This is a genomic window from Erythrobacter sanguineus, assembly GCF_900143235.1.
Classification (GTDB): domain Bacteria; phylum Pseudomonadota; class Alphaproteobacteria; order Sphingomonadales; family Sphingomonadaceae; genus Erythrobacter; species Erythrobacter sanguineus.
Genome location: NZ_FRDF01000008.1, coordinates 54,424 through 110,914 on the forward strand (window position 1 = coordinate 54,424; position 56,491 = coordinate 110,914).

52 protein-coding genes (2 of these 52 running past the window's edge) are annotated in these 56,491 nt (G+C 64.4%); 25 read left to right on the plus strand and 27 right to left on the minus strand.

The genetic code is table 11. From position 1 onward, the window contains the following. Together dapE and BUA05_RS07860 are read left to right on the plus strand one after the other, a co-directional pair. On the plus strand, positions 1–351 hold the end of the coding sequence (gene dapE / locus BUA05_RS07855) for a succinyl-diaminopimelate desuccinylase (RefSeq protein WP_072674116.1). The gene continues 804 nt to the left of window position 1, outside the view; only the last 351 of its 1,155 coding nucleotides appear in the window; the start codon falls outside the window, past its left edge; it ends in the stop codon at positions 349–351. Beyond that, positions 348–1,604, plus strand: coding sequence for a dicarboxylate/amino acid:cation symporter (locus BUA05_RS07860; protein WP_072674117.1), 1,257 nt, complete (start codon positions 348–350; stop codon positions 1,602–1,604). Before dapE ends, BUA05_RS07860 begins: the two co-directional genes overlap by 4 nt. A gap of 4 nt (positions 1,605–1,608) precedes the next feature. Here the strand turns inward: BUA05_RS07860 and BUA05_RS07865 are convergent, their stop codons facing one another. From BUA05_RS07865 to dapB, 5 genes are all read right to left on the minus strand, one after another. Continuing rightward, positions 1,609–2,040, minus strand: coding sequence for a hypothetical protein (locus tag BUA05_RS07865; RefSeq protein ID WP_158093696.1), 432 nt, complete (start codon positions 2,038–2,040; stop codon positions 1,609–1,611). A gap of 144 nt (positions 2,041–2,184) precedes the next feature. Further along, positions 2,185–2,610, minus strand: a complete 426-nt coding sequence (locus BUA05_RS07870; protein WP_072674119.1) for a hypothetical protein — start codon at positions 2,608–2,610, stop codon at positions 2,185–2,187. A 47-nt stretch (positions 2,611–2,657) separates the two neighbouring features. Continuing rightward, positions 2,658–3,320, minus strand: a complete 663-nt coding sequence (nth, locus tag BUA05_RS07875) for an endonuclease III (protein WP_072674120.1) — start codon at positions 3,318–3,320, stop codon at positions 2,658–2,660. A 10-nt stretch (positions 3,321–3,330) separates the two neighbouring features. Next, entirely contained in the window at positions 3,331–4,488 is a 1,158-nt protein-coding gene (locus BUA05_RS07880; protein ID WP_072674121.1) for a M48 family metallopeptidase, read from the minus strand. A 73-nt stretch (positions 4,489–4,561) separates the two neighbouring features. Next, positions 4,562–5,296: a 4-hydroxy-tetrahydrodipicolinate reductase gene (dapB, locus tag BUA05_RS07885; RefSeq protein ID WP_072674215.1), complete on the minus strand. Its 735-nt coding sequence runs from the start codon at positions 5,294–5,296 to the stop codon at positions 4,562–4,564. A gap of 35 nt (positions 5,297–5,331) precedes the next feature. On the opposite strand from dapB, the gene BUA05_RS07890 reads away from it, so the two are divergent. Beyond that, positions 5,332–6,048 carry an NAD-dependent deacylase gene (locus tag BUA05_RS07890; protein ID WP_072674122.1) on the plus strand — a complete coding sequence of 239 codons (717 nt, stop codon included), beginning with the start codon at positions 5,332–5,334 and terminating at the stop codon, positions 6,046–6,048. Between the two features lie 54 nt (positions 6,049–6,102). Here BUA05_RS07890 and BUA05_RS07895 read toward each other — a convergent pair whose 3' ends face one another. The 4 genes from BUA05_RS07895 to mutM all read right to left on the minus strand — a co-directional run bounded on the left by BUA05_RS07895 (position 6,103) and on the right by mutM (position 10,212). Continuing rightward, a complete protein-coding gene (locus BUA05_RS07895) occupies positions 6,103–6,876 on the minus strand; it encodes a HesA/MoeB/ThiF family protein (RefSeq protein WP_072674123.1) in 774 nt (257 codons plus the stop codon). A gap of 97 nt (positions 6,877–6,973) precedes the next feature. Then, the gene (dnaA, locus tag BUA05_RS07900) at positions 6,974–8,377 is read right to left on the minus strand and encodes a chromosomal replication initiator protein DnaA (RefSeq protein ID WP_072674216.1); all 1,404 of its coding nucleotides are present in this window, start codon (positions 8,375–8,377) and stop codon (positions 6,974–6,976) included. A 514-nt stretch (positions 8,378–8,891) separates the two neighbouring features. After that, on the minus strand, positions 8,892–9,152 hold the full coding sequence (gene rpsT / locus BUA05_RS07905) for a 30S ribosomal protein S20 (RefSeq protein WP_072674124.1): 261 nt from the start codon (positions 9,150–9,152) through the stop codon (positions 8,892–8,894). Positions 9,153–9,396: 244 nt separating this feature from the next. After that, positions 9,397–10,212 carry a bifunctional DNA-formamidopyrimidine glycosylase/DNA-(apurinic or apyrimidinic site) lyase gene (gene mutM / locus BUA05_RS07910; protein WP_072674125.1) on the minus strand — a complete coding sequence of 272 codons (816 nt, stop codon included), beginning with the start codon at positions 10,210–10,212 and terminating at the stop codon, positions 9,397–9,399. 106 nt (positions 10,213–10,318) lie between these two features. On the opposite strand from mutM, the gene BUA05_RS07915 reads away from it, so the two are divergent. Together BUA05_RS07915 and ubiB are read left to right on the plus strand one after the other, a co-directional pair. Then, the gene (locus BUA05_RS07915; protein ID WP_072674126.1) at positions 10,319–11,074 is read left to right on the plus strand and encodes a class I SAM-dependent methyltransferase; all 756 of its coding nucleotides are present in this window, start codon (positions 10,319–10,321) and stop codon (positions 11,072–11,074) included. A gap of 4 nt (positions 11,075–11,078) precedes the next feature. Continuing rightward, complete coding sequence (gene ubiB / locus BUA05_RS07920; protein WP_072674127.1) at positions 11,079–12,635, plus strand: 2-polyprenylphenol 6-hydroxylase; 1,557 nt, start codon at positions 11,079–11,081, stop codon at positions 12,633–12,635. A gap of 4 nt (positions 12,636–12,639) precedes the next feature. Here ubiB and BUA05_RS07925 read toward each other — a convergent pair whose 3' ends face one another. Continuing rightward, on the minus strand, positions 12,640–13,026 hold the full coding sequence (locus BUA05_RS07925) for a DUF4345 family protein (protein WP_072674128.1): 387 nt from the start codon (positions 13,024–13,026) through the stop codon (positions 12,640–12,642). A gap of 274 nt (positions 13,027–13,300) precedes the next feature. Between BUA05_RS07925 and BUA05_RS07930 the strand changes: the two genes are divergently transcribed. Both BUA05_RS07930 and dut read left to right on the plus strand, forming a co-directional pair. Beyond that, positions 13,301–15,004: a bifunctional phosphopantothenoylcysteine decarboxylase/phosphopantothenate synthase gene (locus tag BUA05_RS07930; RefSeq protein WP_072674129.1), complete on the plus strand. Its 1,704-nt coding sequence runs from the start codon at positions 13,301–13,303 to the stop codon at positions 15,002–15,004. Then, positions 15,001–15,459 (plus strand): dUTP diphosphatase, encoded by a 459-nt coding sequence (dut, locus tag BUA05_RS07935; RefSeq protein WP_072674130.1) that lies wholly within the window; start codon positions 15,001–15,003, stop codon positions 15,457–15,459. Before BUA05_RS07930 ends, dut begins: the two co-directional genes overlap by 4 nt. A 132-nt stretch (positions 15,460–15,591) precedes the next feature. Here the strand turns inward: dut and BUA05_RS07940 are convergent, their stop codons facing one another. From BUA05_RS07940 to secB, 4 genes are all read right to left on the minus strand, one after another. Further along, positions 15,592–16,272: a DUF4136 domain-containing protein gene (locus BUA05_RS07940; RefSeq protein ID WP_084662532.1), complete on the minus strand. Its 681-nt coding sequence runs from the start codon at positions 16,270–16,272 to the stop codon at positions 15,592–15,594. Between the two features lie 134 nt (positions 16,273–16,406). Beyond that, positions 16,407–17,426 (minus strand): tryptophan--tRNA ligase, encoded by a 1,020-nt coding sequence (gene trpS / locus BUA05_RS07945; RefSeq protein WP_072674131.1) that lies wholly within the window; start codon positions 17,424–17,426, stop codon positions 16,407–16,409. Between the two features lie 21 nt (positions 17,427–17,447). After that, a complete protein-coding gene (gene murJ, locus BUA05_RS07950; protein WP_072674132.1) occupies positions 17,448–19,013 on the minus strand; it encodes a murein biosynthesis integral membrane protein MurJ in 1,566 nt (521 codons plus the stop codon). Between the two features lie 28 nt (positions 19,014–19,041). Beyond that, positions 19,042–19,590 (minus strand): protein-export chaperone SecB, encoded by a 549-nt coding sequence (gene secB, locus BUA05_RS07955; RefSeq protein ID WP_072674133.1) that lies wholly within the window; start codon positions 19,588–19,590, stop codon positions 19,042–19,044. Between the two features lie 257 nt (positions 19,591–19,847). Between secB and BUA05_RS07960 the strand changes: the two genes are divergently transcribed. Genes BUA05_RS07960 through BUA05_RS07970 form a run of 3 tightly spaced genes read left to right on the plus strand, consistent with a single transcriptional unit; the run spans position 19,848 to position 22,368 of the window. Beyond that, entirely contained in the window at positions 19,848–20,510 is a 663-nt protein-coding gene (locus BUA05_RS07960) for a Tim44/TimA family putative adaptor protein (protein WP_281247018.1), read from the plus strand. Between the two features lie 51 nt (positions 20,511–20,561). After that, entirely contained in the window at positions 20,562–21,773 is a 1,212-nt protein-coding gene (gene mltA / locus BUA05_RS07965; protein ID WP_072674218.1) for a murein transglycosylase A, read from the plus strand. A gap of 10 nt (positions 21,774–21,783) precedes the next feature. Beyond that, positions 21,784–22,368 (plus strand): Smr/MutS family protein, encoded by a 585-nt coding sequence (locus tag BUA05_RS07970; protein ID WP_072674219.1) that lies wholly within the window; start codon positions 21,784–21,786, stop codon positions 22,366–22,368. Between the two features lie 239 nt (positions 22,369–22,607). Here BUA05_RS07970 and BUA05_RS07975 read toward each other — a convergent pair whose 3' ends face one another. Further along, positions 22,608–24,899 (minus strand): DUF305 domain-containing protein, encoded by a 2,292-nt coding sequence (locus BUA05_RS07975; RefSeq protein ID WP_072674135.1) that lies wholly within the window; start codon positions 24,897–24,899, stop codon positions 22,608–22,610. A 249-nt stretch (positions 24,900–25,148) separates the two neighbouring features. Here BUA05_RS07975 and BUA05_RS07980 point away from each other — a divergent pair, with 249 nt between their 5' ends. Beyond that, positions 25,149–26,183, plus strand: coding sequence for a serine hydrolase (locus BUA05_RS07980; protein ID WP_072674136.1), 1,035 nt, complete (start codon positions 25,149–25,151; stop codon positions 26,181–26,183). A 120-nt stretch (positions 26,184–26,303) separates the two neighbouring features. Here BUA05_RS07980 and BUA05_RS07985 read toward each other — a convergent pair whose 3' ends face one another. Further along, entirely contained in the window at positions 26,304–26,579 is a 276-nt protein-coding gene (locus BUA05_RS07985) for a hypothetical protein (RefSeq protein WP_072674220.1), read from the minus strand. Positions 26,580–26,836: 257 nt separating this feature from the next. Here BUA05_RS07985 and polA point away from each other — a divergent pair, with 257 nt between their 5' ends. Both polA and BUA05_RS07995 read left to right on the plus strand, forming a co-directional pair. Beyond that, positions 26,837–29,716 carry a DNA polymerase I gene (gene polA / locus BUA05_RS07990; RefSeq protein WP_072674137.1) on the plus strand — a complete coding sequence of 960 codons (2,880 nt, stop codon included), beginning with the start codon at positions 26,837–26,839 and terminating at the stop codon, positions 29,714–29,716. Next, on the plus strand, positions 29,713–29,946 hold the full coding sequence (locus tag BUA05_RS07995) for a hypothetical protein (protein ID WP_143150277.1): 234 nt from the start codon (positions 29,713–29,715) through the stop codon (positions 29,944–29,946). The genes polA and BUA05_RS07995 overlap by 4 nt, the downstream gene beginning before the upstream one ends. 65 nt (positions 29,947–30,011) lie before the next feature. On the opposite strand, the gene BUA05_RS08000 is transcribed toward BUA05_RS07995, so the two are convergent. Next, a complete protein-coding gene (locus BUA05_RS08000) occupies positions 30,012–32,318 on the minus strand; it encodes a CDC48 family AAA ATPase (protein ID WP_072674139.1) in 2,307 nt (768 codons plus the stop codon). Between the two features lie 555 nt (positions 32,319–32,873). Between BUA05_RS08000 and BUA05_RS08005 the strand changes: the two genes are divergently transcribed. The 6 genes from BUA05_RS08005 to BUA05_RS08030 all read left to right on the plus strand — a co-directional run bounded on the left by BUA05_RS08005 (position 32,874) and on the right by BUA05_RS08030 (position 37,853). Further along, positions 32,874–33,596 carry a CoA transferase subunit A gene (locus BUA05_RS08005; protein WP_072674140.1) on the plus strand — a complete coding sequence of 241 codons (723 nt, stop codon included), beginning with the start codon at positions 32,874–32,876 and terminating at the stop codon, positions 33,594–33,596. Further along, on the plus strand, positions 33,593–34,552 hold the full coding sequence (locus tag BUA05_RS08010; RefSeq protein WP_143150278.1) for an HAD family hydrolase: 960 nt from the start codon (positions 33,593–33,595) through the stop codon (positions 34,550–34,552). Before BUA05_RS08005 ends, BUA05_RS08010 begins: the two co-directional genes overlap by 4 nt. Continuing rightward, positions 34,549–35,199, plus strand: coding sequence for a 3-oxoacid CoA-transferase subunit B (locus BUA05_RS08015; protein WP_072674142.1), 651 nt, complete (start codon positions 34,549–34,551; stop codon positions 35,197–35,199). Before BUA05_RS08010 ends, BUA05_RS08015 begins: the two co-directional genes overlap by 4 nt. Continuing rightward, positions 35,199–36,083, plus strand: coding sequence for an alpha/beta hydrolase (locus BUA05_RS08020; protein ID WP_072674143.1), 885 nt, complete (start codon positions 35,199–35,201; stop codon positions 36,081–36,083). Before BUA05_RS08015 ends, BUA05_RS08020 begins: the two co-directional genes overlap by 1 nt. A 2-nt stretch (positions 36,084–36,085) precedes the next feature. Further along, positions 36,086–37,240 (plus strand): CaiB/BaiF CoA transferase family protein, encoded by a 1,155-nt coding sequence (locus BUA05_RS08025; protein WP_072674144.1) that lies wholly within the window; start codon positions 36,086–36,088, stop codon positions 37,238–37,240. 64 nt (positions 37,241–37,304) lie between these two features. Continuing rightward, the gene (locus BUA05_RS08030; protein ID WP_245790134.1) at positions 37,305–37,853 is read left to right on the plus strand and encodes a GbsR/MarR family transcriptional regulator; all 549 of its coding nucleotides are present in this window, start codon (positions 37,305–37,307) and stop codon (positions 37,851–37,853) included. A gap of 248 nt (positions 37,854–38,101) precedes the next feature. Here the strand turns inward: BUA05_RS08030 and BUA05_RS08035 are convergent, their stop codons facing one another. The 7 genes from BUA05_RS08035 to hisS form a co-directional block, all read right to left on the minus strand. After that, on the minus strand, positions 38,102–39,295 hold the full coding sequence (locus tag BUA05_RS08035) for a DUF418 domain-containing protein (protein ID WP_072674145.1): 1,194 nt from the start codon (positions 39,293–39,295) through the stop codon (positions 38,102–38,104). Positions 39,296–39,317: 22 nt separating this feature from the next. Beyond that, positions 39,318–40,541 carry a methionine adenosyltransferase gene (metK, locus tag BUA05_RS08040; RefSeq protein ID WP_072674146.1) on the minus strand — a complete coding sequence of 408 codons (1,224 nt, stop codon included), beginning with the start codon at positions 40,539–40,541 and terminating at the stop codon, positions 39,318–39,320. Positions 40,542–40,638: 97 nt separating this feature from the next. After that, positions 40,639–42,255, minus strand: a complete 1,617-nt coding sequence (lnt, locus tag BUA05_RS08045; RefSeq protein WP_084662533.1) for an apolipoprotein N-acyltransferase — start codon at positions 42,253–42,255, stop codon at positions 40,639–40,641. Positions 42,256–42,287: 32 nt separating this feature from the next. Next, a complete protein-coding gene (locus BUA05_RS08050) occupies positions 42,288–42,986 on the minus strand; it encodes a DUF4167 domain-containing protein (protein ID WP_084662534.1) in 699 nt (232 codons plus the stop codon). A gap of 274 nt (positions 42,987–43,260) precedes the next feature. Next, on the minus strand, positions 43,261–44,082 hold the full coding sequence (gene prmC, locus BUA05_RS08055) for a peptide chain release factor N(5)-glutamine methyltransferase (RefSeq protein ID WP_072674148.1): 822 nt from the start codon (positions 44,080–44,082) through the stop codon (positions 43,261–43,263). 10 nt (positions 44,083–44,092) lie between these two features. Beyond that, on the minus strand, positions 44,093–45,175 hold the full coding sequence (prfA, locus tag BUA05_RS08060; RefSeq protein ID WP_425429517.1) for a peptide chain release factor 1: 1,083 nt from the start codon (positions 45,173–45,175) through the stop codon (positions 44,093–44,095). A gap of 95 nt (positions 45,176–45,270) precedes the next feature. After that, complete coding sequence (gene hisS / locus BUA05_RS08065) at positions 45,271–46,506, minus strand: histidine--tRNA ligase (protein ID WP_072674149.1); 1,236 nt, start codon at positions 46,504–46,506, stop codon at positions 45,271–45,273. Between the two features lie 118 nt (positions 46,507–46,624). On the opposite strand from hisS, the gene ppa reads away from it, so the two are divergent. After that, positions 46,625–47,155, plus strand: a complete 531-nt coding sequence (gene ppa / locus BUA05_RS08070) for an inorganic diphosphatase (RefSeq protein ID WP_072674150.1) — start codon at positions 46,625–46,627, stop codon at positions 47,153–47,155. Positions 47,156–47,351: 196 nt separating this feature from the next. On the opposite strand, the gene BUA05_RS08075 is transcribed toward ppa, so the two are convergent. Further along, positions 47,352–47,729, minus strand: a complete 378-nt coding sequence (locus BUA05_RS08075; RefSeq protein WP_072674151.1) for a hypothetical protein — start codon at positions 47,727–47,729, stop codon at positions 47,352–47,354. Positions 47,730–48,006: 277 nt separating this feature from the next. Here BUA05_RS08075 and lptB point away from each other — a divergent pair, with 277 nt between their 5' ends. From lptB to ctrA, 3 genes are all read left to right on the plus strand, one after another. Next, entirely contained in the window at positions 48,007–48,762 is a 756-nt protein-coding gene (gene lptB / locus BUA05_RS08080; protein ID WP_072674152.1) for an LPS export ABC transporter ATP-binding protein, read from the plus strand. A gap of 9 nt (positions 48,763–48,771) precedes the next feature. Continuing rightward, complete coding sequence (gene rpoN, locus BUA05_RS08085; protein WP_072674153.1) at positions 48,772–50,265, plus strand: RNA polymerase factor sigma-54; 1,494 nt, start codon at positions 48,772–48,774, stop codon at positions 50,263–50,265. Positions 50,266–50,468: 203 nt separating this feature from the next. Next, positions 50,469–51,164 (plus strand): response regulator transcription factor CtrA, encoded by a 696-nt coding sequence (gene ctrA, locus BUA05_RS08090; RefSeq protein WP_072674154.1) that lies wholly within the window; start codon positions 50,469–50,471, stop codon positions 51,162–51,164. A 127-nt stretch (positions 51,165–51,291) separates the two neighbouring features. Here the strand turns inward: ctrA and BUA05_RS08095 are convergent, their stop codons facing one another. Next, entirely contained in the window at positions 51,292–52,509 is a 1,218-nt protein-coding gene (locus BUA05_RS08095; protein WP_072674155.1) for a mechanosensitive ion channel family protein, read from the minus strand. A 95-nt stretch (positions 52,510–52,604) separates the two neighbouring features. Here BUA05_RS08095 and trmB point away from each other — a divergent pair, with 95 nt between their 5' ends. Together trmB and BUA05_RS08105 are read left to right on the plus strand one after the other, a co-directional pair. Beyond that, the gene (gene trmB / locus BUA05_RS08100) at positions 52,605–53,306 is read left to right on the plus strand and encodes a tRNA (guanine(46)-N(7))-methyltransferase TrmB (RefSeq protein ID WP_072674156.1); all 702 of its coding nucleotides are present in this window, start codon (positions 52,605–52,607) and stop codon (positions 53,304–53,306) included. Between the two features lie 29 nt (positions 53,307–53,335). Beyond that, the gene (locus BUA05_RS08105) at positions 53,336–54,565 is read left to right on the plus strand and encodes an S-methyl thiohydantoin desulfurase family protein (protein ID WP_084662536.1); all 1,230 of its coding nucleotides are present in this window, start codon (positions 53,336–53,338) and stop codon (positions 54,563–54,565) included. Between the two features lie 9 nt (positions 54,566–54,574). Here BUA05_RS08105 and BUA05_RS08110 read toward each other — a convergent pair whose 3' ends face one another. Further along, positions 54,575–56,491: the 3' portion of an NADP-dependent malic enzyme gene (locus tag BUA05_RS08110; RefSeq protein WP_072674158.1), read on the minus strand. Its footprint extends 357 nt past the window's final position; 1,917 of the gene's 2,274 nt are visible here — the last part of the coding sequence; the start codon falls outside the window, past its right edge; the stop codon is at positions 54,575–54,577.

Here is a 56,491-nt window from a genome sequence, read left to right on the forward strand (position 1 = left end):
GGCAACAGCCTGTCCGAACGCGTCATGGCGATTGCCGAAAAGCACGGCGGCAAGGCGTGGCCCATCATCTCTGGCGAACCCTTCCTGACCGAGCCGGGCGCGTTCTCGAAGCTGGTCAGCGACGCGGTGGAGGCCGAAACCGGCCTAAGCCCCGAACTTTCCACCAGTGGCGGCACCTCCGACGCGCGGTTCCTGCGCGCTGTCTGCCCGGTGATCGAATTCGGCCTTTGCAACGCGACCATGCACAAGCGTGACGAGGCCGTGGCGATCCCCGATCTGGCCGTGCTCGCCCGCATCTATGCCCGCATCGCCGCGCAAGCGCTGGCGCTTGAGGAAGGACACGCAATTTGAACGCCTGGTTCCGGATTCCCCTGTGGCAGCGGGTGATCGCCGCGCTGATCCTTGGCATCATCATCGGCTATCTGTGGGGGCCGGGGGCTGCGAGCATCAAGATCATCGGCGATATCTTCATCGCCTTCATCAAGATGCTGGTGGTGCCGCTGATCTTCTTCAGCCTGGTCGCCGGGGTGGCCAGCATTGGTGACCTGCGCAAGCTTGGCAGCGTCGGCTGGCGGGCGATGCTGCTGTTTGTCATCACCGGCCAGATGTCGGTGTGGATGGGCCTTGGCATCGGCACGCTGACCCAGCCCGGCGCGGGCATCGACGGGGCGAGCATGGCGCTCGATCAGGCCGCGCTCGAACGCGCGCAGGATCGCCGGGAGAACGCGCAGAGCTTTGAACAGATGATCCTTGAGGTCGTGCCATCCAGCCCGGTGCAGGTGATGGCCGATGTCAACGTCCTGCCGCTGATCGTGTTCTCGCTGCTGATCGGAATCGGCATCCTGATGGCCAAGGAGGATGGCGAGCCGGTTCTGAAGATCTTCGAAAGCGGTTCTGTGGTGATGCAGAAGGTCACCATGGTGGTGATGGAACTGACCCCGTTCGGCGTTTTCGCGCTGATGGCGTGGGTGGCGGGCACGCTGGGGATCGATGCCTTGAAGGCGCTCGGCCAGCTCGTGTTCCTCAATTACCTTGGCTGCTTTTTGATCATCGGCATCATCTATGCCGGGATGATCAAGGGGATCGCGCGCCTGCCGGTGGTCGATTTCTTCCGCGGCATCGTGGATGCCATGGCGGTCAGCTATTCCACCGCCAGCTCCAACGCGACCCTGCCGGTGACCTTGCGCTGCGCCGAGCGCAACCTCGGCGTGTCGCGATCGGTCGCGAGCTTCGTGGTCGCGCTGGGGGCGACCATCAACATGAACGGCACGGCGATGTATCTAGGCCTTGCGACGCTGTTCGGCGCGCAGGTCTTCGGCATCGATCTGAGCTGGGGGGATTATCTCACGATCTCGATCCTCGGCACGCTGGGCGCGATCGGTGCGGCGGGGATCCCGGGCTCGGGACTGATCATGATGGTGCTGGTGTTCGGCGCGGTCGGCGTGCCGCTGGAGACCATCGCGCTGGTCGCCGGGATCGACCGGATCATGGACATGATGCGCACCACCACCAACATCACCGGAGACGCGGCTGTGGCGGTGACCGTGGCGAGCCTGACCGGCGAACTCGACCGGGCGGAACTGATCAGCGCGGACGACGTGTAGGCGTCTACTTCGCGCCGGTCGGCGGCACGCTCGCACTGTCTTTTGCCGAGGGTGCGACGGGCACGAAGTCTCCGAGTTGACACAAGGCAGGCCCTGACCCGCGATCTTGATTGAGCCGCATCCTATCGCCCGAACAGATGGTCGCATTGACGGCGCCGATGCCGGGAACGCCGTCCTCGCGCTCGCGGCGCAGGCCGGGACAGCGCTTCGCAAGATCGTTGACGAAGACCTCGCCCTGCCGCTGGAACAGGACCTTGCGCTCGTTCACGACGAGAAAACTTGCATTGCTCGTCCGGAGGCATTTCTGCGGCGCGCCGGTGACCACGAAATCGAACGGCTGGTCATGCTGCATTAGCAGCGTCGTGAGCGGGGTCGGCGAGGCCTGCCAACCGCCTTGACCCGCGTTTGCGGCCGAGAGGCTGATTCCGAGCGCCAAGGTTGCTCCTGTCACCCCGATCCATAGCCCGCGTTCCATGCATGCCTCCTGAACTGCCGATCTGCCGCCAAGGGTGTTGGCAGTCGGCTAAAGTTAGAGGGAAGTTACTGAATTCTCAGTGAACAACGCAAGCCTCAGCACGCCTCATTCGGCCTTGCCGTCCTTCACATATTCCACCGGCACAAACCGGCCCAGCCCGCATCCCGCCCCGCGCTGCGGCACGCCGCCGAGGTTCTGCAGTACGTAGATGATCTCGGGCGTGCAGAGCTGGTCGATGGTGGTGTTGTAGGTGAAGGCGCGCTCCAGCCGCAGGCCCGGGCAGGATTGCGGCAGGATGTTGCGATAGACCTTGCCGCCGCGCATCTCGAAATCGATCACCCGGTCGTTGCGCACCATCGTCTGACGGATCTGGGGCCGGTTGATGCAGGTCTGCGGCTGGCCCAGCACCCGGACTGCGGGCGCACCGGCAGCAGGATCGGCATCCGGGTCACGCTCAACCGGCGCGCAGGCAGCCGCGAGCAGAAGTGGCGCAAGAAAAGGCAAGGCGGTGGGCGGAAAACGCATATCCATGATCGTGGCATCCTCGATTATTCGACGCCAGCCCTGCCGGGCCCGCGTCATTGGCGCTGGCTGCCCCCGCGCGGGTCTTGTAGCACTTTTTTGCGGTAGCTGCACAGATCAGCGACCTTGCAACGCCAGCATTCGGGCGTCCGCGCCTTGCAGACATAGCGCCCGTGCAGGATCATCCAGTGGTGCGAATCCCGGCGGAACGGCTGCGGCACGCGCTTTTCCAGCTTCGCCTCGACCTGATCCGGGGTCTTGCCCCCGGCCATCCCGGTGCGGTTGCCGAGACGGAAGATGTGGGTGTCGACCGCGAAGGTCTCCTGCCCGAACCAGCAATTGAGCACCACGTTCGCCGTCTTGCGCCCCACGCCGGGCAGCCGGGTGAGGTCTTCGCGGGTATCGGGCACCGCGCCGTCATATTCGTCGACCAACAGCTGCGAAAGCGCGATCACGTTCCTCGCCTTGGAATTGAACAGACCGATGGTCTTGATGTGCTCCTTCAACCCAGCTTCGCCCAGATCGATCATCTGCTGCGGCGTTTCAACCTTGGCGAACAGCGCGCGGGTCGCCTTGTTGACACCCACGTCGGTCGCCTGCGCGCTGAGCGCGACAGCCACCACCAACTGATAGGCATTGCCATATTCCAGCTCGGTCTGGGGCGAAGGGTTATCTTCGGCCAGTCGGCGGAAGAATTCGAAGATCTGGTCCTTGGTCATCGTCTCGCGATCATTCGTTCGGCGGCGTTTTTGCCTTCCACTCCATCGCCATCAAGGCGCGCTTTTCGACCGACGGGTGGGTGTAGAACAGCGCCTCCTCCAGCGCACCGGGGCGCGGGTAGCGGTACTCGGCAGTCTTGATAAGCGCGGTGGCCAGCGCTTCGGGTTCATTCACGGTTTCCAGCGAATATTGATCGGCCTCGGTCTCGCCCACGCGGGTCATGGTGTTGGTCATCGGGGTGACGAGCAGGCCCAACACCGACCCCACCACCGCAAACACCGGCAAGCCACGCGCCTCGTCCAGCCGTGCATCGCTCCCCAGCAAGCGCGCTGTGGGGGCGAACAGGCGATTGAGCAGATAGAAGAACAGCATCGCCAGAAGCGGCAGAATCACCACAGAACGCCAGATATGGCCAAGCTGGTAATGCCCCGCCTCATGTCCCGTTACCGCGCGCACTTCATCGAGCGAGGCCTGCTTCAGCGCCACGTCGGAAATCGCAATCCGTGCTGCCGGACCGATGCCAGAGACATTGGCGGTGAAGCGTTCGGACTGGCGCGATCCGTCATACATGAATATCCGGTCATGCGGGATGCCGACATCATCGGCGATCTGTTCAAGCGCGGTGCGCACGTCGCCCTGTGGCACTGGCCTGTATTCGTTGAACAGCGGTTGGATCAGACTCGGCCCGGCCAGCAGCAACAGCAGTGTGGTGACACCCGCCAGCCCGCCGCTCCACAGCCACCATCGTTGCCCGGTGCGGCGGATCAGGACATAGACTCCGGTCAGGAACAGCCCGCCGATAATCGCAGCAATCCCCTCGCCAATCGCCTGCTGCGACAGGAAATCGCCCAGCGGCTGTTGCGAAAGGTCATAGGCGCGCTGCCGGTACCAGTCGGTGTAGATTACCCAGGGCAGCGCCAATACGGCAGAAATCAGCAGGAAAGCAGCGCTCACCGCAAGGGTTGAAAGCCAGGGTTTTCGGCCCTCAAGCCGCGCCGCGATCCGGTCAAGCAGCCGGAACCGCACCATGATCCATGCCACCAGCACCGACACGCCGACACCCATCAACAGCACCCAGTGATTGCCGGTGGTATAGGCTTCGGCCTTGGCCAGCGCTTCCGGCCCCAGACCGTCAACCATCCGCGCGGCCTGTTGCGCTGGCATCATTGGGCTTGCCATTTTCAATGATCCCCTTTGTGTATTATTAAGCTAATACACTCAGACGGGAACCGGTCAAGCGTCAGAGGCCCAGCACGTTGTTCATCGTGTATCGCCCGGCAGGCTTGCCGATCAGCCAGCACGCCGCCTTCACCGCGCCGCGGGCAAAGATCATGCGATTTTCTGCCGAATGCGAAAGCGTCAGGCGTTCTTCCGGCCCGGCAAAGATCACGGAATGTTCGCCTGCCACGGTGCCGCCGCGCAAGGTGGCGAAGCCGATATTGCCTTGGCCCCGTGCGCCGGTCTGCCCGTGACGCCCGCTTTCCATGTTGGCGGACAGTTCGATCCCGCGCGCCTCTGCCGCTGCCTCGCCCAGCAGCTTGGCCGTGCCTGAGGGCGCGTCGACCTTCAGGCGGTGGTGCATTTCCAGCACCTCGATATCCCAGTCCGGCCCCAGCCGCGCCGCCGCTTCGCGCACCAGATGCGCCAGCAATGTCACGCCAGCGGAGAAATTGCCCGATTGCAGCACGGGAATGGTCCTGGCCGCCTCGGCCAGCATCACGAAATGCTCCTCGCCCAGACCGGTGGTCCCGACCACGATCGGGATGCCCGCCACCCGCGCCGCGCCAAGATTCTGGCTGAGCGCATCAGGCGCGGAGAAATCGACCAGCACATCGCACTGGCCCGCCAGCGGCCCGACATTGCCCCCGGCATCGACACCGATGCACATGCTGTGCCTGGCCTCGTCGATGGCCTGTTCCAGCGCCTGCCCCATGCGGCCCTTGTGTCCGATCACTCCGAATTGCAGCTGTGCCATTGCCTCGCCCCTGCCGATCATGTTTGAAGGTGTCCATGGCAGAGATTGAACGCATCGTCATCCTCACCGGCGCAGGGATTTCCGCCGAAAGCGGGATCGACACCTTCCGTTCGGCTGGCGGCCAGAACGGGCCGGGGCTGTGGGAACAGCACCGGGTGGAAGATGTCGCCACGCCCGATGGCTTTGCCCGCAATCCCGATCTGGTGCTGGGCTTCTACGACATGCGGCGCGAGGCCTTGGCACAGGCCGAACCCAACCCCGCGCACAGCGCGCTGGCGCGGCTGGAGCGCGAATTTTCGGGCGATCTGCTGCTGGTGACGCAGAATGTCGATGATCTGCATGAACGCGGCGGATCGGCCGATGTGCTGCATATGCATGGCGAGTTGAAATCGGCGCTCTGCACCTCGTGCGAAACCCGTTCCCCGTGGCGGGCGACCATGATCGACCGCCCGCCATGCCCGGTGTGCCGCGCGCCGACATTGCGCCCTGACGTGGTGTGGTTCGGCGAAATGCCCTACCAGATGAGCCGGATCTATCAGGCGCTCGAGACCTGTGACCTGTTTGTGAGCATCGGCACCAGCGGCGCGGTCTATCCGGCGGCGGGGTTTGTACAGGAGGCGCGGGCCAGCGGGGCGCGCACGCTCGAACTCAATCTCGACCCGAGCGAAGGCTCGCGCTTGTTTGACGAATCGCGGTTGGGACCGGCCAGCGTGCTGGTGCCGGAGTGGGTGGAAGAGGTGCTGGGCGACTGATTCTGCACATGTCGGCGCTGCGATACGGCAGCGCGCCGCGTCAACCGGGGTCGCTTAACTGCAACCCTTGCACCCGGCATCCTTGGCAATCCGGATCGTGCGCATCCCCGGTGCCAGTCCATCGAGAATATGCAGCCGCCCCCAGCCCGGATCGCCCAGCGCGGCTGTGCCGGCCAGCAGCACCTTGATCGCCTGCAACGCGGCAAAAGTGCCCGCCCAGCCGGCCATCGCGCCCAGCATGCCATCATCGGCGCAGGTGTCGCAATCCTCGGCATCGAAGGCATCGCCGACAAAGCAGCGGTAGCACGCCTGTTCCGCAAGGTGCCCGGCAAAGGCCGCGACCTGGCCCTGAAACCGGCCCACCGCCGCCGACAGCAAGGGAATGCCCGCCGCGACGCAGGCATCCGATACCGCCAGCCGCGTGGCGAAATTGTCTGTCCCGTCGAGCACCAAATCGCACGCACCGATCAGGCGTGCGGCATTATCCGGCGTGATCCGCGCGTCCGAGACATCGACCTGAAGCGTATCGTCGAAATTGGCGAGCCAGCGCCGCGCCGACACCGCCTTGCCGTGCCCGACATCGCGGGTGGTGAAGATCGTCTGGCGTTGCAGGTTGCTGGCATCGACCACGTCATCATCGACCAGCGTCAGCCTGCCGACCCCGCTCGCCGCCAGATATTGCAGCGCGGGCGATCCGATCCCGCCAAGACCGATAATGGCAAGATGGCTGGCCGCCAGCGTCGCCTGCCCCGCGCCGCCGACTTCGGGCAGGACGATATGGCGCGCGAAACGCGCAAGCCGGGCGGGAGAAAGCGGCGCAGAACCCATGGACAGGCTGTTTACAACCTGTGCAACGCCTGTCGACAGGCCTGTGGATCAGCCTGTCGAAAGTGCGGTGCAAAGCTTGACGATATTATGTGCGGATTCAGCTTTCGAGCTGACGCAGCAGGCTGCGCACATCACCATCCATGTCGGCATCGCGCTGGCGCAGATCCTCGATCAGGCGCACGGCGTGGATCACCGTGGAATGATCGCGCCCGCCGAACTTGCGCCCGATTTCCGGGTAGGAACGCGGGGTCAGCACCTTGGACAGGTACATTGCCACCTGCCGCGGCCGCACCACCGCCCGCGCGCGGCGCTTGCTGCTCATTTCCGCGCGGTCAATCCGGTAGAACTGGCACACGGTGCGCTGAATCTCGTCGATGGTGATCCGGCGGCGGTTGGCCGAGAGGATGTCGGTAAGCTGTTCTTCGGCGAGCTGGAGCGAGACTTCCTGTCCCGTCAACTGAGCATAGGCGATCAGCTTGTTGAGGCCGCCCACCAGCTCGCGGATATTGCGGGTGATGGTGCGGGCAAGGAATTCGACCACATCGGCCGGCACATCAAGCGGTGCAAAGCGGACCAGCTTGGCGACAAGGATCTTCTTGCGCAATTCGATGTCGGCGGGCTGGATATCGGCCACCAGCCCCATCGACAGGCGCGACAGCAGACGCGGTTCGACCCCATCCAGCGCCTGCGGCGCGCGGTCGGCGGCGAAGACCAGCCGCTTGCCCTCGGCCAGCAGTGCATCGATGGTGTAGAGCAATTCTTCCTGCGCGCTCGCCTTGCCGATGATGAACTGGATATCATCGACCAGCAACAGATCGAAAGACCGCAGCCGCGCCTTGAATTCGATGGTCTGGCTGGATTTCAGCGCCTGCACGAATTCGACCATGAAGCGTTCGGCCGAACAATAGAAAATCCGCGCGCGCGGGTGCGCCTGCAGATAGGCGTGGCCGATAGCGTGCAGCAGGTGGGTCTTGCCCTGCCCGGTCGCCGCCTTGAGATAGAGCGGCGAGAATTGCGGCGCTTCGACTGCGGCCATGCGCTGCGCCGCATTGCAGGCGAGGACATTGGCCTCACCCGTGACAAAGGCGGTGAAGGTCAGCGAAGGGTCCAGCCCGACCGACGAGGTGAAGCCTGAATCCGACATGGAGCCAGCCGCCACCGCCATCGCGCTTGCCCCGTCATTGGCCGGGCGGCGGCCATCATTGATACGCAGGTCGGGCAGCTGGCGGCGCCCGGGATGCACCATGATGTTGACCTTGCGCACTTCGCTGCGGGCGATTTTCCACGCCAGCTGCAGCCGGTCGTGAAAGCGGTCACGCACCCAGTTGGCCGAGAATTCGGTTGGCAGGTAGAGGTCGAGCATGCCGCTCTCGCGGTCGAGACTGCCAAGCTGGATCGGCTTGATCCACTGGCTGTGGAGCTGATGGCCCAGATCCTTGCGCAGCCCCTGGCTGATATCGGACCAGTCGGCGGCAAGGTTCACGGCTTCCGCATCTTCCATCAAATCATCATCCGCAGGTCGGCGCGTGCTGCGCGCCTTGTCGATCCTGTGCACAAGCTCTTCCCCAATCTTCTCACACCTGCGTGACCAGCGTCACGCAGATGCACCCTTGTTATTGTGACAGGCAAATACCATCGCTGCCCCGAAAAATGGATTTTCGGGGAGCCCCCTGTCGGCCGGTTTTCCTAGAACCCGGGCTGTCCCGCGCCGGGTGAGATGGGAATAAAGAACGCAACGCAGCTTTGCGCAAGCGCGGAGATTACAAAAAAGTGAAATAATCCTGTTGACTCGGCGCAAGCCCGCAGACTTGCGTTGATCATGTTGTTTTTAAAAGAAGATCACTAATCACACCACGCGAATCGCGGGGAATCCTGACATTTGTCGGGGTTGCACCTGTCGCAATTGTCGCAAACCAAAAAGGCCGCGCTGATCCAGCGCGGCCTTTTTGCGATTCTCCTCCGCCGACAACCCGCATTCACCCCTTAGGCAGTGATACGGATCGCCCAAAAACGAATCAGAGCGTGGCGACTCGGCGCGTCAGACGCGAAAGCTTGCGGGCCACGGTGTTCTTGTGCAGCACGCCGCGGGCGACGCCGCGGGCCATTTCCGGCTGGGCTTCCTTGAGCGCGGCAGCGGCGGCTGCCTTGTCGCCAGCTTCACAGGCCGATTCGACCTTCTTGATGAAGCTGCGGATGCGGCTGATGCGCGCACCGTTGATTTCGGCGCGGGCGGCGTTGCGACGGATGCGCTTCTTGGCTTGCGGCGTGTTGGCCATAATTCGTGTCTGTCTCGCAAATGGTTCGGGCCGCGGCAGGCGGCCGGGAAATTCTGTCAGGTTGGTCGAAACCGGGCGAGCGGGCGCATGGCCCGACCGCCGGAAAGCAGCGCGCATAGTGCGAAGGGCGCGCAAGGTCAACGATTCCCTTGGCTGGCCATCGCAAGGCGCACAGAATTGGCCCTTGCCGGAACGCAGCGGAGGAACCGCGCCAAGGATGCAACCGCAGCAGCGGGTTCTTACATCATCGCTGGCACACCGGACAATACCACGTGCTGCGCCCGCCCTGCGCGATGCGGCGGATGGTGCCGCCATCCTCGCGGCGGCAGGCCTCGTCTGTTCGCCCGTAGACATCGAAGCTGCTGGCGAAATAGCCGAGTTCGCCATCGGGCCGGGCATAGTCACGCAAGGTCGAGCCGCCATCGCGGATCGAGGCCTCCAGCACATCGCGGATCGCGGGCACCAGGCGCTGGAGCTGCGGCCCGGTGACCTTGCCCCCCGGTCTGGTCGGGCGGATCCCGGCCCGCCACAGCGCCTCGCAGACATAGATATTGCCCAGCCCGGCGATAATCCGCTGATCGAGCAGGCACAGCTTGATCGATTGCACCTTGCCCTTCAGCGCCGCCTTCAGATGCCCTGCGGTCAGCCCCGGACCCAGCGGTTCGGGGCCGAGGGCAGCGAATTGCGGCCATTGTTCCAGCGCGGCAGTGCTCACCAGATCGACCGAACCGAAGCGCCGCGGATCGCACAGGGCAAAGCGGTGCTGCGCGGTCTCCAGCAGCAGATGATCATGCGCATCGGGCGTTTCCGGATCGATCCGCCAGCGCCCGCTCATGCCGAGATGAAAGATCATGGTTGCATCGCGGTCGAGATGGATCAGGCCGTATTTTGCCCGCCGCGTCAGGCCTGTCACCTGTGCGCCGGTCATGACCTGCACCAGATCAGCGGGGAAAGGGCGGCGTAGATCGGCGCGGTTGAGGTGCACGCGGGTGATCCGCGCGCCATCAAGGAACCGGGCAAGGCCGCGGATAGTTGTTTCGACTTCTGGCAGCTCAGGCATTTGTTGGGGCTCGCTATCGCTCGAAGCCGCTCCGCCGCGGCCAACGCATCACACGTCGCCTCTAACACCCTTTGCGCGGGCGGCAATTGCCTCTAGGGAGCCGGGCATGACTGAAATTTCCGACGACACCGTTTCCTTCGGCTACACGCAGGTTTCTCCGCAGGAAAAGACCCGCAAGGTGGGCGAAGTCTTTTCCAGCGTCGCACGCAAATACGACGTCATGAATGATGCAATGTCAGGGGGCATGCACCGCTTGTGGAAGGATCGCTTCGTCAAGCGGGTGAAACCGCAGCCGGGCGAACAGATCCTCGACATGGCAGGCGGCACCGGCGACATCGCCTTCCGCATGGTGGAGCGCGGCGCGCATATCACCGTCGCCGACATCAATCAGGACATGCTGGATGTGGGCGCGGAACGCGCGCTGGAACGCGGCGCGGGCGAAGGCGAGGGCAGCCTTGTCTTCACCTGCCAGAATGCCGAGCAAGTCAGCTTTCCGAACAACAGCTTTGATGCCTACACCATCGCTTTCGGCATCCGCAACGTCACCCATATCGACCGCGCCCTGGCCGAAGCGCACCGGGTGCTGAAGCCGGGTGGGCGGTTTTTCTGCCTCGAATTCTCGACCGTCGAATGGTCCGGGCTGAAAGAGGCCTATGACATCTATTCCGAACACCTGCTGCCGCGCATGGGGCAGGCCATCGCGGGCGATGCGGATTCCTATCGCTATCTGGCCGAATCGATCCGCAAGTTTCCGCCGATGCCCGCCTTCGAGGCGATGATCCGCAGCGCAGGCTTTGCCAATACCCGGGTCGAACCGATCATGGGCGGGCTGGTGGCGATCCATTCGGGATGGAAGATCTAAGCCAGTGCCCTCGCCTGCTCTTCATCTTGTCCGCCTTGCGCGCTGGGGCGTGACGCTGGCCCGCCGGCGCGCGCTGGTCGGGATCGAGAATGATCCCAACGCTCCTGCCGCGCTGCGGCGGCTGGTCCGGCTGGCGCGGCTGGCGACGCTGACCGGCAAGGCGGGCCCGCGCGATTATGCCGGCGCCTTCCGCGCCATCGGCCCGGCGGCGATCAAGCTGGGGCAGAGCCTTGCGACACGGCCCGATCTGGTGGGCGAGGAGGCGGCGAACAATCTCCTGTCCCTGCAAGACAGCCTGCCGCCGGTGCCCTTTGGCGAGATCAAGGCATCGATCGAATCGAGCTTTGGCCAGCCGATCGACAAGCTGTTTGCCGAGGTCGACCCCGAACCTGTCGGCGCGGCCTCGATCGCGCAGGTGCACAAGGGCGTGACCACCGATGGCCGCTCCGTCGCGATCAAGGTGCTGCGCCCCGGCATCCGCGAAAAATTCGCGCGCGACATCCAGACCTATGAATGGGCCGCCGCCTATGTCGAGGCGATGGGCGGCGAGGCATCGCGCCTGCGCCCGCGCCTGACCATCGCCAATTTCAAGCGCTGGACCAATTCCGAGCTTGATCTGCGACGCGAGGCGGCCTCAGCCAGCGAATTGGCCGAACAGATGGCGGGCGTCCCCGGCTACCGTATTCCGGCGGTCGACTGGGACCGGACCAATGGCCGGGTGCTGACGGTTGAATGGATCGACGGGATCAAGATCAGCCGGACCCAGGAACTGCGCGCCCGCGGGCATGATCTTGCGGCAATTTCCGACAAGCTGGTGATCAGCTTCCTTACCCAGGCGATCAGCGCCGGATTCTTCCACGCCGACATGCACCAGGGCAACCTGTTCGTGGAGGATGACGGCACCATCGTCGCGATCGATTTCGGGATCATGGGCCGGATTGATCGGCGCGCGCGGCAATGGCTGGCAGAGATCCTCTACGGGCTCACGACCGGCAATTACCAGCGCGTCGCCGAAATCCATTTCGAGGCGCAATATGTGCCAAGCTACCATTCGGTCGGCGAATTCGCCACGGCCCTGCGCGCGGTGGGTGAACCGATGCGCGGCAAGCCGGTAAAGGAGCTTTCGGTCGGCCAGATGCTCGACGGGCTGTTCGCGATCACCCGCGATTTCGACATGCAGACCCAGCCGCACCTGCTGCTCTTGCAAAAGACCATGGTGATGGTCGAAGGCATCGCCACGCAATTGAACCCCGATATCAACATGTGGGACACTGCCGCGCCTTACGTGCGCAGCTGGATCCGCGATGAGCTGGGGCCGGAAGCCGCGCTCGCCGATCGGCTCAAGCAGGATACCGAAACGCTGCTGCGCCTGCCCGGCCTGATCCGGCGGCTGGAGGAAAAATTCCCGCCCAAGGGCGGCGCCCCCGAAACCCCGCCGCTGCCGGTGATCCCGCTGGTCACCGACAAGCGCGAAGGGCGCGGCTGGCCGGGCTATGCGGCCGCGGCGCTTGCAGGCGCAGGCGCGGTGTGGGGCGCGCTGATGGTGGGCTGGATCGGTTAGCGTTCTAACCCGGGCCGCCTCTGCCAAACATCCGGTAGCCGGTGAAGGCCAGCGACAATGTTACCGCCTCGACCACCATCGGCCCGAAAGCGCCAGCATAGCTGCCATCGAGAATCAGACCAACCACCCGTCCGAGCAGCGCGATCCCCATCAGCGCCGCCGCCACTAGCAGCACGGCACCGTTCCGGCGCCACCCGCCCCACGCCAGCGATCCGCCCGCGACCCAGAAGAACGCGGTAAAATCCGCCCGCAGGCTCGACAGGCCCTGCGGGCCGCCTGCCTCGACCCCGAACATCGCGCCCAGTTCAACCGGAGCGATCAGGAAACCCGATCCGATCAGCATGGAACCCAATCCGCCCAGCACCAGCGCCGCGCGCAGGAACATCATCATCAAACAGCCCCTCGTGTCGTTATTTCGCCAGAGTCTGGTTCAGCCCCGCCCTCAAATCAAGCGCGGCGACACGCGGATGCTCCAAAAGCGGTTGCGCCTTTGTAAGCGCAATCTTAACCACGGCCCGGCAAATCTGCGGGCCAGAACCATATCCGCGCTGCTTGGCGCGGGGACGGGGCGCGTCTAGAATGGTTTGCCGGCAGCGTTTGCACCGCCCGGCATGGGAGTTGTTCGGACCGATGACATTGATCGGCATACAGAGCGGAACACAGCGATGACAGGCACGTCCCTGCGCATCCTGCTGGTCGTGGGCGGCGGGATCGCGGCCTACAAGGCCTGCGAACTCGTGCGCCTGATCCGCAAGGGGGCCAATGGGATCAGCGGCGATGTCACCTGTGTCGTCACCAAGGGCGGGCAGCAATTCGTCACCCCGATGGCGCTGGCCGCCCTGTCCGAAAATCAGGTCTATACCAACCTGTTCGACCTCAAGAACGAGGCCGAGATGGGGCATATCCAGCTTTCGCGTGAGGCTGATCTGGTGGTGGTCTGCCCGGCAACCGCCGATCTGCTCGCCAAGATGGCAAGCGGGATTGCCGATGATCTTGCGACCACGCTGATTCTGGCCACTGACAAGCCGGTGATGGCGGTCCCGGCGATGAATGTGCGGATGTGGGAGCACGAAGCGACGCAGCGCAACATCGCGCTGCTCGAAAACGCGGGCGTTACTGTGCTCCATCCCGATGAAGGCCCGATGGCCTGCGGCGAGTTCGGCTATGGCCGCCTGCCCGAGCCCGAGGCGATCTGGCGTGCGATTGCCGATCACTTCGGCATTGCAGTGCCTGCGCCCCAGCCCGCACCGGCGCTGATCCCCGCGAATGATCGTCAGCTTATCGAAGTCGAGGCGCTTGAGCCCGAGGACGAGGGTGAGGGTGAGGGTGAGGGTGAGGAAGCCGGCGACGGCGCACCTGCATCGGCCAGCGGGCTGGGGGGGCTGTTGTCGCGCATCATCCCGCGTTCGACCGCGAAACGCACCCATGAGGACATCGAGGCGGAATATCAGGACCTGCCCGAACCGGATGATGGCGACCTGCCTGCCGACGATGAGCCCGCACCCGAATTTGCCCCCGATCTGGGTGGGCCGCTGCTGGCGAGCAAGGGCAAGGCCAACGCCGCCCCGCCGGTGGATGCCGATGCGATCAACCACAAGGTCGATCCGCGCAAATCTGCGCCCGAAGTGCTTGCGCCCGAGGTGCCGGACGAGGTTGAAACCGTGCTGGGCGATGTGGCCGAGGGCGCCGATTTCGGGATTGCCGCGTCGCACCGCCCGCTTTCCGGTCGTCATGTGCTGATCACCGCCGGGCCGACGTGGGAAGCGATTGATCCGGTGCGCTACATCGCCAACCGGTCAAGCGGGAAACAGGGCTTTGCCATCGCCGCCGCCACCGCCGCGCTGGGCGCGAAGGTCACGCTGGTGGCCGGGCCGGTTGCCTTGAAAACACCTGCGGGCGTGACCCGCATCGATGTCGAAAGCGCCGAGGACATGTCGCAGGCGGTCAAGGCCGCGCTGCCGGCCGATGTCGCGGTGATGGTCGCCGCAGTGGCCGATTGGCGGCCGAAGGAATACCGGGGCGAAAAAATCAAGAAGCGCGGATCGGCCCCGCCAGCGCTGATGCTGTCGGAAAACCCGGACATTCTCACCAATGTCGCGGCTGGCGGCAAGCGGCCCGAACTGGTGATCGGCTTTGCCGCCGAGACCGAGAACGTGATCGACAACGCCAAGCAGAAACGCAAACGCAAGGGTTCCGACTGGATCGTGGCGAATGATGTTTCGGGTGACGTGATGGGCGGCGACATGAACCGCGTCCACATTGTCAGCGCGGACGGCGTCGAAACGCTCGATGAAATGCCCAAGAGCGCGGTGGCGATGGCGCTGGCTGAACGGATCGCGGCGACGCTCAAGGCCGAGGCGGCGGAATGAGCGCCGCCGTTACAGTGGCCGTAAAGCGCCTGCCGCACGGCGCAGCCCTGCCGCTGCCCGCCTATGCCACATCGGGCGCAGCGGGGATGGACGTGGTCAGCGCCGAGGACGTGGTGATCGCTCCGGGCGCGCGCCATGCGGTCGCGACCGGCCTCGCGCTGGCAATTCCGCAGGGTTACGAAATCCAGGTGCGTCCGCGTTCAGGCCTTGCGCTGAAGCACGGGATCACCGTGCCCAACACCCCTGGCACGATCGATTCTGACTATCGCGGCGAGTTGAAGGTGATCCTGATCAACCATGGCACCGAACCCTTCACCATCGCGCGCGGCGACCGGGTGGCGCAGCTTGTGCTTGCCCCGGTGGTGCAGGCGGCGTGGGACGAGGTCGCCGAACTGGATGTGACGGATCGCGGCGCGGGCGGGTTTGGTTCGACCGGCGGGCACGCGAAACTCTAGATCAGTCAGGAACGGCAGCCCGGGCACAGCGGACTATTCCGCACCAGCGCCGCACAAACAAAAAGGCGGCACCGATCCCCTGGCGCCGCCTCTCCGTCCCGTCCAAGGGTCTGTTGCAACCTGTCTACACCATCAATCCTGCTGGCGCACGGTCTTTTCGTCATCGCGGATGGTAATCCGCAGGGTCTCACCCGAATTGCCGGGAAAATCAGTGAAGATCGCGTCCACCAGATTGGGCACAAGATTGGGCAGGCGGTTTGAACGCGACACCGCCTGGGCGCTGCCTTCGAACAGGCGCTGGCCATCGGCTGCGCGATCGATCTTCATCTCGATGCCGCTGGTGAAGATGGTGTAACTGCGCACATTGGGGCCGCCGAGCCACGGATCATTGAAGCCGAAGCCCCAGCCACCGAACCCGCCGCCCCAGCCACCGAACCCGCGACCCCACGGGCCCCACGGGCCGCCGGCGAAGCCCACACCCGGATCGGTGCGGATGCGTTCGCGTCCGTTATCAACGCGGTAATCGAAGCGCACCAGCAGATCGGCGCTTTCGGGCGACGCGGCACGGACATAGCCCAGCTGCTCCATCTCGACCGCGACCGAATTGGCATAGGTGGCAAATTCCAGCCCGCCGGCGAGCTTCGGATCTTCCGGAACCACCGCAAAGCTTTGCCCCTGCGGCGCCGGAAGCGGCACGGCAAAGCGCGAAACATCCGCCTTGAACGGCGTGGAGCAAGCCGCAAGGCTGGCCACCAGCAGAAGCGGCAAGCCGATACGGCGGAGAGATTTCTTCGACGACATCGCGGTCAACATGTCACAACCCTTATCCTGTCACCAATGCGACAATGGCAGTGGTGCTTGAGCGCGTTATGATATCTTTTCTGCATGAACCGCAATTGAATATTCATCGCAAATGCGCCTCGGCCCATCGCAGGCCGGGCAGATTCTCAGGGACGCACCAACCCCAATGCGCGGTAGGCGGCCGTCAACGTCGGTGCGCCGCGTTCGCGCGCCTTGGCAGCGCCGCGGGCGAGAATCGCATCGAGCGTCTCGCCATCTTCCTTCAGCATGACGAAACGTTCGCGAATCGGCCCCAGCGTTGCGACCAGCAATTCCGCCAGCGCGGGCTTGAAACTGCCAAAGCCCTGCCCGCCATACTGGCCCAGCACAGCCGCCGCCGATTGTCCCGACAAGGCGGCATAGATGCCGACCAGATTGCGCGCTTCGGCCCGGTCGGCCAGCCCGGCTTCCTCGCTGGGCAGGGGTTCTGGATCGGTTTTCGCCTTCTTGATCTTCTGCGCCATGGTGTCGGCATCGTCCGACAGGTTGATGCGGCTCATGTCGGAAGGATCGGATTTCGACATCTTGGCGCTGCCATCGCGCAGCGACATGATGCGTGCGGCCTGGGCCGGGATGATCGGATCGGGCAAGGTGAAGATCGGCGCGTCGTCCGAGGCGAAATCATTGTTGAACTTCTGCGCGATGTCGCGGGCCAGTTCCAGATGCTGCTTCTGGTCCTCGCCCACCGGCACGTGGGTCGCCTGATAGAGCAGCACGTCGGCGGCCTGCAGCACCGGGTAGGTGAACAGCGCCACGGATTGCCCTTCGCGGTTCTTGCCAGCCTTGTCCTTCCACTGGGTCATGCGGCCCAGCCACCCCATCCGTGCAGTGCCGCTCAGCAACCATTGCAGTTCGGGATGCTGCGGCACCTGCGCCTGATTGAACAGAATCGCCTTGTCCGGATCCAGCCCGCAGGCCACCAGCGTCGCGACCAGTTCCAGCGTCGAGGCGCGCAGATCAGCCGGATCATGCGGCATCGACAAGGCGTGCAGATCGGCGATGAAGATCAGGCATTCACCCCCGGCGGCATGGGCATCATCCTGCAACGCCACGTAATTGCGGATCGCGCCGAGATAATTGCCGAGATGAGGCTTGCCGGTGGGCTGGATGCCGGAAACGACCCGCATGATGATGAATATCCTTCGCGCTTATGTCTGGCGGCGCATTAGGCGCTGCACCGTCGCCTTGTCGAGTATCCCGAGCATCACCGCGCCTGCGCCATAGGTGGCAAGGCTGACCAGCCCGATCGCGGCGATCGCCAGCAGTTTTTCGGGCATGGTGCCATCAAGCCATGGCGCAATTGCCTGCATCAGCGCCCACAGCGCCGCACCCATCGCGGCAGCGGCAACCAGAATCCGCACCAGCCGGCCAACCACCCGCGCCGGCAGGTGGAAGAACCCGCGCCGGGCAAGGATTGTGCCGAGCAGCCCGATATTGACCCATGCGCCCGCCGCCCCCGCCAGCGCAAGACCAACCACCCCCAGCACCGGCACAAGCAGGAAATTGAGCGCAACTGTCACCACCAGGCTGGCAGCGGCGGTATAGACCGGCGTGCGGGTGTCGGCGCGGGCGAAGAAATTGGGGGTCAGCACCTTCACCAGCACATAGGCGGGCAGACCCACCACCAGCGCCGAAACCACCATGCCCGTCACCCGCGCATCTTCGGCGGTGAAGGCCTGCCCCTGCATGAACACCTTGACGAAAGCCGATCCGGAAATGAACAGCGCCACCGCGCAAGGGACTGTCAACAGCATCGCCAGCTCGATCGCATTGGCTTGCAGCCGCACCGCTTCCTCGTCGTCGGCCTTGCTGATGTAGCGCGACAATGCGGGCAGGATCGCGGTGCCCAGCGCAATCCCGATGATGCCCAGCGGCAACTGGTTCCAGCGGTCGGCCATGGCCATATAGGTAAGACTGCCGTCGGGCAGGCCGCGGATGAAGGCGAGGTCGATGAAACGGCTGATCTGGTAGACCCCTGCGCCGAACACCGCAGGCACGATCAGCGCCCCCATCTGCCTGACCCGTGCGGTGATTTTCGGACGGCCCAGCGGTATGCGGAAGCCTGCGCGCCGCATGAACCAGTACAGCCACGCCAGTTGCAGCACCCCGCTGACCGAAACGGCAATGGCCAGCCCGATGCCGGTCGCCGCGCGGGTCGCTTCGCCGGGGGCCTGCACCGCGCCCCACACCAGCGCGGTGAGCAGGCAGATATTGAGCAGGATCGGCGCAGCCGCCGCAGCAGCAAAACGCGACAGCGAATTGAGGATCGCCGCCACCAGCGTCGCCAGGCTCATGAACATCAGATAGGGGAAGGCGATCCGGCCCATCAGCACGGCCAGATCATAGGTCGCACCATCACCGCGCAGGTCGGCATTGGCAAAGGCCCACAGCACCCACGGCATCGCCAGCATCATGATCGCGCCGAACACCACAAGGATCGGCAACAGCACCGCCAGCACCTCCCCGGCAAACCGCTTCGCCTCGCTTTCGCCTTCGGTCATGTGGCGGTTGAACAGCGGCACGAAGGCGGAGGCAAAGGCACCCTCGGCGAACAGACGACGGAACAGGTTGGGCAACTGGAACGCGAGCTGCCATGCATCCGCCACCCCGCCTGCCCCCAGCACGCGGGCGAGCAGGATGTCGCGGGCAAAGCCGAATATCCGGCTGACCAGCGTCAGCGAGCCGATCGTGCCGACATTCCTGAGCAGGCTCATCGCTTGCTGCGCCCGCCGGCCTTGCGGATCAGGAGTTGCCGGTTACCGGCGCGACCGGATCGCCGCCGGCCGCTTCCTCGGCCCGGCGGGCCTGCAGGCGCTGGACGTAAAGCCCGTTGAAATCGATCGGATCCAGCATCAGCGGCGGGAACCCGGCATTGCGCACCGCATCGGCCACCACCTGGCGGGCAAACGGGAACAGCAGGCGCGGCGCTTCGGCATAGAGGAAGGCATGGGCCTGTTCCTCACCGATGTTGCGCATCCCCACCAGCCCGCAATAGGCCAGATCGACGATATAGGCCTGGCCCTGCTGCGATGACGCGGTGAGCGTGAGCTTGAGCATCACCTCGTGCACGTCATTGCCGATGCTTTCCGCGCCGATATTGAACTGCACATCGATCTGCGGCGCGTCGGTCCACTGGTAGACATCGGGCGCATTGGGGTTTTCGACCGACAGATCCTTCACATATTGCGTGATGATCCCGACCGCAGGCTGGGTGTCGGCGCCATTGGGCTTGCCTCCGCCGCCGGTGCCTGCGTTGTCGAGATTGGTGAGGACGCCATCTTCATCGGCCATGGGGTGTGTCTTTCAATCTGGGTAACAGGAATTGCGCCGGGCGCATGAAACAAGGCGCTGCGATGCGCTCCGGTGCCGCCGCGCGCGCCTAGCAGGCACAGCCGCGCCTCGCAACAGCGCCCGCAGGACAAAGATTCACCCCGCGCCGCAACCTAACGGATGTTGGCGAATTGTAATCAGTGCCTATTTAAGGCAGTGTATTGTTCCTCGGGTGTTCGCTTGGCTTCGTGTCTGGCCGATGCCCACCCGCAGATCGGATATGTCTAGTGCTTGAAATTGTTCTCCTTGCCATGGTCGCCGCCTTTCTGGGCATGCGCCTTTATTCGGTGCTCGGACGCCGGGCGGAGCAGGAGGAGGAATCGGTGCCGCAGCGCTTCGATTCGGACGACAAGCCTGCCAGCATCGCCCGTCCGGCCCAGACCACAGCCGCCGTGCCTGCCCGCCCGATCGAACTTGACGGGGTCATGCCGGCGGTCGAACGCGGCATCCGCGAGATCGCCTCGGCGGATAATCGCTTCAACCTCGGCCAGTTCCTCGAAGGCGCGCGCGGGGCCTACCAGATGGTGCTCGAAGCCTTCTGGAACGCCGACCGTGAGACCTTGCGCGAATTGTGCGATGATGATGTCTATGAAGGCTTCGTCGCCGCCATCGACGCGCGTGAGGCAGCGGGCGAAACGCTGGAAAGTTCGCTCATCCGGATCGAGGAAACCCGCATCCATTCGGCTTCGCTCGACGGACGGATGGCGCGTATTTCGGTGTTGTTCATTGCCGATATCGCGTCGGTCACCCGCGACAAGGATGGCAATGTCATCGCCGGATCGCTCGACGATGCGATCGAAAGCCGCGATGTCTGGACCTTCGCCCGCAACACCGCCGCGCGCGATCCCAACTGGCTGCTCGACGAAACCGACGAGGGTTGATTCGCCGCTGCCGGAGCGCCGCACAGGCAATCCGCTGAGAGGGAACGGATGATGCGCACGGTGCTGGTGCTGGGTCTGGTGCTGGCACTGGCCGCGTGTGGCCGGATGATCCCGCAAGGCAGTTTGTCGGCCCCCGCCGCCACAGCGCCTGTTGCTGCGCCCATCATGCCCCCCGTGGCGGCCAATGCAGTGCTAACCGGGCTGTCCGCCGGCCCCGCGCTTGCCGCGCTCGCGCTGGATGATCGCGATGCCGCGGGCGCGCTGACAAGCTTCATCGAATCCTGCCCCAAGCTGCTTGTGCGCGAGGATGCCAGCGGCCTGACCCGCGCCGACGACTGGCGCCGCCCGTGCGAAGCCGCGCGCGGCTGGCCGCAGGCGCGTGCACGCGATTTCTTCACCCGTGAATTCAGCGCGGTCCAGGTGGGGGACGGGCGCGCCTTTGCCACCGGCTATTTCGAGCCGGAGATTGCCGGAAGCCGCACCCGCCGTCCGGGCTTTGCCGTGCCGGTCTATGCCATGCCGCCCGATCTGCTGCGCGACTGGCCCGCCGACGTGCCGCTGGCCGAACGCACCGGCCGTCCGCCGCTGGGACGGTATGACGAGGCGGGCCGCTTCACGCTGTATCATGATCGCGCCGCAATCGAGGACGGGGCGCTCGACGAAAAGGCCCCGGTGATCGCCTGGGCCGCCGATCCGGTCGAATTCTTCTTCCTCCAGATTCAGGGTTCGGGCCGCCTCGTCACGCCCGAGGGCGAGGTTATCCGCATCGGCTATGCCGGGCAGAACGGGCGCGAATATGTCGGCATCGGCGGGGTGATGCGGACCCGCGGCCTGCTGGGCGAAGGGCCGGGCCAATATCCTGGATCGATGCAGGGGATCATGGCCTATATCCGCGCAAACCCGGCGCAGGGTCGCGATCTGATGCGGCTCAACAAAAGCTGGATTTTCTTTCGTGAACTCAATGGCGACGGCCCGCTGGGCGCGCTGGGCGTGCCGGTGCGGCGTGAAAGCTCGGTCGCTGCCGATCCCGCCTTCGTGCCCTTGGGCGCGCCGGTGTGGCTGGCAATGGACCGGGCAGAGGCGGGCGGATTGTGGATCGCACAGGACACCGGCGGGGCGATCAAGGGCGCCAATCGCTTCGATACCTTCTGGGGCGCGGGTGAGGACGCACGGATGATCGCCGGCGGGATGAGCACGCGCGGCCGGGCCTTGGTGCTGATCCCGCGTGAGGCCGCCGCGCGGCACGGCACGGCTGGGCGATGAGGGTGCGCCCATGAAACTCCCGCGCGGGCTGAGCGCCGGGGAACAGGCCGCCTGGGCGCATCTTGCCCGCAGCGTCACCCCGCTGCCGGGGCGCGCGTCCCCCCAACCCGATCCGAAACCCAAGGCAACCCCGCCAGCGCCGCCCAAGGCCGTGTTGGCAGCGGTGGTTGCGGCAAAGCCTGCCGCGATGCGCCAACCGCGCCGCGCGCCCCCGCCGCCACCCCCGCCCCCGCCCCCGCCGCCTGTTGCCGACGCGCTGGATTCGCATTGGGACCGGCGGATGAAAGGCGGGCGGATCGCTCCCGATCTCACGCTCGACCTGCATGGCCACACGCTCGATACCGCCTATGACCGGATCATGGCCGGGCTTGATCAGGCGCGGGCGATGAATGCGCGGGTGGTGCTGGTGATCGCCGGACGCGCCCGCCCGGTCGATCCGGCCGACCGGATGGCGCGGCGCGGGGCGATCCGCGCCAAGCTGCTCGATTGGCTTGCCGCCAGCCGCCATGCAGGCGCGATTGCCGCCGTGCGCAAGGCGCACGTCAGCCACGGGGGCGAGGGCGCGCTCTATCTCGTGCTGAAACGCCCGCGCTGAAAGGCGGCGCCGGGCAGAACCGGCGCTTTCCTACGCGCCGCCATCCTGCCAACCTGCGCCGCATGACCTGCCGAAGCTTGCCCGTTCCCTGCCATCATGTCCCTTTCCAGAAACGGGGGGCCTGTCCGGAAACGGGAAACCTGCCCGGAGACGGAAGGGTTTTCCGTCTCTGGACAGTGTCTCATGTGTCTCCAACATCAGGAAAGGAGGAGCAAAGCTGAACCGCTGAACGCCGCGCCCTAGCCGCCCTTGCGGCTCGATTCGGCGGCTTCGATCACCGCTGCATCCCACGTCACCTGGGTCTGGGTTTGCGGGTTGAAGCGCCCGTCTGCGTAAGATGCCGCCTTGGCCGCGGCGATTTCCGCTGCGGTCAGATAGTCGCTCGGTTCCAGCGCGAAGACATCGATCCCGCGGGTGATCTCGGTGCCGTAGATGTGGCCCTGATACCAGTAGGTCGACCAGTAACCGCCCAGCACCAGCTGTTCATCGTCAATCGGGCCGCGATCGAAAAAGGCAATTTCGCGCGGGTTGTCGCTGTCAGTGAAGTCCATCACGCTGAGCCCGCCCTGATACCACGCCTGCACAAACAGGTCGCGGCCCGGCACCGGAATGATCGAGCCATTATGCGCGACGCAGTTCTCCTTGTCGCTCTGCGGCCCGGGCAGCTTGTAGTGCGAACGGAACACCAGCTTGCCATCGACGATGTCATAGATCGCGTTGGCGCCCCAGGTCTTGGGGTCGGAAGCCCGGCAGCGCGGCCGCCCGCCGCCGCCCCATTCGTCGGTGAAGATCACCTTGGTGCCATCATTGTTGAAGGTTGCCGAATGCCAGTAGGCAAAGCCCTTGTCGGTCACCGCATCGATCCGCTGGGGGTTGAGCGGGTCGGAGATGTCGAACAGGATGCCGTTGCCCGAACAGGCCCCGGCCGCGATCTTCATCGCCGGGAACACGGTGATGTCGTGGCAGTGATTGGTTTGCGAGGTGCGCTGGGTGCCATCGCCATGGTCACCACCGCGCCACAGGCCTGCGATTTCCCCGGTTTCGGCATCGGCAAAGACTCGCGGACTGCTGACAATCCGCGCCTTGGCCGGATCGGCCACCGGGATCTCGATTACATCGACCGAGAACAGCGCGGTGCGGGTGTCGCCCGGGATATTGCCGATGCAGCCGGCCAGTTCCTCTTCCTCGCGGATGCCGGACGTGCCCGAATTGTAGACGATGATACGGGTATCGTCGGCGCTGACGATCGAATGCGTGTGGCTGCCGCGGCAGGTCTGCACCTGCCCGACCTGACGCACGGCGGCGAGATCGGAGATGTCGAAGATGCGCAGGCCCCGGAACCGGTCTGCGCTGACCTTGCCATCCACGCCCTGCAACCCGCAATCGACACGCCCGCGGGTCTGTTCGACACTCATCACGAGGAGATTGTCGACCACCGAGACATCGCCCTGCCCGCCCGGACACACCACCGAGCTCATCAGGCCCGGCACCCCGTCGGCGCCGAGCTTGTAGATGTTGAAGCCATGGTAACTGCCTGCAACCATGATATCGTCGAAGAACGCCATGTCGGTATTGGCGAAGTCGAGCAGCGGCGAACGTTCGGCAAACTGGGTGAGGCTTTCCTCCTCGCCGCGTTCGGGCGTCGCTTCGCCTGCTGCCTCGGCAACCCCGGTTCCGGCTTCAGCGGCATCGGCAGCGTCAGCAGTTTCGGCTTCGTCCTTGTCCGCATCCTTCTCGGGCGCGACCGGCAGGCGCAGATCGGCCGGGTTATCGGGGTTGAAGAACCCGGCGGGCTTCCTGAAGCTGGCGACCTTGGTGAGGTTCATGATCGCCTCGCCCGCATTGTCGAACCCGGCGGCAAGCCCGGCACGCGGATCTTCGGAAAGACCCGCGAGCAGCACGTCCATCCGCTCGATCTCGCCGGTCTGTTCGTTCTCGATATCGCCGGTAAAACGATACAGCACCGGGTCGGCGGCGGTGCCGGGCTGGCCGAGCAGATCCTCGACCATGTCGACCGCGCCTTCATGATGGGCGATCATCAGGGTCAGAAACTGGCGGTCGAAATCGACACCCTTGGCCGCGGCGAGCGCCTTCATGTCATCGGGCGAAGCCATGCCCGCCATCATGTGATGCATATGCGCGGCATGCCCCTTCATCTTCGGGTCTTCGGCCAGCTCGCCGCGCTCGGCCAGCCAGGTCTTCATGAAGGCGATCTCGTCGGCCTGGCTCGATTCGATCCGTCCCGCGATGGCCACGATCTCTTCGGTATTGGTGCGATCCTTGACCAGCACGGCCATCTCCACCGCCTGCTGGTGATGGACAATCATGTGCTGCATGAAGGTGACATCGGCCGGCGCATAGCTGGCCGCGGCAAGCTTGGTCGCTTCATCGGCGGTCAGCAAGCGGCTGTCCTGCCCTGGTGCGCCGGGCTGGACGATCGGCGCGCTCTGAGCGAAGGCAAAGCCCGAAGTGCCAAGCAGCAATGCGGAAAGAACTGCGCCCGATGCGCGCAGGCGGTTTACGTTGGTCATGATGTCCCCTTGGGCCCGATGGTTGACGTGCAGACTGGCGTTATCCGCTGGGCAGTCAAGTGGCGGAATGACACTGCAACTCCCCTTTCGACGAATTGGCGATGCGAATCGAGCAGAGGCTTTGGCTGTCCGGTCGTGTCATGCGCACCTTTCGTCGCACAGGACGAAATGAACCCTTGCCGAGGCGAATCGCCCGTGCCTAGGATGATCATTAAGCCTGTCGAAACCGCAAGAAAGTAGCTTCAGACCATGGCACGCGCCCGTTTTTCGATTTTCGCCGCCGGCCTTGCCGCCGCTGCCGCAATGTTCGCGATGCCTGCGGCCGCGCAGGCTGACGAGCTGCAATCCAGCTTTGACCGTGCCCTCGGCACCGAGCTGCGCCAGCCGCAAACCTTCGAAGCGATCTATGCCGGCAGCTTCCAGCAGCGCATCGCCGAGCTGGCGGAGCCTTCGCGCGGGCGGATCGGAGTGGCTGCGGTCGATCTTGCCACGGGCGAGGAAATCATGGTGCTGGGCGACCAGCTGTTCCCGATGGCATCGACCAGCAAAATCGCGGTGGCTGCGGCCTATCTCGAGATGGTCGAGAAAGAACGCTTTTCGCTGACTTCGGAATTCCCGCTGCTGTTGCCGATCCGCTCGGCCAAATTCTCCTCGGCCCGCGCGCCGGTGCGCAAAGGGCAGTACATGCCCGCAATCGACCTGATCGAGATCATGATCACCCGCTCCAGCAATCCGGCAACCGATGCCTTGCTGGCCGCAGTGGGCGGGCCGGACATTGTCAATGAATGGGTGCGGCGGCAGGGCATCGCCGATTTCAGCATTAACCGCGATATCGCGACTCTGGTGCGCGATGACGGCGAATATAATCCGGCAACCCATATCGATTCGCGCGATGCAGCCACGCCGCGCGCGATGGCGCGACTGCTCGCCGGACTTTATCGCGGCGACTTCCTGTCGGACGAAAGCCGCCGGGTGCTGCTCGGCGCGATGAGCCGGACTGTGACCGGCAAGCGCCGCATCGTCGCCCACATCCCGGCCGAAGCGCGGGTCAGCCACAAGACCGGCTCGCTCAACAACACGTCAAGCGATATCGGTCTGATCGAATGCCCGGATGGCAGGACCATCGCCGTGGCAATCTATGTCACAGGGCAAGGCACACGGCTTGCGCGGGAAGAACGAATCGCGGCCATTGCCCGTGCGCTTTATGATGGCTTTGCCGTTCGCGCCCAGCAGCAGGACCCGATGCGCAACTGGGCCAGCGCGCCCTATAGCAACGGCGGCTGAAGCGGGCGCGCACGCATAGTGGACGGCAAGAGGAACCGGCGCAAAAGGAAAGGGCGGCGCCTTGTGGCACCGCCCCTCCTGTTTGACCATCGCTGACGAAGCAGCGCGATCAGATCCGAATTATTCGGCAGCAGCTTCAGCTTCGGCAGCCACTTCAGCAGCGGCGTCAGCAGCAGCTTCAGCGCCTTCAGCGGCAGCAGCAGCGGCGTCTTCGGCGCCTTCGGCGGCGGCGTCGGCAACAGCTTCGGCGCCTTCGGCAGCGGCGTCGGCATTGGCTTCAGCGTCGGCAGCCATGGCGTCGACAGCCTCTTCGGTTTCGGTGGTGGCGGTTTCACCGCAAGCAGCGAGGCCCAGAGCCGAGGTGGCGATGGCGGCGGCGAGAACGATCTTGCGCATAGTCTTGAAATCCTTGTTCAGCGTTTGTCCCATGTCCCTTGGCGGAGCATGTCGAAACCGGTATCTGACCCCCGGCTCGTTGCTGCGAATAGTGGCAGGATTGGGGCAATGCAAGCCAATTGCGGCAGCCCCGCCCAAATTCAGCCATCTTTTCGCCACAATTCGACGCGCGCGGAACCGCTCCATCCCGCTGCTGGGCAGGGGAATGCCCCGCAAAACCGGCTACCCCGGCTCGCTGCCGGGTGCTAGCAGGCGGCATGGCCGACACCCCCGAACCCACCAAGCAGCACCTCTATCTCGTCGATGGATCGTCCTACATCTTCCGCGCCTACCACCGGCTGCCGCCGCTGACCGACCCGGAAGGCACGCCTGTCGGTGCGGTCTATGGTTACACCACGATGCTGTGGAAGCTCGCCGCCGACCTCGACGAGGCTGACGGGCCGACCCATCTGGCTGTGATCCTCGATGCAGGATCGATCAGCTTTCGCAACGACATCTACGAGCATTACAAGGCCAACCGGCCCGATCCGCCCGAGGATCTGGTGCCGCAATTCCCGTTGATCCGCGATGCCACCCGCGCCTTCAGCCTGCCCTGTATCGAAGAAGCGGGGCTGGAGGCCGATGACCTGATCGCCTCCTACGCGCGCGAAGCACAGCGGATGGGCTGGAACGTCACGATCGTCTCGTCCGACAAGGATCTGATGCAACTGGTGGGCGAGGCCGATGGCCCTGACGGCCCGGCCCGGATCGACATGCTCGACACGATGAAGAACCAGCGCATCTATCTTCCCGAAGTCGCGGAGAAGTTCGGCGTCACCCCCGATCTGGTCGGCGACGTGCTGGCGCTGATGGGCGATTCGGTGGACAATGTGCCGGGCATTTTCGGCATTGGCCCCAAGACAGCGAGCAAGCTGATCGCGGAATACGGCTCGCTTACCGCGGCGCTGGATTCTGCGCCCGCAATGAAACCCTCCAAATTGAAGGAGCGCCTGATCGAAGGCCGCGCGGATGCCGAACTGAGCAAGGTGCTGGTGACGCTCAAGGAAGATTGCGACCTGCCGCAACCGATCGCCGAGATGAAGCTCGGCCCGGTGCCGCCCGAACCGCTCGCCGCGTTTCTGGAAAAGCACGGCTTCACTTCGCTGCTGAAGCGGCTCGGCGCAGGCAATGGCAGCCCTGCACGCAAGACTGATCTCAACCCGCCCAAGGCCGACAAGGCGGGCGATAATGGCACGGGCGACGGCAGCGCCAATCGCCAGCCGCCGCCTGAAATGCCGCATGTCGATCACACCGCTTACGAGACAGTGCAGACCATCGAACGGCTCGAACACTGGATCGCCCGCGCCCGCGCCGCGCGGCTTGTGGCCGTGGATACCGAGACCACCTCGCTCGACGCGATGCGCGCCGATCTGGTCGGGGTGAGCCTCGCGCTTGGCCCGAATGATGCCTGCTACATCCCGCTGGCGCATGGCGGGGACGACATGTTCGCGCAAAAGCCGGAGCAGGTCGACAAGGCCGCGGCGCTCGCCGCGCTCAAACCGTTGCTGGAGGACGATAGCGTCCTCAAGGTGTTCCAGAACGGCAAGTATGATTGCAACGTCCTTGCCCGCGAAGGCATGGCGGTGGCGCCCATTGACGATACGATGGTGATCAGCTTCGCGCTGGATGCCGGACGCGGCGAGGAAGGCATGGGCGGCAGCGGGATTGGGGGCCACGGGATGGATGAACTCAGCCAGCGCCACCTTGGCCACACGCCGATTGCGTTCAAGGACGTGTGCGGCACCGGCAAGAAGGCGATTTCCTTTGGTGAAGTCCCGCTGGACCGCGCGACCCGATATGCTGCCGAGGATGCCGACATCACCTTGCGGCTTTACCAGACCCTGAAACCGCGGCTGGCCGAAGAAGGCGGCACACGCATCTATGAACGGGTCGACCGCCCGCTGATCCCGGTGGTGGCGACGATGGAACGCGAGGGCATCCGGGTCAACCGCGCGCGGCTCGCCAGGCTGTCAGAGGAGTTCGCGGTCGAGATCAGGCGGCTGGAGGGCCAGATTCACGAACTGGCCGGGCAGGAATTCACCGTCGGCAGCCCAAAGCAGCTGGGAGAGATCCTGTTCGACAAGCTCGGCTACAAGGGCGGGAAGAAGGGCAAGAGCGGACAATATTCGACCGATGTCTCGGTGCTGGAACGGCTCGCGACGGAAGGGGCGCCAATGGCGCGCAAGGTGCTGGAATGGCGCCAGCTGGCCAAGCTCAAATCGACCTATACCGATGCCTTGCAGGCCGCGATCAATCCGGCGACGGGCCGGGTCCACACCAGCTACAGTCTGGTCGGCGCGCAGACCGGGCGATTGAGTTCGACCGATCCCAACCTCCAGAACATCCCGGTGCGCACCCCCATCGGCCGCCAGATCCGTGAAGCCTTTGTGCCCGAAGATGGCAATGTCCTGCTGGCCGCGGACTATTCGCAGATCGAACTGCGGCTGGCCGCGCACATGGCGAATGTGGACACCCTGAAACAGGCCTTTGCCAATGGCGAGGACATCCACGCCCGCACAGCGCGCGAAATGTTCGGCGAAGTCACCCGCGACACCCGCGCGCGGGCCAAGACGATCAATTTCGCGATCCTTTACGGCATTTCGCGCTGGGGCCTTGCCGGCCGTCTGGAGGTCACGTCGGACGAGGCGCAGGACATGATCGACACCTATTTCCAGCGCTTCCCCGGCATCCAGCGCTATATTCACGAAACGCTCGAGACGGTGCGGGCCAAGGGCTATTCGGAGACGCTGTTCGGGCGCAAGACGTGGTTCCCGCGGATCAATTCGAAGAATCAGGCCGAACGGCAGGGGTCAGAGCGCGCGGCGATCAATGCGCCGATCCAGGGCACCAGCGCCGACATCATCAAGCGCGCCATGGCCCGGATGCTGCCGGCTTTGGCGGAGGCGGGCCTCGATGATGTGCGGATGCTGCTGCAGGTGCATGACGAACTGGTGTTCGAACTGCCCGAGGCCCGGGTCGAGGCGGCCACGCCGATCATCCGCCGGGTGATGGCCGAGGCGGCGCTGCCTGCGGTGGAACTGACCGTGCCGCTCGGCGTCGATATCGGCACTGGCGCAAGCTGGGACGCGGCGCATTGATGCAGCGCGGCGTGCTTTGTCTGGGGGCGTTCATCGCCCTGGCCTTGGCCGCCGGCAGCGCGCTGATCTGGCAAGGGCGCGGTGGGCTGCGCTTCAGCGATGAAGGTCGCCATTTTGACCAAGCCACCGGCATTGTGGTGCATCAGCATTCGGTCGAAGTTTACGCGATCCTGACGATGGCCTTCAGCGTGATCAGCGTGGCCTTGGCGGTCCTGGCACGCAGGCGCTAAGGCGGCCCTCACGGCGATGTTTCACGTGAAACATTTGCAGAACATCGGGGTTATTACGCCCGTCGCTAATCGTGCTTCTTTTCGCGTGTCGGGGTCAGCATGTCGGGCGCAATGAAGCCGATCGGCTGCACCTCGGCGGCGCGCTTTTTCAACTCGCCGCGCATTTTCTTGTATTCGGCCTCCATCGCCTCGGTGACAGTGGCGCGCGAATCCTTGAGCGCTTCGTCGAAATCCTGCGCCGACACCTCGTCCACATCACCGCCCACGCGGCGCAGCGCGCTGAGGCCGGCGCGGCGCACCAGATCTTCCAGATCAGCCCCCGTGAACCGTTCGGTCCGGGCCGCCATCGCGGCAAGATCGACGCCCGGCGCCAAGGGCATCTTGGCGGTGTGAATGCCCAGAATATGCTCGCGACCCGGCTTGTCCGGCGTGCCAACGTACACCAGTTCATCAAACCGGCCCGGGCGCAGCAAGGCCGGATCGACCAGCGCCGGGCGGTTGGTCGCACCGATCACCACCACCGATTGCAGTTCCTCCAGCCCGTCCATTTCGGCAAGGATGGTGTTGACCACCCGGCCGGTGACCTGCGGTTCGCCCTGCCCTGACCCACGCGCCGGAACGAGGCTGTCGATCTCGTCGATAAACACCACGCAGGGCGCGACCGCACGCGCGCGGGCAAAAAGTTTTGCGATCTGCTGTTCGCTTTCGCCGTACCATTTCGACAGGAGATCGGAACTTTTCATCGAGATGAAGTTCGCCTCGGCCTCCTTGGCCACGGCCTTGGCCAGCAGGGTCTTGCCGGTGCCGGGCGGGCCATAGAGCAGAAAGCCTTTGGCGGGCCGGATGCCCAGCCGCCGGAAGGCGTCGGGGTTCTTCAGCGGGAGCTCGATCCCTTCCTTGAGCTTGTCGATGGCATCACCCGCGCCGCCGATATCGTCCCAGGCGACATTGGGCATCTGCACCATTACCTCGCGCATGGCGGACGGCTGGATGCGCTTCAATGCGGCGAGGAAATCTTCGCGGGTGACGCGCAGATCCTCCAGCACGTCTTGCGGAATGGTGCGTTCATCAAGATCGAGCCGGGGCATGATCCGGCGCACCGCCTCGATCGCCGCCTCGCGGGTGAGCGCGGCGATGTCCGCGCCGACAAAACCGTGGGTGACCCGCGCCAGTTCCTTGAGGTCAACCGCCTCTTCCATCGGCATCCCGCGGGTGTGGATCGCAAGGATTTCGCGCCGCCCGCGTTCATCCGGCACGCCGATCACTATTTCGCGATCGAACCGGCCCGGTCGGCGCAGCGCCTCGTCGATCGCGTCGGGCCGGTTGGTTGCGGCGATGACGACCAGATTGGCGCGCTGTTCCAGCCCGTCCATCAGCGTCAGCAATTGCGCAACCAACCGCTTTTCCGCCTCGCCAGTGACCTGCGTGCGTTTCGGCGCGATTGAATCGATTTCGTCGATGAAGACAATCGCAGGCGCGGCGCGGCCGGCTTCCTCAAACACTTCGCGCAGGCGTTTTTCGCTCTCGCCGTAACCCGAACCCATGATTTCCGGGCCATTGATAGTGAAGAATTCGGCATCGCTTTCGTTCGCCACGGCCTGCGCCAACCGGGTCTTGCCGGTGCCGGGCGGGCCGTGCAGCAATACCCCCTTGGGCGGTTCCACCCCGAGCCGGATGAACAGTTCGGGGTAACGCAGCGGCAGTTCAACCATTTCGCGAAGGGCGCGGATGGTTTCTTCCATCCCGCCGACATCGTCGTAATTGACGACAGCGCGGCCATCGCGCGGTTCCTCGAATTCGGCGCGCAGTTCGACCTCGGTGTTCTCGTCGATATGGACGATACCCTTGGGGCTGGTCGAATGCACCGACAGGCGGATCTGGGTCAGCGCATAGGCAGGCGCGCGCAGCAACTGGCGCACATCGGACGGCATGTTCTGCACTGGCTGCTGCCCGGTGGTGGCCACCAGATCGCCCGCCATCAAGGGCTTGCGGAAAAAGTTGCGCTTCAAGGCCTGGGTCGGCCCCTGCAGGCGCATTTCGCGCTGGGCAGGGGCAAAGACGACGCGGGTGGCGGGACGCGATTCGGCGCTGGCAATTTCGACATGCTCGCCCGATCCGGCCTCGGCATTGCCGCGCTGGAGTCCGTCGAGACGCACGACATCCAGCGCATCATCTTCGGGGTAGGCCGCCATGGCGATGGCAGCGGTGGTGCGCTTGCCGGTGATCTCCACCACATCGCCCTCGGTAATGCCGAGCTTCTGGAACGCGGTCCGCGGCATGCGGGCGATGCCCTGACCCGATTCTTCCTGCCTTGCGGGCGCGACCTGCAACCGGACAGTCCGGGTGGGCGCGGCGGTTTCTGCTTCGGCCATGGGGAATTCCTGCGCTTGCGTGGTTTTGTGTGGGCTTGCACGATTAGCTAGGCACGCCTCCGGGCGATTGCAATCGAGCAAGCCCCGAGGGCGCAGCGCAGGCCCATGGGCAAACATCCGGCGGCCAGCGCGCTACGCCGGGCGATTCGGGCCGGGCGATTTTGGCCGGGCAGAAAAAAGCCCGGCACAAACCTTGCGGTGCGCCGGGCTGAAAAGTTTGGGAGAGGATGCCTGAAAGGCACCTTCGCAACTGCAGCAGAATCTCTCGTTGTGCAAGTGCGAAAGGTGCATAGTTTGATGCAAAGAATGCAATTATGGGCAATTTTCACATTGTGGCCGGTCAGAACTTGCAAAACCTCTGCCTGAGAAATCGGCATTCGCCCAAAATTTGGGCAGATTTCGCAGGGTTTGGATTTTGCGTTGCAACATGAACGATGGTTCAGTTTTTTGCCCGTGGCCGGGCGTGACAGCGCGGCCCGAAGGCACTAATCATCCACGGCAAATCCCGCTGGGGTGCAGGCCCTGCAGAACCACAAAGCGAGGCAGACAGGCCCGATGACCAAGCTCTATCCCGACGCAGCCAGCGCGCTGGCAGGCATCCTTACCAACGACATGCTGATCGCCGCCGGGGGCTTCGGCCTGTGCGGAATTCCCGAGCGACTGCTGGACGCGATTCGTGACAGCGGCGTGACGGGGCTCACCTTTGCCAGCAACAATGCCGGGATCGACAACGAGGGCATCGGCAAGCTGCTGCGCACCCGGCAGGTGAAGAAGATGATCAGCTCCTATGTCGGCGAAAATAAGGAGTTCGAACGGCAATATCTGGCGGGCGAACTCGAAGTCGAATTCTGCCCGCAGGGCACGCTGGCTGAACGCATGCGTGCAGGCGGGGCAGGCATCCCCGGCTTCTACACCCGCACCGGGGTCGGCACCGAGGTGGCCAAGGGCAAGGATCACAAGGACTTTCCCGACCGCGACGGGGTGATGCAGACCTACATCCTCGAACGCGGCATCTTTGCCGACCTGTCGATCATCAAGGCATGGAAGGCCGACGCCACCGGCAACCTGATCTTCCGCAAGACTGCGCGCAACTTCAATCTGCCCGCGGCAACCTGCGGCAGGATCTGCGTCGCCGAGGTCGAGGAAGTGGTGCCCGCAGGCGCGCTTGATCCTGACGCTGTTCACCTTGCCGGCGTGTTCGTGAACCGGATCGTGTGCGGCGCGCCCTATGACAAGAAAATCGAATTCCGCACTGTTCGGGAGAGGGAGAACGCATGATGGATCGCAGGATTGCCTTGCTCCCGGTGCTGGCACTGGCGGGGACGTCGCTTTCGGGCTGTGTGGCTGTGGCGATCCCGGCGCTGGCAGGCAGCGCGCTCGTCGGCAGCCGCATCGACGCCGAACGCCCGGACAATGCCGCGCCTGCCGCTGCGCCCGCACGTGTCGTAGCTCTTGTCCCACCGGTCAGGACGCCTGCCGCATCATCAGCGCCGCCGGTTACGGTTGCTGCTGCCCCGGCGGCGGAATCCGCTGCGATGGCGGTTGCCAGCGCCCCGGCTGCGGTTCCGCCAACCCCGCTGATCGAACCCGCGCTGCCAATGATCGCGCCTGCAAGCCCGCGCCGCCAGTTCGGCTTTGCACAATTCGTGCGTTATGGCCGCGGGGTCGCAGCGGTCAGCGCGCAGGCCAACGGGCCGCTTTCCGCCATGCTTGCAGACCCGATCGCGCTCGACGGGCAGCGGCGGCGGTGCGCTGGGGACGATCAGCCGGTCGCGGTAATCGATCTCGACCCGCAAGGCGGTGTCTTCATCCCGCCTGCCAAGGTGGTGAAGAATGACGGGCAGGCGCTCGGGCTGGCGGTGTTGCGCGAAGCCGGGGTGCAGATCGCCTGGGTCTCCGATGCGCCCGTCAGCCAGATCGGGGGCGTGCGCACCGCGCTTGAGCAATCCGGCCTTGATCCGCGCGGCGAAGATATCGTCTCGCTCCGGCGCGACCCCGAAGACCGCAAGCAGGCGCGCAAGGAAACGCTCGCCGCGACCGCGTGCATTGTCGCAATTGCCGGCGACGAGAAGTCTGATTTCGATGAGCGTTTCCAGTATCTCAGGAACCCCGAGGCCGGCGCGGCGCTGGAAACGGCAATCGGCGATGGCTGGTTTCTGATCGAACCGGTTTTCTCCGTCACATCGCCAGTGGATGCCGACGGCGCGCGGCAAAAAGGACAATTCGACCAATGAGCACGCTTCCCACCGGGTGGAACCGCGACCAGATGGCCGCCCGCGCCGCGCGCGAGCTGAAGGATGGCTATTACGTCAACCTCGGCATCGGCATCCCCACGCTGGTCGCCAACCACATCCCCGAAGGCATGATGGTGACCTTGCAGAGCGAGAACGGCATGCTCGGCATAGGCCCGTTTCCCTTTGACGATGAAGTCGATCCCGATCTGATCAATGCTGGCAAGCAGACCATCAGCGAACTGCCGCACTCTGCCTATTTCGACAGCGCCACCAGCTTTGCGATGATCCGCGGCGGGCATATCGACCTCACCGTGCTGGGCGCGATGGAGGTCGCCGAAAATGGCGACATCGCCAACTGGATGATCCCCGGCAAGATGATCAAGGGCATGGGCGGGGCGATGGATCTGGTCGCGGGTGTAAAGAAGATCATCGTGGTGATGGACCACACCGCCAAGGACGGATCGCCCAAGTTTATCCCCGGATGCACCCTGCCGCTGACCGGCGCAGGCGTGGTGGACATGATCATCACCAACCTCGGCGTGTTCCAGCGGCCCGATCACGCCTCGCCGTTCCGCCTGATCGAGATGGCGCCGGGGGTGAGCGAGGCCGATATCGCGGCAAGCACCACCGCGCATTACACGGTGTGATGCGGCGCGGTGTTGGAATCGCTGCCCTTGCGCTTGTTCTCGTGATCGGCGGCATTCTCGCCTTCACCTCGCCGCCGCGGCTGCTTTCGTTCTATGACCAGGCGGCAGGCGGCGGCGCGGGCGCGCGTCAGACAGCCGAAGGCGTCGCTTTCGGCACCCACGGGCAGACGCTCGATATCTGGGCGCCGGAGAAGCCGCCAGCGGGCAAGCTCCCCGTGGTCATCTTCTGGTATGGCGGCGGCTGGGCCAAGGGTGACCGCGCCGCCTATGCCTTTGCCGGACGCGCGCTGGCCAATCAGGGCTTTCTTGTGGTGATCCCCGATTACCGCAAGGTGCCGGACGTGCTGTTTCCCGCCTTCCTCGGCGACGGGGCCGAGGCGATCGCGTGGGTCGAGGACAATATCGGCCGGCACGGCGGCGATCCGGCGCGGCTCGCCTTCATGGGCCATTCGGCGGGGGCCTATCAGGCCGTGATGCTGGCGCTCGACAGCCAGCGGCTGGTGGCGGCAGGGGCCGATCCGTCAAACATCAAGGCGGCGGTCGGCCTGTCCGGTCCTTATGATTTCTACCCTTTCGACAGCCCGCGCTCGATCGCGGCGTTCAGCGAATGGCCACGGCCGGAGGAAACCCAGCCGATTACCTATGCCCGCGCCGACGCGCCGCCGCTGTTGCTGGTGACATCCGAAGGCGACACCACGGTGCGACCGCGCAACGCCAATAATCTTGCCGCGAAACTGCGCGAGTTGGGCGCGGCAGTGGAGGTGAAAAACTACGGCCCGCTCGATCACGAAGAGGTGGTGATGGCGCTGTCCGTGCCGTTCCGCAGCAAGGGCCCGGTGCTGGCTGACAGCGTCGCCTTTCTGAAAGCGCGGCTGGGGGAATGACAATGTGGCTGACCGAACCACGCAATCCCAATGCGCCGCTCGCTGGGCTCAAGGTGGTGGAATTGGCGCGGGTGCTGGCGGGACCGTTCTGCGGACAGATCCTTGCCGATCTCGGTGCGGATGTGATCAAGGTCGAAAGCCCGGAAGGCGACGGCACACGGGCTTGGGGCCCGCCTTGGGTCGAGCGGGTGGACGCGGCTGGCACGGTCCACCGCGAGGCTGCCTATTACCATGCCTGCAACCGGGGGAAGCGTTCGATCATCGCCGATTTCTCCGCCGCCGATGACCTTGCGCGGGTCAAGGCGCTGATCACCGATGGCGATGTGGTGATCGAGAATTTCAAGACCGGCAGCCTCGCCAAGTTCGGCCTCGATTACGCCAGCTGCGCCAACGGCAACCCCGGCCTCGTCTATTGCTCGATCACCGGCTTTGGCCTCACCGGGCCGCGCGCGCATGAGGCGGGCTATGATTTCGTGGTGCAGGGAATGAGCGGCTTCATGTCGCTGACCGGCGAGCCTGAAGGGCACCCGGTCAAGATGGGCATCTCGATCTCCGACCTGTCGACCGGGGTGTGGGCCGCCAACGGCATTCAGGCGGCACTGCTGATGCGGGCGCGGACCGGCAGGGGCCAGCAGGTCGATATCAGCCTGATGGATTCCTCGGTCGCGCTGCTGTCCAACCAGGCGACCTATTTCCTCACCACCGGACAGAACCCGCCGCGCATGGGCAATGCCCACGCACAGGTCGCGCCATACGGCATGTTCGCGGTGAGCGATGGGCACGTGATCCTTGCGCCTGCCAATGACGGGTTGTTTCACAAGCTGATGGATGTGCTCGGCCTTCGCCACCTGTCCACCGATCCACGCTTCATCGCCAATGGTGATCGCACCGCCAATGCGAAGGCACTCGACGCCGAAATCGCGGCGGCGACAGCGGGATGGACCAAACAGAGCCTGCTTGATGCCTGCCACGCGGCAGGCGTTCCGGCCGGGCCGATCAACCGGCTCGACGAAGTTTTCGCCGACCCGCAGGTGGCGGCGCGAGGCCTGCGCGTTGATCTTGGCGGGATGCCCGGAGTGCGCAGCCCCTTCGTGTTTTCCGAAGCCGAACTGGCGCTCGACCGGCCTTCGCCGATCCATGGCGAGGACGGGCCCTGACTGCGGGGGTTGCGCTCTTCTCGAATTTCTGTATTTCCAGAAATAGGGAAAGGCGAAGCGAGTCGTGACCGATCTGATGGACATCCCCGAGGCGCGCGCCTTCATCCTCCACTGGGGGGAGATGGGCACGGCCTGGGGCGTCAACCGCTCGGTCGCGCAGATTCATGCGCTGCTCTATCTCAGCGACCACCCGCTGCATGCCGAGGATATCTGCGAAGTGCTCGGCCTTGCCCGTTCCAACGTGTCGACCGGGCTGAAGGAACTGCAGGGCTACGGCATCGTCCGGCGCGTGCATATCGAGGGCGACCGGCGCGACCACTTCGTCGCCGAAACCGACCTGTGGGAGGTGCTGATGCGCCTCGCTGAAGAGCGCAAGAAGCGCGAGTTCGATCCGACCATCCGCCTGCTTGGCGAGCTGTCCGACAGCGTCAAAGCGCGCGGCGAGGTGCCGGTGCATGTGCGCGAGCGGATCGGGCGGATGCATGAATTCATTGGCACCCTGACCGGCTGGTATGCCGACGTGCGCCACCTGCCCAAGCCGACCCTCGTGCGGCTGATGAAGCTCGGCCGCGGCATCGCCCGCTTCCTGCCGGGCGGCAGCGACCGATCCTGATCTGAACCCCCGACAAAGGAGAAACCCTCTTGGAGCACGCTTGCATGAGTTAATTTCTGAATTTCCAGAAAGCACAGGAATGAAAGATGTACGATATCTATGCCTATGTCGCCTACCTTCTCGTCAGCATCGGCCTCACCGTCTGGGTGGCACAGACCCTGTCGAAGAACGGCCTCGTCTTCCTTGTCGAATGTTTCGGCCATGACCGGACGCTGGCGGGAGACGCGGCGGGCGGCGCAGGGCGCCGGTTAAGACAAAATCCGCGCACCCTCCCGCCACAGCCGCTCGAACGGCCCCTGGCCCAACCGCGCCACCCATGGCGGCGACCACAGCACCATCGCGGCAATCGGCACCAGCCCGAGCGCCAAGGCCTGCCAGCGGGTGACACAGCCGAACAGCCCCAGCCCCCACGGCGCGAAAATCGCGGCAAGGATCACGCTGGTCATCAGATAGTTGGTGAGCGACAGGCGTCCCACTGCCGCGAGGCTGCGGGTCAGGGCATTCTCGCTTCCCATGAACGCCATCGCCAGCGCGGCATAAGCCACCCCCAGCAAGGTATCGAACGGGGCTGACAGCACCAGCGCCACCGGCCCCGCCAGCGCCGCCGGAAAGCCTTCCGCCACCAGCCAGCCCGCCAGCGCCAGCAGCGCCGGCAACGCTACCAGCGCAGCAAGGCCCGCGATGCGTTGCAGCCGGAAAGTGCGCCACTGGCCCTTCAGCATTCCCGCCTTCCACAGCCCCATGCCAAGCGTGATCGCCGCCAGATTGAGCGGCAGCGAAGCGACCAGAGTTGTGAGCTGGGCGGGAATTGCGGCACTGCGCCGCATGATCCGCGCGCCAAATCCCTCGCGACCCTGTTCAAGCAGCGCGGCAATCGCCGCCGGGTCGTGTCCGAAATTGCGTTCAGCAAACAGCAGGGCATCAGTGCCCGCGCGGTTCAGATAAAAATCGACCATGGCGCTGCCAAAGGCGGTCAAGCCAAGGGCAACATGCACCATCAGCAACCCTGCCGCCACCGCAACCAGCGCCCGCGCCGATAGTCCGGCAAGCAATGGCAGCGCCAGCCCCGCCAGCGCATAGGCGCGCAGCACGTCATTGCTGGCCAGGAAGGTCGCATGCACCAGCCCGATCACGAACAGCACCAGCATCCGGGCATAATGCGCACGCCATGGCTGTTCGCCGCCCTTTTCCAGCAGGATCAGGCAGCCGACCCCGAACAGCATCGCGAACAAGGTGCGGAACTTGTCCTCGACGAACACGAAGCTTGCCAGCCACACCCGGTAATCGACCGCGCCGGTCGCGCCATAGGCAAGCGGGTTGTAATAGGCCGGCCCCGGCAGCGCGAAGGCGTGGACATTCATCCCGACGATGCCGATCACCGCGATCCCGCGCAGCGCATCGAGCGCGAAAATCCGTTGCGGGGGCGAATCGGGCGTCACCATCAATGGCGCCCTACACCCGAAATCAGCCCAGCGCTGCCTTCAGATCAGCAACCAGATCGGTGCGTTCCCACGGGAAGAGATCGCCTTCGGCCTTGCGCCCGAAATGGCCATAGGCAGCGGTCTTCTGATAGATCGGCTTGTTAAGGCCAAGATGGGTGCGGATGCTGCGCGGGGTCAGCCCGCCCAGCTTGGCAATGCCAAGGATCGCCTGTTCGATCTTGTCGTCGCCCACGGTGCCGGTGTCATGCGTATCGACATAAAGCGACAGCGGCTCGGACACGCCGATGGCATAGGCGATCTGGATGGTGCAACGCGTGGCAAGGCCCGCCGCCACGACATTCTTGGCAAGGTAGCGGGTGATATAGGCGGCCGAACGGTCGACCTTGGTCGGGTCCTTGCCGCTGAAAGCGCCGCCGCCGTGCGGGGCCGCGCCGCCATAGGTATCGACGATGATCTTGCGCCCGGTCAGGCCTGCATCGCCATCCGGTCCGCCGATTTCGAAGGCCCCGGTGGGATTGATGTAATATTTCGTCCCGCGCAGCAGCACCGGCGGGATCACGTCGGCCACCACTTTCCGCACATAGGCTTCAAGCTCGGCATATTTGGCCGCATCGGCATGATCGCCGGTAAGGCAATAGCCCCGCCTGTGCTGGGTCGATACCACCACCGCGGTCGCGGCCACCGGCAGCGAACCTTCATAACGCAGCGTCACCTGGCTTTTGGCATCGGGTTCAAGAAACGGAGCCAGACCCGCATGGCGATCAGCAGCCATGCGCTCCAGGATCTTGTGGCTGTAATACAGCGTGGCGGGCATCAGATCGGGGGTTTCGTCGGTCGCGTAACCGAACATGATCCCCTGATCGCCTGCACCTTCATCCTTGTTGTCGCCCGCGTCCACGCCCTGCGCGATTTCCGCCGACTGGCCGTGGAGGTTGTTTTCGAACCGGAGGGTTTCCCAGTGGAAGCCGTCCTGTTCGTAGCCGATACGCTTCACCGTTTCGCGCACGGTGTCCTCGATCTCTTTTTCGGCACCGGGCGCCCATTTGCCGTTCTCGAACACACCCTTGCAGCGGATTTCGCCGGCCAGCACCACCAGCTGGGTGGTGGTCAGGGTTTCACACGCGATGCGCGCTTCGGGGTCTTTGGACAGGAACAGGTCGACGATCGCATCGGAAATCTGATCGGAAACCTTGTCCGGGTGGCCTTCGGAAACGCTTTCGGAGGTGAAGAGATAATCGGTGCGCATGAGTCCCCCGGGGGCTGTGGTGAGCGGATTTCCACCAGACAGGTCACCTTATGCAGATATAAGGAAACCTTTATGTCCAGCTTTGTGCCGCACCGCCCTAGCCGCGCGCGCGGGCCAGCGCAAGCGCTCTTGGCAAGCCAAGCCCCAGCGCAATCAGCACCGCCGCCCAGCCCAGCGTCAGCCAGTGTCCGGCCCGCGCAAACAGCGTCGGCGGCTTGGCGGCGGGAACCACCCCTTCCAGCTTGTCCGCCTTGCCGCGCGCGATACTGCCGCGCACGATCCCGTTCGCATCGATCACCGCGCTGATCCCGGTGGTGGTCGATCGCAGCGCCGGCAGGCCTTCCTCGATTGCCCGCATCCGCGCCTGCGCCAGATGCTGCGGCGGGCCCCAGTGGCCAAACCAGCCATCATTGGACGGGTTGAAGATGTAATCCGGCCGGTTCGCGCGATCCACGACCTTGCCCGAGAACACGATTTCGTAACAGATCTGGATGCCCGCCTTGCCATGCCTGCCCAGATCGAGCGTGCGCGGCCCCGGCCCGGGTTCGTAATCGATCGCGCCTGCCACCAGCCGCGACAGGCCAAGCGGTTCGAGCAGTTCGCGCATGGGCAGATATTCGCCATAGGGCACAAGATGCGCCTTGGCGTAACTGGCCTTGATTGCGCCCTCGCCATCAATCGCCATCACCGAATTACGCGCGCTGACCGCGCCTTGGGTGCCGTCCTCGCGCGTGCCGATGTCGAGGTTGACCACCCCGGTGAGCAACGTCGATTGCGGGCCGATGATCCCGCCGATGCGCGCCCTTGCAAATTCGGGATCGGCCCCGGCGGTCATCTGGAGATAATACCGGTCTGGATAACCATCTTCGAGGTAATCGGGAATCGCGCTTTCGGGCCACAACACGATCCGGGACTGGTTCTGTTCCGGCGCGGTAAGCGCGGCGATGCGGGCGAATTGTTCCTCGAACTTGCCGGCCTCGTTGATCTCCGACTGAGGGATCAGCGGCTGGACAAGGGTGTAGCGGAGGCCCTTAAGCGGCGGCTTGATGACATGCAGGGAAACAAGCATCCCCGCCGCGACTGCCACCACGCCTGCACCGGCCACCAGCCAGCGGCGGGCGGCCAAGGCCCACAGCAGCACGCTTGCCAGCACCAGCGCTAGGCCTGACAGCGCATAGGTGCCCAGCCAAGGGAGCAGATTGGCCACACCGGGCGTGCCCCACCCGCCCAGCAGCATCAGCCCCAGCGGCGGCCAGGGATAGCCGGTGAACACCCAGCCCCGCAGCCATTCGGCGGTAATCCACGCCCCCGCCAGCACCAGCCCGAAGGCCCACAGCGGCGCGCGGCGAGCGATGAGGTGCGCGGCCAGCGCCGCCAGCGCGGGATAGGCCGCAAGATAGATGCACAGCATGGGCACCGCGACCCAGCCCAGCACCTCGGGCATCTTGGCCTGATGGGTAAAGGCGGTCGCGATCCAGTTATTGGCGAGCGTCAGATGCGCCCAGCCGAACCACCAGCCGCGCCAGAAGGCCGCGCGCCGGGTGGGGGCCACATGCAGCAGCCACACGAACCCTGCCAGCGCCGCAAGGCCCAGCGGCCACAGATGCAAGGGCGGATAACCGCAGGCCGCAATCAGGCCCAGCACAATGGCGGAAAGCGCCGGGCGGCGCTGCGCCAATGCCGGTGCACCGGCCAGCCAAACGGCCACGCCCATCCGAGCCGAAGCCGTCCAGCCCATCGCTGCAATCAGCCGACCGCTTCGAGCGTGCCGTCGCTATCGCCAGAATCATCACCGGGTCTGGCGCGCGCATCATCGCCGCGGATCGACGGGGGAAGGATCGATGAATCGAGTCCGCCCGGGCCATCACCTGCCGACTTGCGCGGCTTGCGGGCGCGCGGCGTCGGCTTTTCGGCGCGCTTTTCGGTGCGCGCACCCTCCCCATCACCCTGCGGCTTGCGCGAGGGCTGACGGCGGCGGGGTTGCGGTTCGGGCTTGGCCGGTTCTTCGGCATCTTCATCGCCGATGAAGGATTCGCCTTCCTGCCCGAATTCGCCTTCGTCATTGCTGCGCGAATCATCGTCGCGATCATCGCGGCGCTGGCGCGGCCCACGCTCGCTGCGACGGTTGCGGTCGAAATCGCCGTCCTCGTCGCTGGTGTCCTCGTTCTGGTCGCGGTCCTCGCCGCGGCGCGGCCCACGCTGTTCGTCCTGACGCGCCTTGTTGTCGGCAATCACCCGGAAATAGTGATCCGCGAATTGCAGATAATATTCCATCTGCACGCGGTCGCCATTGTGCTGGGCGTCCTGCGCCAGCTTCTTGTACTTGTCGAGCATCTGAGGCGCATTGCCGCGCGCCCGGCTGTCGATCCGGTTAAGCTGGTTGCCACTGCCACCCTGAGGGCGGTTCCCGCGCCCGCGGCGACGGTTATTGCGATTGTTATTCAAGGAAATTGTTCCTTAATCAGCGGCCTGGTGCAAAAAATCCTGCACCCGCGACCAACAGACCCCTTGTCCATGCACTCCACCGTCGGATCTTGACCATCGGCCTGACCAAAGGGTGACGCGCGCCCCGCGCTGACAAAGCCGGGGACGAGCCCTGCCGGCCGGTTCAAGCGAAATTTGGAGCTTAGTCCAGCGATTTGCGCCCTTCGCAGATCGTCTGGTCTGACGTGGAAATAGCGATGCAAAGTCGCTTTGCCAAGCCCCTGCCGGCTTTTCCTCACCGGAGGAGCAACACGCGCGGCCTTCCGGCAAGGTCGCAGCGCAGTTCGGCCGCGAATCCGGCGCCAGCCGCAATCGCGCCGACAGCTTCGGCCTGGGTTGCGCCAATTTCGACGATGGCGACTCCACCGGGCACAAGCAGCTTGCCAAGCTGCGGGATCAGCGCGCAATAGTCGTCAAGCCCTTGCGGCCCGGCGAACAGCGCGCCGGCGGGTTCCCAGTCGCGCACTTGCGGGTCGAGCGCCGCGTCCGCCTCGACATAGGGCGGATTGGCGAGGATGAGGTCAAAGCGGCCAAGATCATCCGCCCAGCCGGGCGCGTGCCAGTCGCGCTCCAGCCAGCGGCTGCGCGGCGCAAGGCCCAGCGCGGCGGCATTGGCGGACGCAACGGCCAGCGCTGCGGGGGAAGCATCGACCCCCACCCCGTCCCACCCTTCCCGGTGGGCCAATACCGCCAGCAGCAGCGCGCCCGAGCCGGTGCCGCAATCGAGCGCGCGGCCCGCATCTGCGGCCTGTTCGAGCGCAGCGTTGACCAGTGTTTCGCTGTCCGGGCGCGGGATCAGCGTGGCCGGGGTGACGGCCAGCGAGAGGCCATAAAACTCCGTGTTCCCGGTAATATGGGCGACGGGTTCATGGGCGGCACGCCGGTCAACCATCGCGCTGAAACTTGTCGGCGCGGGTTCTCGCATCGCCTTTAGCAACATCTCCGAGCGGGCAAGCCCCAGCGCATGCGCCATCAGCAATTCGGCGTCGAGCCGCGCCGTGTCGCTGGTGGCGGCAAGGCGCGTCGCAGCAGCGCGGACGGCTTCACCGACGGTCATCCCACCCCGCTCACTCGGCTAACGCCGCCAGCCGCTTGCCTTCGTCCTCGGCGATCAGCGCGTCGATCAGTTCGGCGAGCCCCGGCCCGGCCAGCACTTCTTCCAGCTTGTGCAAGGTCAGCCCGATGCGGTGATCAGTGACGCGGCCTTGCGGGAAATTATAGGTGCGGATGCGTTCGGAACGATCGCCGCTGCCGACCATTGCCTTGCGCGCTTCGGCCTCGGCCCCGTGGGTGGCTTCGCGCTGGGCATCGTAGAGCCGCGTGCGCAGCACCTGCATCGCCTTTTCCTTGTTCTTGTGCTGGCTGCGCCCATCCTGGCAGGTCACCACCGTATTGGTCGGCAAGTGGGTGATGCGCACGGCGCTGTCGGTGGTGTTGACGTGCTGGCCGCCTGCGCCGGACGCGCGGTAGACATCGATCTTGAGGTCTTTGTCCTCGATCTGCACATCCACCTCGTCGGGCTCGGGCAGCACCGCCACGGTCGCTGCGCTCGTGTGGATACGCCCGCCGCTTTCGGTCACAGGCACACGCTGCACCCGGTGGACGCCGCTTTCGAACTTCAGCTTGGCGAACACGCCGGTGCCGGTGACATTGGCGATCACTTCCTTGAAGCCGCCGATGTCGCTGGCGTTGATGCTGACCGGCTCGACCTTCCAGCCCTGCTCGGCGGCATAACGTTCATACATGCGGTACAGGTCAGCGGCGAACAGCGCGGCTTCATCGCCCCCCGTCCCGGCACGGATTTCGAGCATCGCGGGCTTGGCATCGGCAGAATCGCGCGGCAGCAGCGCGATGGCGAGGCGGCGTTCGAGTTCGGGCAAGCTGGCCTTGATCTCGGCAAGCTCGTCCTCAGCCATGGCCTTCATTTCGGGGTCGGCGAGCATTTCGGAGAGGCCCGTCATTTCCTCGCGCGCGGATTTCACCTCGGCCGCGATCTTGGCGACGGGTTCGAGTTCGGCGTAATCACGCGAGGCGCGCACAAAGGCCTCGCCCTCCAGCGTTCCGCTCGCCATGCGCGCTTCCAGCTCCGCAAAGCGGTGCGCGATCTGGTCAAGGCGTTCGGGGGGGATTTGCACTTCGGTTTCTTCCATCGTCGGCCCGCACTTGATGCGGGCCTTGGCTTTCTAACGGCGGGCGGCGGAAAAGGAAGCCAAGCCCCGGATCAAGTCCGGGGCGACGGAGGGCGCTAAGATCGGGACGTCAGGATTTCTGAAAGCTTTGGAGCAAGCTCACCACCCGCGAAGCCATAATAGCCATCTGCACCTACGCGCAAGATATGCTGCGGCTGCTGCTTCACGGCCTTGTCGTAACGCTTCTTGGGCGATCCGGTTGCCATGATTTCGGCGACGACTCCGCCGTTGCGAAGGTCGGCGAGCAAGGAGAACGCGGCGCTAAGTCCGGCGTCATCTTCAACGAGCACCATCGCTTCGAGCGGTTCATCTTCCCGCGCCCCCACCAGCATCGCCAGCCGCTCGATCCCCGCAGCCCAGCCCACCGCAGGCGTCGGGGCACCGCCGAGCGACTCCAACAGGCCGTCATAACGCCCGCCGCCCAGCACCGTGCTCTGGCTCCCCAAAGCCGCAGCCGAGGCGCTGCCTTCGTCAGGGATGAATTCAAACGCCGTGTGGCGGTAGTAATCGAGGCCGCGCACAAGGCTTTCCGCCCGCACCCACTTCACGCCCGCCGCATCCAGCCCGCTGGTCACAGCGGCAAAGAAGGCGCTCGCCTCCTCCGACAAAAACGCATCGATCTTCGGCGCATCCGCCAGAAATGGCTTGTCACGCGCATCCTTCGAATCGAGAATGCGCAGCGGGTTCTTCTCCAGCCGCTCCTGCGATTCCTCCGATAGCTGATCCTTCACCGCGCGGAAGTAATCCACCAAAGCCGCGCGCCACGCCTCGCGGCTTTCGCCATCGCCCAGCGTGTTGAGATGCAGGGTCACATCGTGAATGCCCAGCTCCTTCAACAGCTGATCCGCCATCGCCAGCAGCTCGACATCGGCCTGCGGCTCGGCGGCACCGATGACCTCGGCGTCGATCTGGTGGAACTGGCGGTAGCGGCCCTTTTGCGGACGTTCGTAACGGAACAGCGGGCCGTGGGTCGCGACCTTCAGCGGCGCATATTGCTGCCAGCCGTTGGTGAGGAAAGCGCGCGCGATCCCGGCGGTGAATTCGGGGCGCAGGGTGAGCGAATCCCCGCCGCGATCTTCGAAGGAATACATCTCCTTCGACACCACATCGGTCGTCTCGCCGAGGCTGCGCGCAAACACCTCGGTCTTCTCGAAGGCCGGCATTTCGACCCGGCGGAAGCGATACAGGCGGCGCACGCGCTCAAACGTCTCGACCACGAAGGCGAAAGCCTCGGCCTCGGCGCCGAAAATATCCTGAGTGCCTCTGATGGCCTGCGGGGTGTTCTTGCTCATGGGATTCCTTGGTGTACCGGGCGCAGTTAAGCCCACGCGGGGTCTTTCGCAATCCTGCGGCACGGATTAAGGGGCGGGGCGTTACCGCTTCTTCACGTAGCCGCAAAAGAGAACAATCATGCGCATCGACAAGATCCCCACCGGCATCAATCCGCCCGACGATCTCAACGTGATCATCGAAGTGCCGACCGGCGGCGAGCCGGTGAAGTATGAATTCGACAAGGAATCAGGCGCGCTGTTCGTCGACCGCATCCTGCACACGCCGATGCGCTATCCGGCCAATTACGGCTTTGTTCCGCACACGCTCAGCCCCGATGGCGATCCGCTGGATGCGCTGGTGATCGCGCGTTCGCCCTTCATCCCCGGCTGCGTTGTCCGCGCCCGCCCGATCGGGGTGCTCAACCTCGAAGACGAACATGGCGGCGATGAAAAGCTGATCTGCGTGCCGGTGGACACAACCTTCCCCTATTATTCGGACGTGGCCGAGACCAAGGATCTGCCTTCGATCATCTTCGCGCAGATCGAGCACTTTTTCACCCACTACAAGGATCTGGAAGCCGAAAAGTGGGTGCGCGTGGGCAAGTGGGGCGATGCCGCCGAAGCCCGGCAGGTCACCATCGAGGCGATCGAGCGGTACAAAAACTCCTGATTTGCGCCCACCGTCCGGGGTACGAAGTTCTCGCTCGTGCGGCCTCAAGGTCGCGTCGCTGCGGGCGGTTTTGCAGGTGTGGTTCGCACGTTTGCGTGTTCAGCTCCGATCGCGCAGCGACCGCGTAGGCGCGCGCCCAGGCCCGCAGGGTTTGAAACCGCACCGGGGATGATCGGCCGAAGGGCCGGGTTCAAAACTAGAAAAGGCTGAGCAGCGCCTTGATGATCAGGGTCAGGCCGAACGGCAGGCCGATCGCCAGCAACCACAGTCCCGCAATGTCACGGCGGAAGGCGGCGGCATAGGCAGGATCAGCGGCCTGACCATCGTCCAGCGCGGCCCAGCGACCTTCGAACCAGCGCAGGGCGGGAATGATGCCCGCCACCAGCACCACCAGCGCCGCATAGGGCAACAGTCCCGAGGTGCCCTCGCTCAGCGCCTTGACCGTCATGAAAATCTGCAGGCCGGTATAGACCAGCAGACCATAGGCGACATGATCGCTCATCGACTTGCGCCAGTCGCGCACCCGTGCTGAGGCCGTGGCCCGTGCCTGATGGTGCTCGGTTGCTTTGCCCATGATGCCGCTCCCCCACGGTCTGGAATTGATGATCGAGTATCGCAAAGCACGCGGAAGGTTGCAATGGGCAGCGAAAAATCGCCATTTTGTTGCGCCGGGGCCAATCTTGCAGAGGCAAGCATCGGAAATGACGCAAAGTTTGGCGCGGGATGCGCGTGCAGCACCCCGATCTGTGGCGGCTAAGCAATAATCCTGCCAAACCTGTCTCGGGTCTTTCCTGAGGGCCGAAGGGTGCTAAAGACCGCAGGCAATGTCTGAAACGTCCCTATCCGAAACGATGGCCGAAGCGGCTCCCGCCACCCAGCCGCTGGGCACCGGACTCGAGGTGATCTCGATCGCCAAGAGCTATGACAAGCGCGCGGTGCTATCCGATATTTCGTTCAGCGTCGCCAAGGGCGAGGTGTTCGGCTTGCTCGGCCCCAATGGGGCGGGGAAGACCACCTGCTTCTATTCGATCATGGGTCTGGTGAAGCCGGATTCGGGCCGCATCCTGATGGATGGCGAGGATGTGACCAAGTTGCCGATGTATCGCCGCGCGATTCTGGGGCTGGGTTATCTGCCGCAGGAAACCAGCATCTTTCGCGGAATGACGGTGGAACAGAACATCAATTGCGTGCTCGAACTGGTCGAGCCCGATAGCACCACCCGCGCCGCCGAACTGGAACGCCTGCTCGACGAATTCGGCCTTGCGCGGCTGCGCGAATCGCCCGCGATGGCCCTGTCGGGCGGCGAGCGGCGGCGCTGCGAAATTGCCCGCGCGCTGGCGGCCAAGCCTTCGATCATGCTGCTGGATGAACCCTTCGCCGGGATCGATCCACTGTCGATCAGCGACATCCGCGAGCTTGTGCGCGACCTCAAGGCGCGCGGTATCGGGGTGCTGATCACCGATCACAACGTGCGCGAAACGCTGGATATCGTTGACCGCGCCTGCATCATCTACGGCGGGCAGGTGCTGTTCGCCGGCAGCCCGCAGGAACTGGTCGCCGACGAGAACGTGCGACGCTTGTATCTCGGCGAGAGCTTCACGCTCTAGCATACTGGCATGGCTCTCGGCCCCCGCCTCGATTTACGGCAGACACAATCGCTGGTGATGACGCCGCAATTGCAGCAGGCGATCAAGCTGCTGGCGGCATCGAACCTCGAGATTGAAAGCTTCATCGCCGAGGCGCTGGACGCCAACCCGCTGCTCGATACCGCGACGCCCGCGCCCGACGAGCCTGAGCGCGGCGAGGTTGCGGTTGCCCTTCCCGAAGATGCGCCTGCCGACCAGTTGATCGCGCTGGGCGGCGGCGAAGGCGATGCCCCGCTCGATCTCGCCTCGGTCGACCGGGACTGGGACACCGGCGATGGCGCGGCGCGCGGTGCCCGCGATGCCGAATGGGGCGCTGCGGCGAGCGCGGGCGGCGATTTCGCCGAACTGCCCGACTGGGAACAGCTGCGCGCCGCCGAGGTGACGCTGACCGAGCACCTCGACGCCCAGATCGGCACGATGGCAAGCGACCCGCGCACCGGTTTCATCGCGCGCCGCATCATCGGCCTGCTCGACGATGCGGGTTATCTCGGCACGCCGATCGACGAGGTGGCGGATGATCTGGGCGTCGATCTGGTCGAGGCCGAAGCCGCGCTGGCGCTGGTGCAATCGCTCGACCCCTCCGGCGTGGGCGCGCGCAATCTGGCGGAATGCATCGCCATTCAGGCGCGCGAGGCCGATCGCTATGATCCCTGCATGGCCGCGCTGATCGCCAATCTCGAACTGGTGGCGCGCGGCGAGGTGGAGCGCCTCAAACGCCTGTGCCGCGTGGATGACGAGGATTTCGCCGACATGCTGCGCGAATTGCGCAGCTATGACCCCAAGCCCGGCCTCGCCTTCGCGCCGTCTGCCACCAGCACCGTGGTGCCCGATATCCTCATCAGCGCCAATGCCGCAGGCGGGTGGGACATTGCGCTGAACGAGGAGACGCTGCCCCGGCTGATCGTCAATCGCGGCTATTTCGTCGAGCTGAGCGGCAATGCCGGGGACAAGGCCGCGCAAGGCTGGCTCAAGGAAAAACTGGCCGATGCACACTGGCTGATCCGCGCGCTCGACCAACGGCAGAAGACGATCCTGAAAACCGCCGCCGAGATCGTGCGCCAGCAGGACGGGTTCTTTCGCCGCGGGGTGGCCGAACTGCGTCCGCTGACCTTGCGCGAAGTGGCCGAGAAGATCGAAATGCACGAAAGCACGGTCAGCCGCGTCACCAGCAACAAATACCTCGCCTGCGCGCGCGGGACGTTTGAACTGAAATATTTCTTCACCAGCGGGGTCGGATCAGCTGATGGCGAGGGTGCGTCGAGCGCGGCGATCAAGGCACGGATCAAGGCGCTGATCGATGCCGAGACAGTGAAGAAGATCCTGTCCGACCAGCAACTGGCCGACATGCTGAAGCAGGAAGGCTTCGACCTTGCCCGGCGCACCGTGGCAAAATACCGCGAGGCGATTGGCCTAGGGTCGAGCGCAGAACGACGGCGCGCCAAGAAGCTGGCAGGGCTGCGTTAGGAGTTTTCCCGGTCAGCCGGGCGGCGCGTAAAGCCAATTTGCCGGCGCGAATCCCGCCGCACGCGGGTGTGACTCGAAAGACTCACTCCAAAAAGTTAACGCTCTAAACTTCTTATTAACCTTTTTTGGTGAGAAGTGGCGTGGTTAATTCACGGCAACCTCTCCTAAGCAGGGGTTACCAGGGGCAAACAGAGGACCCATTGATGCGTGTGCTGCTGATCGAAGACGAACCGACCACCGCCAAAGCGATTGAGCTGATGCTTACGACCGAAGGTTTCAATGTCTATTCGACCGACCTCGGCGAAGAGGGCCTGGATCTGGGCAAGCTGTATGATTACGATATCATCCTGCTCGATCTCAACCTGCCCGACATGCATGGCTATGACGTGCTGAAAAAGCTGCGCGTCGCCAAGGTGCAGACCCCGGTGCTGATCCTGTCGGGCATTTCGGAAATGGATTCGAAGATCCGCAGCTTCGGTTTCGGCGCTGATGATTACGTGACCAAGCCGTTCCACCGCGAGGAACTGGTCGCCCGCATCCATGCCGTGGTGCGCCGGTCCAAGGGCCATTCGCAAAGCGTGATCCGCACCGGCAAGCTGGCGGTCAACCTCGACGCCAAGACAGTCGAAGTCGATGGCGCCCGCGTGCATCTGACCGGCAAGGAATATGCGATGCTGGAGTTGCTGAGCCTGCGCAAGGGCACGACTCTGACCAAGGAAATGTTCCTCAACCACCTTTATGGCGGGATGGACGAACCAGAACTCAAGATCATCGACGTGTTCATCTGCAAGCTTCGCAAGAAGCTGAGCCATGCTTGCGGCGGCGAGAATTACATCGAGACCGTGTGGGGCCGTGGCTATGTGCTGCGCGACCCGAACGAGGAAGCCGAAGCGGCGTAACTCGTTTCGCCCTCAAACGCCGGGCGGCGGACATCCGTCCGCCTTGGCTTTCGCGCCATAAGGCGCAGCGGGCCGTCGCCCTTGCGGCCCTTCGGGCCGATCGGCCTGATTCCTTCGCACTCTTGCCCTATTGTGGCTCTGCGTGGGCAAGATTGCCGAAATCGACCCCGGTCGGCTCCTGGAACAACCGCAGGTGGAATTCGGGCATGATCGCCAGCATGTGATCGAAGATATCGGCCTGTATGCTCTCATATTCGACCCAGGCGGTGGTATCCGTAAAGCAGTATAATTCCAGCGGCAGGCCCTGCCCGCCCGGCGGCAATTGCCGCACCAGCAGGGTAAAATGCGCATTGATCCGGGGGTGATGCTGGAGATAGGCCAGCACATAGGCGCGGAAGCTGCCGATATTGGTCAACCGCCGACGATTGACCGGGTTTTCCTCACCCGCAACCTCGCGCCCGTTCCACGCGGCAATCTCGGCCTGCTTTTCCGCCAGATAGGGCCGCAGCAGCCGGAAGCGGTGCAGCGCGGCAACTTCATCCTCGGTCAGAAATCGGATCGTGTTCTGGTCAAGCGGCAAGGCGCGCTTGATCCGCCGCCCGCCCGCCTCGCTCATCCCGCGCCAGTTGCGATAGGAATCAGACACCAGCCGATGGGTCGGGATGGTGGTGATGGTCTTGTCGAAATTCTGGACCTTCACCGTGTGCAACGAGATGTCGATGACATCGCCATCGGCGTTCATCCCCGGCATTTCGATCCAGTCGCCCACCCGCAGCATATCATTGGTGGACAGCTGCACACTGGCGACAAGGCTGAGGATCGTATCCTTGAACACCAGCAGCAGCACCGCAGTGATCGCGCCCAGCCCGGACAGCAGCAGCAATGGCGATTCGTCGATCAGGATCGAGATGACGATCAGCGCCGCCCCGCACAGCACGATGATCTTGACCACCTGCAGATAGCCCTTGATCGGGCGGTTCCTGGCATGTGGCAGGCGTTCGTACAATTCGTTGAGATAGGTCAGGGTCTTGGCGATCGCCAGGGCGACCGACAGCACGATCAGCGTCTGCGCGACATTGCCCACCACCTCGCGCGCGGTGGCCGGCAGATAGGGCACCAGATTGATCCCGTTCGACACGATCAGCAGCGGCACCACCGTGGCAAGCCAGCCCACCGCCTTGTCGATTGTCCGCGTCTTGCGATCGAGCCACGGGGCGGCGGCGCGCAGGATCACGTGCTTGAGCAGATAATTCGCCGCCAGCGCAGCCAGCGTCAGCACTGTCAGTCCGATCAGCGATTGCAGCCATGCGGGCTGCTGCGCGAGAAATGGCGCGACCTGCTCCATGCCGGGGGCGATAGCGGCAATCGCCCCGTCACTGCAAGGCAAGCCAAACAGCGGGGCTGGACAAGCAGGCGCACCCGCGCCTAGCGGCTGCGGTCATGACAGCATTCAAGGAAGGCGATCCGACCACCATCGCCCGGCTTTACGGGCGCAGCGTCGGCAAGAAATTGCGCGGCCGGCAGCAGGGACTGGTCGATAACCTGCTGCCGCAGATCGCCGTACCGGTTGAAGGCCCGGTGACATCCGAAGTGCTGTTTGGCGATTCGCGCCCGCTGCATTTCGAGATCGGCTTTGGCGGTGGTGAGCATCTCGCCTATCGCGCCGATCTCCTGCCCAACCATGGATTCATCGGCGCCGAGCCGTTCCTCAACGGCGTCGCTCAGGCGTTGACCCATGTGGAGGAGCAGCGGCTCGCGAATGTCAGGATTCATCACGGAGACGCGCTCGAAGTGCTGCGGCGGGTGCCGGACGGCGCGCTGACGATGCTGTATCTACTGCACCCCGATCCTTGGCCCAAGGCCAAGCACGCCAAGCGGCGGATGATGAACGACGGCCCAGTGCAGATGTTCGCCGACAAGCTGAAGCCCGGCGGTGAATTCCGCTTCGGCACCGATCATCCCGTCTATGTCCGCCACGCGCTCATGGTGATGCAGCGGCATACGGACAAGTTCGAATGGGTCGTCGATGGCCCTTCAAGCTGGCAGAACCGGCCAAGCGGGTGGTGCGAAACCCGTTACGAACACAAGGCGCGCACCGTGTTCGGCCACGAGGTGTGGTATTTCAGGTTCCGTCGGCGTTAAAGTGCCCCTGATCAAAGGGGACACATCACATGGCATCACGGCGGCAATTTCTGGGTGGTTTGGCAGTCGCAGCGGGCACGCTCGCGGCGTGTAAGGAGATTAATGCGGGCGATGGGCCATCCACCGGATCGCGCGCCGCGAATTCCAACGCTGTGGCGCTGGATGCCGAGGGGCTGGAGGATGCGCTGGTCGGCAGCTCCTATCTTGGTACTGGCGGTGGCGGGAGCCTTGCCGAAGCGCGCGATTTGATTGCGAAGGATCTTGCGGCAGGACTTGCGTTCACGGCCCTGCCCGTTGCAGCCTTGGTCGATACGGACCGGGTTGCGTGCCCCTACGGCCTCGCCAGTCTGGCCCCCACCAGCGAGGAAATGCAGGCTAGGCTGGATGCGATTGATCCGGTGGGTGAGCCTGTGCAACTCGCCTTCGAAACGCTGGAGCGGCATATCGGGCAGAAATTCGCCGGCGTTATTCTGGGCGAAATCGGGCCTCTCAGTCTTGCAGAAGGGTTGTCCATAGCCGCCCGGCTCGGCGTGCCTGCGCTGGATGCTGATACGGTCGGGCGCGCGGTTCCGGAGATTAACCAGCATTCGGTGAAGGTCGCGGGACTGCCGCTCACCCCGATCGGCGCGGCAACCCCGTTTGGCGATGAATTGGTTGTTGGCACATTGGGCGACCCCAGCCGCGCGGAGGATATCCTGCGCAGTATCGCCGTGGCGAGCGAAGTTTGCGGGGTCGCCGACAGCCCGATCACCGGCGCTCAGGCCAAGGCAAATGGCACGCTGGTAAAAGGCAGCCTTACCCTGGCCCGCGAAATCGGCGCAGCGGTTCGAGCCGCCAGATCCTCGGGCGCTGACCCGATTGAAGCGGCGCGACTCGCTGGCGATGGCTATCTGCTGTTCACTGGGACGGTGAGCGAATTCGACTGGCGCGATGAAGACGGGTTTCTAGTCGGAGAACTGGCGCTGGCTGGCAGTGGCGATTTCGCCGGGCAAAGCTTTGATACAGAATACAAGAACGAACATCTGATCGCCCGTCGCGATGGCAGCGTGGTGGCAACCTGCCCCGACCTGATCTCGGTCATCGATATGGAAAGCTTTGACGGCGTGAACAACCCTGATTTCACCAAAGGCCAAAATGTCGCCGTGCTGGGCTTTCGGTGTGATCCATTGTGGCGGACTGAAGCGGGTCTTGCCGTCTTCAGTCCGCGCTATTTCGGGTATGATGAGGACTATGTCCCGATCGAGGAACGACTGGCCTGAGGTCAGGAACTAACCCACGACCCCCGCGCTCGACAGAACTGCCAGCGTCAGCACGTCAGGCGCGGCCGCTGTCATCGGCACGATCTGCACCGGCTTCTCCATCCCGATCAGCATCGGGCCAATCGTGGTGTTCGAGCCCAGCTCTCGCAGCAGCTTGGCCGAAAGATTGGCCGATTGCAGACCCGGCATGATCAGCACGTTGGCAGGCGCGGACAGGCGGCTGAAGGGATACAGGCTCATCACCCGCGGGTTGAGCGCCGCATCGGGGGCCATTTCACCTTCATATTCGAAATCGCAGCCGTCGCGATCAAGGATCGCCACCGCATCGCGGATATTGCTGAGCCACTGCCCCGAAGGATTGCCGAAAGTCGAATAGGACAGGAAGGCGACGCGCGGTTCGTGGCCCATGCGGCGGGCGACTGCCGCGGTTTCCTTGGCGATATAGGCCAGTTCCTCGGAATTCGGGCGCTCGTTGATGGTGGTATCGGCAAGGAATGTGGTGTGGTTCTTGCCGATCATCATATGGATGCCGAAGGGCAAGGCGTCTGGTTTCTTGTCGAGAACGAGGTTCACTTCGCGCACGGTCTGGGCATAGGTCCGGGTGACGCCTGAAATCAGGCCATCGCCATGGCCAAGCGCCACGAGCAGCGCGGCAAAGACGTTACGCTCCTGATTGACCATGCGGCGCACGTCGCGCTCGGTATAGCCGCGCCGCTGAAGCCGCTTGTAGAGATAGTCGACCATGGCAGGCACGTATTCGCTGTCGGCCGAGTTCTGGATTTCGAAGCTGCCCGGATCGGACACGGAAAGCTGGTGCAGCTTGTCCATCACCGCCTTGGTCCGTCCGACAAGGATCGGCGTACCATAGCCGAAGTCGCGGAACTGGATCGCGGCGCGCAGCACTACTTCCTCTTCCGCCTCGGCAAAGACCATCCGCTTGGGATTGGCCTTGGCTTCGTTGTAAACGCCGGTCAGCACCGCGGTTGTCGGGTTGAGGCGCGATTTCAGCTGATGGCGATATTCGTCGAGGTCTGCGATCGGAGCCTTGGCCACTCCCGAATCCATCGCCGCCTTGGCCACAGCCGAGGAAACGACCTCAATCAGGCGCGGATCGAAGGGTGCGGGAATGATGTAGTCCGTCCCGAACTTCTGGTTCTTGCCATAGGCACTCGCCACTTCTTCGGGCACGCGTTCGCGCGCGAGTTCGGCGATGGCGGTGGCTGCGGCAACCTTCATTTCCTCGTTGATCGTCGTCGCCTGCACGTCGAGCGCGCCGCGGAAGATGAAGGGGAAACCCAGCACATTGTTGACCTGATTTGGAAAGTCGCTGCGCCCGGTGGCGATGATCGCGTCAGGGCGAACGGCCTTGGCTTCGTCCGGCATGATTTCCGGCGTCGGGTTGGCCATGGCGAAGATGATCGGTTTATCCGCCATCTCTGCCACCCATTCGGGCTTGAGCGCGCCAGCGGCCGAAAGGCCGAGGAAGATGTCCGCGCCCTTCAGCGCTTCTTCGAGCGTGGTCGCGTCGGTCGCGACGGCATGCGCGCTCTTCCACTGGTCCACCCCGTCACGCCCCGGCGTGATCGGGCCGGATCGGTCGCACATGATGACGTTTTCGTGCCGCACGCCCATCGCCTTGATCAGCGCGGTACAGGCAATCGCGGCAGCACCCGCACCGTTCACGACGACCTTAACATCCTCGATCTTGCGATCGGTCAGGTAACAGGCGTTCAGCAGGCCCGCGGCAGTGATGATCGCCGTGCCGTGCTGGTCATCATGCATGACCGGGATCTTCATCCGTTCGCGCAAGGCGGCCTCGATAATGAAGCATTCGGGCGCCTTGATGTCTTCCAGATTGATGCCGCCAAAGGTCGGCTCCATCAGCGCGACGGCATTGATGAAGGCCTCGGGATCTTCGGTGTCGAG

Bases quoted from the DNA above. Each gene is read 5' to 3' on its own strand.
- BUA05_RS07870 (WP_072674119.1), bottom strand. From the start codon at position 2,610: ATGGATATGCGTTTTCCGCCCACCGCCTTGCCTTTTCTTGCGCCACTT.
- nth (WP_072674120.1), bottom strand. From the start codon at position 3,320: ATGACCAAGGACCAGATCTTCGAATTCTTCCGCCGACTGGCCGAAGAT.
- BUA05_RS07880 (WP_072674121.1), bottom strand. From the start codon at position 4,488: ATGATGCCAGCGCAACAGGCCGCGCGGATGGTTGACGGTCTGGGGCCG.
- dapB (WP_072674215.1), bottom strand. From the start codon at position 5,296: ATGGCACAGCTGCAATTCGGAGTGATCGGACACAAGGGCCGCATGGGG.
- BUA05_RS07890 (WP_072674122.1), top strand. From the start codon at position 5,332: ATGGCAGAGATTGAACGCATCGTCATCCTCACCGGCGCAGGGATTTCC.
- BUA05_RS07895 (WP_072674123.1), bottom strand. From the start codon at position 6,876: ATGGGTTCTGCGCCGCTTTCTCCCGCCCGGCTTGCGCGTTTCGCGCGC.
- dnaA (WP_072674216.1), bottom strand. From the start codon at position 8,377: ATGGAAGATGCGGAAGCCGTGAACCTTGCCGCCGACTGGTCCGATATC.
- rpsT (WP_072674124.1), bottom strand. From the start codon at position 9,152: ATGGCCAACACGCCGCAAGCCAAGAAGCGCATCCGTCGCAACGCCGCC.
- mutM (WP_072674125.1), bottom strand. From the start codon at position 10,212: ATGCCTGAGCTGCCAGAAGTCGAAACAACTATCCGCGGCCTTGCCCGG.
- BUA05_RS07915 (WP_072674126.1), top strand. From the start codon at position 10,319: ATGACTGAAATTTCCGACGACACCGTTTCCTTCGGCTACACGCAGGTT.
- BUA05_RS07925 (WP_072674128.1), bottom strand. From the start codon at position 13,026: ATGATGATGTTCCTGCGCGCGGCGCTGGTGCTGGGCGGATTGGGTTCC.
- BUA05_RS07930 (WP_072674129.1), top strand. From the start codon at position 13,301: ATGACAGGCACGTCCCTGCGCATCCTGCTGGTCGTGGGCGGCGGGATC.
- dut (WP_072674130.1), top strand. From the start codon at position 15,001: ATGAGCGCCGCCGTTACAGTGGCCGTAAAGCGCCTGCCGCACGGCGCA.
- BUA05_RS07940 (WP_084662532.1), bottom strand. From the start codon at position 16,272: ATGTTGACCGCGATGTCGTCGAAGAAATCTCTCCGCCGTATCGGCTTG.
- trpS (WP_072674131.1), bottom strand. From the start codon at position 17,426: ATGCGGGTCGTTTCCGGCATCCAGCCCACCGGCAAGCCTCATCTCGGC.
- murJ (WP_072674132.1), bottom strand. From the start codon at position 19,013: ATGAGCCTGCTCAGGAATGTCGGCACGATCGGCTCGCTGACGCTGGTC.
- secB (WP_072674133.1), bottom strand. From the start codon at position 19,590: ATGGCCGATGAAGATGGCGTCCTCACCAATCTCGACAACGCAGGCACC.
- mltA (WP_072674218.1), top strand. From the start codon at position 20,562: ATGCGCACGGTGCTGGTGCTGGGTCTGGTGCTGGCACTGGCCGCGTGT.
- BUA05_RS07970 (WP_072674219.1), top strand. From the start codon at position 21,784: ATGAAACTCCCGCGCGGGCTGAGCGCCGGGGAACAGGCCGCCTGGGCG.
- BUA05_RS07975 (WP_072674135.1), bottom strand. From the start codon at position 24,899: ATGACCAACGTAAACCGCCTGCGCGCATCGGGCGCAGTTCTTTCCGCA.
- BUA05_RS07980 (WP_072674136.1), top strand. From the start codon at position 25,149: ATGGCACGCGCCCGTTTTTCGATTTTCGCCGCCGGCCTTGCCGCCGCT.
- BUA05_RS07985 (WP_072674220.1), bottom strand. From the start codon at position 26,579: ATGCGCAAGATCGTTCTCGCCGCCGCCATCGCCACCTCGGCTCTGGGC.
- polA (WP_072674137.1), top strand. From the start codon at position 26,837: ATGGCCGACACCCCCGAACCCACCAAGCAGCACCTCTATCTCGTCGAT.
- BUA05_RS08000 (WP_072674139.1), bottom strand. From the start codon at position 32,318: ATGGCCGAAGCAGAAACCGCCGCGCCCACCCGGACTGTCCGGTTGCAG.
- BUA05_RS08005 (WP_072674140.1), top strand. From the start codon at position 32,874: ATGACCAAGCTCTATCCCGACGCAGCCAGCGCGCTGGCAGGCATCCTT.
- BUA05_RS08010 (WP_143150278.1), top strand. From the start codon at position 33,593: ATGATGGATCGCAGGATTGCCTTGCTCCCGGTGCTGGCACTGGCGGGG.
- BUA05_RS08015 (WP_072674142.1), top strand. From the start codon at position 34,549: ATGAGCACGCTTCCCACCGGGTGGAACCGCGACCAGATGGCCGCCCGC.
- BUA05_RS08020 (WP_072674143.1), top strand. From the start codon at position 35,199: ATGCGGCGCGGTGTTGGAATCGCTGCCCTTGCGCTTGTTCTCGTGATC.
- BUA05_RS08025 (WP_072674144.1), top strand. From the start codon at position 36,086: ATGTGGCTGACCGAACCACGCAATCCCAATGCGCCGCTCGCTGGGCTC.
- BUA05_RS08035 (WP_072674145.1), bottom strand. From the start codon at position 39,295: ATGGTGACGCCCGATTCGCCCCCGCAACGGATTTTCGCGCTCGATGCG.
- metK (WP_072674146.1), bottom strand. From the start codon at position 40,541: ATGCGCACCGATTATCTCTTCACCTCCGAAAGCGTTTCCGAAGGCCAC.
- lnt (WP_084662533.1), bottom strand. From the start codon at position 42,255: ATGGGCGTGGCCGTTTGGCTGGCCGGTGCACCGGCATTGGCGCAGCGC.
- prmC (WP_072674148.1), bottom strand. From the start codon at position 44,082: ATGACCGTCGGTGAAGCCGTCCGCGCTGCTGCGACGCGCCTTGCCGCC.
- prfA (WP_425429517.1), bottom strand. From the start codon at position 45,175: ATGGAAGAAACCGAAGTGCAAATCCCCCCCGAACGCCTTGACCAGATC.
- hisS (WP_072674149.1), bottom strand. From the start codon at position 46,506: ATGAGCAAGAACACCCCGCAGGCCATCAGAGGCACTCAGGATATTTTC.
- ppa (WP_072674150.1), top strand. From the start codon at position 46,625: ATGCGCATCGACAAGATCCCCACCGGCATCAATCCGCCCGACGATCTC.
- BUA05_RS08075 (WP_072674151.1), bottom strand. From the start codon at position 47,729: ATGGGCAAAGCAACCGAGCACCATCAGGCACGGGCCACGGCCTCAGCA.
- lptB (WP_072674152.1), top strand. From the start codon at position 48,007: ATGGCCGAAGCGGCTCCCGCCACCCAGCCGCTGGGCACCGGACTCGAG.
- rpoN (WP_072674153.1), top strand. From the start codon at position 48,772: ATGGCTCTCGGCCCCCGCCTCGATTTACGGCAGACACAATCGCTGGTG.
- ctrA (WP_072674154.1), top strand. From the start codon at position 50,469: ATGCGTGTGCTGCTGATCGAAGACGAACCGACCACCGCCAAAGCGATT.
- BUA05_RS08095 (WP_072674155.1), bottom strand. From the start codon at position 52,509: ATGGAGCAGGTCGCGCCATTTCTCGCGCAGCAGCCCGCATGGCTGCAA.
- trmB (WP_072674156.1), top strand. From the start codon at position 52,605: ATGACAGCATTCAAGGAAGGCGATCCGACCACCATCGCCCGGCTTTAC.
- BUA05_RS08105 (WP_084662536.1), top strand. From the start codon at position 53,336: ATGGCATCACGGCGGCAATTTCTGGGTGGTTTGGCAGTCGCAGCGGGC.